Below are 41,958 nucleotides of genomic sequence, written 5' to 3'. Positions count from 1 at the left end.
CCACGTCGCTGGTGAGCCGCGTGAGCAATTGCCCCGTCTGCGCCTGGTCGTAGTAGCTGAAGGACAGCCGCTGGATGCGCGCGAAGAGCGCGTCGCAGGGCGTGGCGTTCGACCTGCGCGACGCGCTCTTCGCGCGCATCCAGCGGCTGTCCTTCAGCTACTACGACCAGGCGCAGACGGGGCAATTGCTCACGCGGCTCACCAGCGACGTGGAGGCGGTGCGCGCCTTCGTGGGCAGCGGCGTGGTGCAGTTCGCGGCGGCGGCGGCGATGCTCGTGGGCTGCACGGGGCTGCTCTTGTGGTTGGACCCGGTGCTGGCCCTGGCGGCCATCGCGTCCGTCGCCCCCATCCTCCTGGTGCTGCGCTCGTTCTCGAAGCAGATGCGGCCCCTGTTCGGCCAGTTGCAGGCGCTGCTGGGCACGCTCAACACCACGCTCCAGGAGGACCTGCGCGGGCTGCGCGTGGTGCGCTCCTTCTCCGGCGAGGCGCGGGAGCTGGAGCGCTATGGCCGGACGAACGAGCAGCTGCGCACGCAGAACCTGCGGCTGGTGGGGGTCCTGTCCAACAACTTCCCCTTCGTCAGCTTCTTCGCCAACATGGGGACGCTGGTGGTGGTGGGCGTGGGCGGCTGGCGCATCTTCCACCAGCAGCTCTCGCTGGGGGAGCTGGTGGCCTTCAACAGCTACCTGGCCTTCCTGCTGATGCCGCTGATGACGCTGGGCTTCCTCGCGGCCGGCATGGCGCGGGCGAGCGCCTCCGCGCTGCGCGTCTTCGAACTGCTCGACACGGCGGTGGAGGTGACGGACCGCCCGGGCGCCGTGCCGCTGCCGCCCTTGCAGGGCCGCATCGAATTGCGCGATGTGCGCTTCCGCTACGCGGGCAGCGAGCGGGAGATCCTCCGCGGCGTGAGCGTGACGCTGGAGCCCGGGCAATTGGTGGCGGTGCTGGGCACCACGGGCTCCGGCAAGAGCACGCTCATCAACCTGCTGCCGCGCTTCTACGACGTCACCGGGGGCGCGGTGCTGCTGGACGGGCACGACGTGCGGGACGTGACGCTGGCGAGCCTGCGCTCGCAGCTGGGCGTCGTGCTGCAGGACGCGCTGCTGTTCTCCGGCACGGTGCGCGACAACATCGCCTACGGGCACCCGGACGCGACCCAGGCGCAGGTGGAGGCGGCGGCGCAGGCGGCGCAGGCGGCGCAGTTCATCCGCGAGCTGCCGCAGGGCTACGACACGGTGGTGGGTGAGCGGGGCGTGGGGCTGTCGGGCGGTCAGCGCCAGCGGCTGGCCATCGCGCGGGCGCTGCTCACCGACCCGCGCCTGCTCATCCTGGACGACAGCACGTCGGCGGTGGACGCGCGGACGGAAGAAGCCATCCAGGGCGCGCTGGACACGCTGATGCGGGACAAGCGCAGGACGGCGCTGGTCATCGCCCAGCGCATCAGCACCGTGCGGGACGCGGACCTCATCCTCGTGCTGGACGAGGGGCGCATCGCGGCGCAGGGCCGGCACGAGGAGCTGAAGGCGACGAGCGAGCTGTACAACGACATCCTCGGGTCGCAGCTCCAACCCGCGCGCCAGGAGGGAGCGGCATGAGGCGGCCCGGCGGCATCGAAGCGCTGGCGGAGCTGGAGGCCGGGCGGGCGGAGCGGCGCGGCCAGGTGCTGCGGCGGCTGCTGGGCGAACTGCGTCCGCACGCGCGCATGCTGGGCGTGGCGCTGGGCTTCATCCTGGTGGGCGCGGCGTGCCAGGCGGTGGGGCCGTACCTGGTGAGCCGGGCCATCGACCACGACATCGGCGCGGGGGACGGACGCGGGCTCGCCCTGACGCTCGCGGCGCTGTCCGTCGTCTACGTGGTGGGCGCGCTGGCGCAGCGCGCGCAGACGCGGCGGGTGGGCCATGCCGGGCAGCATGTGCTGGCGGACCTGCGCAAGCGGCTCTTCGAGCGGCTCCAGCACCTGCCGCTCGCGTGGTTCGACCGCCGGCCCCTGGGCGACCTGATGAGCCGCCTGCTCAGCGACGTGGACACGCTCAGCCAGCTCTTCGCGCAGGGGCTGACGCAGCTGTTGGGGTCGCTGCTGGGGCTCGTGGGCGTGCTCGCCGCGATGCTGGCGTTCAACGCGCGGCTGGCGCTGGCGTGCTTCTCCATCATCCCGGCCATCGTCTTCACCACCTGGTTCTTCGCGTCGCGGGCGCGCAATGCCTACCGCAAGACGCGCCAGACGGTGGGTGACGTGACGGCCAACCTCCAGGAGGAGATCGGGGGCGTGCGGCAGGCGCAGGCATTCAACCGCACGGAGAAGAACATCGAGCGCTTCCGCGACCGCAACGCGGCCAACCGCGACGCGAACGTGGCGGCGGTGGGCATCACCTCCGCGTTCTCGCCGGCCATCGACCTGCTGTCCACGCTGTCCGTCGCGCTGGTGATTGGCTACGGCGGCACCCTGGTGCTGGCGGGCGAGCTCACCGTGGGAGGCGTGGCCGCGTTCCTCATCTACGTGGCGCAGTTCTTCCGGCCGGTGCAGATGGCCGCGTCGGTGGCCACGCTGATGCAGGCGGCGCTCGCGGGGGCGGAGCGCATCTACGCCATCCTCGACGAGGCGCCGGAGCCGCCGGACGTGCCCGGCGCGGTGGAGCTGGGGCCGCTGAAGGGCCAGGTGGTGTTCGAAGGGGTGTCCTTCGGCTACGACCCCGCGCGGCCCGTGCTGCGCGACGTGTCCTTCCGCCTGGAGCCCGGCCAGACGCTGGCGCTGGTGGGCCACACCGGCGCGGGCAAGACGACGGTGGCCAGCCTCGTCCCGCGCTTCTACGACGTGACGGCGGGCACGGTGCGCATCGATGGCGAGGACGTGCGGCAGGTGACGCGCGGAAGCCTCCGCCGCCAGATGGCGATGGTGCTCCAGGAGCCGTTCCTCTTCAGCGGCAAGGTGGCGGACAACATCGCCTACGGGAAGCCCGGCGCCACCCGCGAGGACGTGGAGGCCGCGGCGAAGGCGGTGCACGCGCACGACTTCATCCTGCGGCTGCCCCAGGGCTACGACACCGTCATGGGCGAGGGTGGCGCCACGCTCAGCCAGGGCCAGCGGCAGCTGCTCGCGTTCGCGAGAGCGGTCATCGCGGAGCCCCGCGTGCTCATCCTCGACGAGGCGACGGCGAACATCGACACGCGCACGGAGGCGCTCATCCAGCTGGCGCTCGGCCGGTTGCTGTCGGGCAGGACGAGCATCGTCATCGCGCACCGGCTCAACACCATCCGCCACGCGGACCTCATCCTGGTGCTGGAGCAGGGCGCCGTCGTGGAGCGCGGCACGCACGAGGAGCTGCTCGCGCGCGGGGGCGTCTACGCGGACCTCTTCCGCCAGCAGTTCCACGACGTGCCCCAGAAGGCCCAGGCGCTCGGCTGAGGCACGACCGGGTTGCGCGGGCGGTATGCCGCCGTTACCTGGCGGGCAGGGGGGCGGCCCCGTGGCCTCGTGAGGGCCGGTGCGCTTCGCGGTGGGGGTCGCCATCTCCAGCATTCATCGCGGCACGGCGCCCCTTTTCCCCTCTGGCAGGGAGCAGACATGGCAGGCAGTCGAGGTACGGCACTGGTGACGGGCACGTCCGCGGGAATTGGCGCGGTGTACGCGCGGCGGCTCGCGGCGCTCGGGTATGACCTGGTCCTCGTCGCGCGGCGCGAGGAGCGGCTCAAGGCGCAGGCGGCGGAGCTGACGGCGGCGCACGGCATCCGCGCGGAGGTGCTGCGGGCGGACCTCACGGCGGACGGAGACATCCACCGGGTGGCCGCGCGCGCGGCGGGCGGGGACATCTCCCTGGTCATCAACAACGCGGGCGTGGGGGGCTATGGGCCCTTCGCGCAGGTGGAGCCCTCGGCGCTGGAGGGGCTGGCGCACCTGCACATCCTGGCGCCCATGCTGGCCACCCGCGCGGCGCTGCCCGGCATGCTGGAGCGCGGGCGGGGCGCGGTGATCAACGTCGCCTCCCTGTTGGCCTTCTCCGGTTCACTGCCGCCGGTTCCCCTCCCCCACCGGGCCACGTACGCGGGCGCGAAGGCGTTCCTCGTCCACTTCACCCGCACGCTCGCGGGCGAGCTCAAGGGCACGCCGGTGCGCGCGCAGGTCGTCTGCCCGGGGATGACGGCCACCGAGTTCAACGGCGGCTATGCCGGCACGATGTCGCCGGAGGACGTCGTCACCGCCTCGCTCGTGGCGCTGGAGCGCGGCGAGACGGTCTGCGTCCCCGGGCTGGAGGCCGCGGAGGCGTTCGCGGCCCTGGAGCAGGCGGAGCTGGGGATGTTGCGCGGTGCGAGCCACCAGCTCGCCGGCCGCTACCGCACGCCCTGACGGTTCCGATTCACACCCACGTCTCTTGAAGCACTTCCAGGAGGAAGACCCATGAGCGGCACCTCAACGCGTCCCGTGGAGAAGAGCGGCACCTTCAAGCTGGGCGGTGACCTGCCCGTCCACCGCCTGGGCTATGGCGCCATGCAGCTCACCGGCCCCGGCGTCTGGGGCCCGCCCAAGGACCGCGCGGAGGCGGTGCGCGTGCTGCGCCGCGCGCTGGAGCTGGGCGTGGACTTCATCGACACCGCGGACTCCTACGGGCCCTACGTCAGCGAGGAGATCATCGCGGAGGCCCTGCACCCCTACGCGAAGGGCGTGGTGGTGGCGACGAAGGCGGGCCTCGTGCGTACGGGCCCCAACGAGTGGCACCCGGTGGGCGCGCCGAAGTACCTGCGCCAGCAGCTGGAGATGTCGCTGCGCCGGCTGAAGCTGGAGCGCATCGACCTGTACCAGCTGCACCGCATCGACCCGAAGGTGCCGGTGGAGGAGTCGTTGGGCGAGCTGAAGGCGCTCCAGAAGGAAGGGAAGATCCGCCACATTGGCCTGTCGGAAGTGTCGGTGGCGGAGATTGAGCGGGCGCGCAAGGTGGTGGACGTGGTGTCGGTGCAGAACCGTTACAACCTGACCGACCGCGTGCACGAGAAGGTGTTGGACTACTGCGAGAAGGAGAACCTGGGCTTCATCCCCTGGTTCCCCCTGGCGACGGGTGGGCTGGCGAAGCCGGGCAGCACGCTGGACGCGGTGGCGAAGAAGCACAACGCCGCGCCCTCGCAGATTGCCCTCTCGTGGCTGCTGGCGCGCTCGCCGGTGATGCTGCCCATCCCGGGCACGTCCTCCGTGAAGCACCTGGAGGAGAACCTCGCGGGCGCGGAGGTGAAGCTCGGCAAGGACGAGCTGGCCGCCGTGGACGCGCAGGCGTCGGGCCGCTGAGCCTTACCGCGTCACTTCCGCTTCACGTAGCGCAGGAGGAGCGTCACCAGCTCCTCCTGGAGCGTCCCCTGGGTCAGGGCCTCGGGGCGCTCCACCACCGCGCGATGGATGACCGCGTGGGACACGGTGTCGATGATCCACAGGGCCAGCTCCGGGTCCGGGACATCGGTGGAGAACTTGCGGAACGCCTCCAGCATCGGCGCGTCCTCCGGGCTCCCCTGTCGGGAGCGGCGCGCGGGCAGCTCCTCCGTCAGCGCGTGGTGCAGCTTCGGGTTCACCGCGTGGGCCGCGAACCCCAGCGCGACCAGCGTGCGGATGAGGTCCTCCAGGTTCGCGAACGTCCGCGTCGTCAGCACCTCCGCCGCGGCCTTGCGCTGCTCCTTCACGTGCCGGCGCGACACCTCCGCGACCAGCGCCTCCTTGCCAGGGAAGAACTGGTACAGCGAGGCCACGTTGACGCCCGCGCGCTCCGCGATGCGGTTGGTCGTCAGCTTCGCGTACCCGTCGCGGACCAGAATGTCAGCCGTCGCCTGCACCAGCGCGTCCACCGTCGCGCGCGAGCGCTCCTGAAGGGGCGTCTTCCGAGGGGAAAGCTTCGCGCGCGGCATGCCGGACTCCTGGGGCGGGAACGCAAGCTGACAACATAAGCACTTCCTTACATTCTCGTCTCCATCGCTTCCCAGGAGACAGCCATGACTCGCGCAACACCACAGGTGCTGATTGTCGGTGCGGGCCCCACGGGCCTCACGCTCGCCTGCGACCTCGCGCGCCGGGGTGTCTCCCTGCGCATCGTGGACGCGGCGCCCGGCCCCTTCGTGGGCTCGCGCGGCAAGGGGCTCCAGCCACGCACGCTGGAGGTGCTGGAGGACCTGGGCGTGCTCGACGCCGTGCTCGCAGCCGGCAATGCCTATCCCCGCCTCCGCATCCACTGGCGCCGCTTTGTCGTGGGACACTGGACGCTGGTGCCGCAGGGGACCGCGACGCCGGACGTGCCCTACCCCAGCACCTGGCTCGTGCCGCAGGCACGCACCGAGGGCATCCTGCGCGACCGGCTGAAATCACTCGGCCACTCGGTGGAGTCCGGCACCGCGCTCACCGACTTCACCCAGGACGACCGCGGCGTCACCGCCACCCTCACCCGCGACGGCGCTCCGGAAGTCGTGCGCGCGGAGTACCTCGTCGGCTGCGACGGAGGCCACAGCCGCGTGCGCAAGGCGCTGGGCGTGGGCTTCCATGGCGAGACGCACGAGGCGGAGCGCATGGTCGTGGGCGACGTGCGCGTGGACGGACTGGACCGCGACCACTGGCACGTGTGGCCCTTCGCGAAGGGTGGCGCCGTGGCCCTCTGTCCCCTGCCCGGCACGGACCGCTTCCAGCTCGTCCTCAACGTGAAGCCCGGCACGCCCGTCCCGGAGCTCACCGAGGCCGCGCTCCACCAGCGCCTCCAGGACGCGGCCCGTCCCGGGGCGAAGCTTCGACTGCACGACGCGAGCTGGCTGTCCTTGTTCCGCCCCAACGTGCGCATGGTGGACAGATACCGCGTGGGCCGCGTCCTGCTCGCGGGCGACGCCGCGCACGTCCATCCTCCTGCCGGTGGCCAGGGCCTCAACACCGGCGTCCAGGACGCGTACAACCTGGGCTGGAAGCTGGGCCACGTCCTCGAAGGCGCGGCGCCCGCCCTGCTCGACACCTACGAGGCGGAGCGGCTGCCCATCGCCGCCAGCGTGCTCGGGCTGACACGGCAACTCCACCAGAAGCTGCGCCAGGGCGGCATGCGTCCGCAGCGGCGCGGGGCGGAGACGCAGCAACTGGGATTGCACTATCGCGGCGGGCCGCTCGCGCTTCAGTCGGAGGGCGACACGTCGCGGCTGCGCGCGGGAGACCGGGCCCCGGATGCACCGTGCGTGGATGCCATGGGCCGCCCTTCGCGCCTGTTCAATGCCTTTCGCGGCCCGCACTGGACGCTGCTCGCCTTCGGGCCGCAGCACGAGGACGCGCCCGCGTGGGCCCGCTCGCGCTTCGGTGACGCCGTGCAGACCTTCCACGTCCGAACAGGGGGCCACTCACGCGACGTGGGCGCCCTGCTCGACGCGGGTGGACACGCGCACCGGGCCTATGACGTCCGCACGGGCGCGCTGGTGCTGGTGCGTCCGGATGGATACGTGGGCCATGTCTCCCGCACCGGGAGCCGCGAGGCGCTGGAGTCCTTCCTGGCGCCGCTCCTGCCGCCGCGCTTACGGGCCGGACAGGTTGTAACCTCCCCCTCCAGGAGTGCGTAGTGAGGGCAAGCCCGTGACGCCTCGCGCTGCCGCGAGACCCTGGAGAAACCCACCATGTTCAACCGCTCCCTTCGCGGAGGCGCTGCCTCCCTTGCCGCCCTCGGTCTGCTCACGCTGTCCGCCTGTGGCTCCGACACCGAGTCCACGCGACTGCGCGTGCGCATCGAGAACGTGGCGCCCTTCCAGCAGCTCAAGTCCGGCATGTTCAACACGAAGCTGAGCGGCACCGCGCCGGGCCCGCTGGCCCCCGGCGACGTCTACGAGTTCAGCTTCACCGCGGGCACGAACCACCGGCTGTCCTTCGTCTCCATGTTCGGCCAGTCCAACGACTGGTTCTTCGGCACGGACCCCAAGGGCATCGCGCTGTATTCCAATGGCCAGCCGCTGTCGGGCGACATCACCTCGCAGGTGCTCCTCTGGGACGCGGGCACGGAGGTGGACGAGGAGCCCGGCGTGGGTCCGCACACCGGCCCGAAGCAGGCGTCGTCCACGGACGGCCCCGGCGCACAGGATCCCAACCCGAACGTGCGGCGCCTGGGCACGCCGTCCCGGCTCACCAGTGGCCAGACGTTCAACATGCCCGCGGTCGCGTCGATGATCCGCGTGAACCTGGCGCACGAGGCGGCGACCCGGAAGTTCACCGTGCGCATCGAGAACGTGTCCGATGACCGCGTCACCCTGAACACCAGCGAGGGCATCAAGCCCGTGCGCATCTCGCCAGGGGTGTGGACGGTGAGCGCCGGCAACGAGCCCCTCTTCACCGAAGGCCAGAAGGACCGGGGCCGGGGCCTGGAGGCCATCGCGGAAATGGGAGATGTCGCGGGCCTGACCGCCGTGCTCGCGCCGCTCAGTGGCGTGGCCACGCCGCTGTCGCCGGGCGTCTATGCGCTGCACACCGCCGCCGCGCCGCTGTTCACCGTGGGCGCGAAGGACCGGGGCCAGGGCCTGGAGGCCCTCGCGGAGATGGGTGACATCTCCAAGCTGTCGAGCGCCGTGTCCATGAGCCCGCCCGCGGGGGTGCGCGCGTCCGGCACCTTCAACACGCCCGTGGGCGCGTCCACCCCCGGCGCCATCACGCAGGGGAACGCCTACGAGTTCGACGTGGACGCCCTGCCGGCGGACCGGCTGTCCTTCGCGGTGATGTTCGGCCAGTCCAACGACTGGGTCTTCAGCCCGGATGAGCAGGGCATCGCGCTGTTCGACGCCGACGGCATGCCGGTGACGGGCGACGTGACCTCCCAGGTCTCCCTCTGGGACGTGGGCACGGAGCAGGACGAAGAGGTCGCGGTGGGCCCGCACCAGGGCCCGCCGGAAGGGGCCCTGGACCGCGACAACACCGTGCGCCGGGTGCCCGTGACCCAGCACGCCACGCCCGTGTCCCAGCACCTGCGCGTCACCATCACGAAGGCGCCGTAAAAAGAATGCAAAACAATTCCGGGGCCCGCTTCCTCTCCTGATGAAGAGGTCACGCGGGCCCCGAGTCGTCTGGGGGGCGAGGCCCGCGCGACCGCTTTTTTCCTGGTGATGGGGCCAGGACCGAAGGGGGAGCAACACGATGGCCGGGGTTTCAGCATCCACGTCGTCACGGGTACGTCGGGACGTACCAGGGACCCGCACGTCCGGGGTCACCTCGCGCACGCCGACGGCGCCCGAGACGAAGCCGACGACGAAGACGACGACGACGAAGCCCACGACGAAGCCCACCCGTGACAGCTTCGAACCCGACAGGTCCCGCCGGTCCACCACCCCGGCGACCCCGACGACGACCCGACCCGTGAAGTCAGGCGGGGACGACGATGACGTCCTCGTCATCAAGACGGCGGCCCCCACGCCCGAGCACGCGCTGGCGGACGAGCTGTTCGCCGTCTCCAACGACGAGCGGCTGGTGTCCCGGGTCCGGGAGCGCGCCACCCGGCCGGGGAAGCCCATCGACGGGCGCACGTCGCCCCGGATGCGGCAGGCCTACCAGGAGTTCATCCAGTCCCGGGGGCTGTCCGACTCGGAGGCCAACCAGCGCGAGTTCACGCAGCTGCTGGACGCACGGCGCGCCTATGCCTCGCGCAACGGGCTGGGGGCGATGAACGCCAACGACGAGCGCCGCTTCCTCGCGGAGGCCGCCCTGTCGCGCCTGAGCGTCCGGGCGAAGGCGGGCCAGTCACTGGAGCTGCGCGACGGGGACCGGTGGATGATCTCCGCCCTCTCCGACCCGAAGGTGTCCCTCTCCCCCGCGGACCAGAAGCTGCTGGAGAAGTGCGAGTGGCGGGACCAGGGCCTGCGCACCACGATGCCCGAGGCGCGCGCCAAGGCCCAGGCGATGGAGGCCCAGCGCGAGGCGGAGTTCCGCTCGACGCCGGGCCGGCCGTACAAGACCGTGCTCAACGCGGATGACGTCTTCCAGGGCGACGTGCAGGCCAACGCCTTCACGCTGGCGGCCAAGGCCGGAGGCTACTCCGCGGAGGAGACGCGCCTCGCCATGGAGCAGCTGAAGCTCAATGGCACGCCGCTCTTCTGCAACCGCAACCTGGAGGGCGAGCCGCTCATCCTGGAGAAGCAGCAGGTCACCGGCATGTTCAAGCGCGGCGGGCAGGAGTTCTTCGCCTACGCCATGTCCTCCGAGGGCTCGCTCGCGCTGCGCGACGCCCGCTCCGCCCTGGCCGAAGGCTACGGCTCCGTGAAGGACTACCGGGACGCGTTCAACAACACCCTGGCCACCCGGTTCGCCAACCTGGGCGCCGAGTGGGTGAAGAACGAACAGACCGCGGACACGGCGCTGGGCAAGTCGCAGCACCCCATCCTGGGGCCGCTCATGCGCGGCAAGTACGACGCCATGCGCGAGCTCGTCCAACTGGGCACGAACGGCCTCCAGATGGGCGAGATGTTCACGACGACGGCGAAGCTGGCCTACGAGAAGGGCGACCTGCTCGCGAACATCAAGAACGACCCGGAGTCGGTGCGCTACTTCGACGAGGAGACCGCGCGCTTCGGCGCCACCTTCGACGCGCTGTCGAAGACCTACGCGGAGAAGGAGGACACCATCGCGGGCCAGGTGGCCCGGGGGTTCGTCGCGAGCATCCCCAAGGCCCTGGTGTCCACCATCCCGGGCGCCGCGCTGGGCTACACGGCGCTGAAGGACTTCCACAGCCCTCCAAATGAGCTGATGAAGGACCTCACCATCGACCTGCTCTCCATCGTGACGGGTCCGCTCCTGGGCGGCGCGGCCCAGTCCTTGGAGGGGACCGTCAGCAGGGTGGCCCCCAAGCTGGTGGACTCGACCCTCAAGCAGTTCGTGGTGCAGGAGGTGATGGACCGGGGCATCTCCTCGGTGGCGGGCGCCACGCAGGAGGTCGCCACCGCGATGGGGCCGGCCCTGATGCAGCAGTACCTGGGCAAGGATGGCAAGCCGCTGTCGGAGGCCGACCAGCGCAAGGTGTCCGAGCAGCTCACCGACGCCGCCTTCCGGCGCGCCGTGTGGACCGGCGCGCTGACGGGCCTGCTGATGCCGTCCCGGCCCTCGCGGGACATGGACACGGCCGTCGTCAACCAGAAGGGCGCCACGATTGAAGGCCCCATCTACAAGACGATGTCCGCGGACCAGGAGTCGCGCCTGTACGCCGCCGTCGTCGTCCCGGAGGCGAAAGGCAAGAAGCGCGTGGAGTTCGTCGAGGTGAGCCCGGACAACCCCCGGGTGCAGCAGGCGCTGAAGCAGCAGCCCGCGAAGCTCACGTCCCAGGTGGACGCGGACACGGCGCTCGCCATCTCGCGCTACCAGTACCGGCTCAACGACGCGGGCCGCAAGGAGTTGGCGGTGAAGGCCAACAACTTCGCGGCGGCGAAGGTGCGGCTGGACGCGGAGACGGCGCGCCTCCGGAACACCGAGACGACGACGCCGACGACGCAGACCACGAAGCCGACCACGACCACGAAGCCGCAGGAGCCCACCACCACTACGAAGCCGCTGGAGCCCTCGAAGAAGGTGGCCCTGCGGGAGACGAAGGAGGGCGTGGTGCTGGACGGGGCGAAGGTGCCCATCGCGGACCGCACGCTGGAGTACCCGGAGCTGCGCTTCACCCCGTCGGAGCTGGGCCCCGTGGGGCGCTTCACCGAGTACCTGAAGGAGAAGGGAATCAAGACGTCCGGCTCCGCGCAGATCGCGGAAGGCAACTCGCGCATCGTGCTGGAGCACCCGGCGTTCCCGGACAAGGTCATCAAGATCTACAGCAAGGGCAAGATCCCCGACTACAACACGCAGGTCCCCTACCTCCTGCAGCGCGAGCTGGCGCTGGAGTCCTTCCTCAAGGACAGCGGCGTGCGCGTGGCGACGATCGACCGCGACCCGGCGCTGCTCAGCCGGGGCATCGTCGTGCAGGAGAAGGTGAAGGCCCAGCCCTACGCGGAGGTACGCGACACGCTGCCGCCCGCCGTGCGCGAGAAGTTGGACGCGCAAATCCAGGGCCTCAAGGACCGCTACAACGACGCGCTGTTCAAGGACTACGCGGCCCGCTCCGGCAAGCCGCTCACCACGCGCGAGGCGCCCAACAAGCCCATCACGCCCGCGGGGTTCGACCTGAACATCGGCAACGTGTTGCTGGACACCTCCAAGCCGACGCCCGAGCTGGTCATCATCGACTGGTAGCGGCGCGGAGGGTCACCCCGCCTCGCGCTCCGCGGTGTCCTCGCCGTCGGTGTCCACGGCGGCGGGCTCGTCCTGGAAGGCGCTGGGCAGCAGGCTGAAGGGCAGCAGCTTGGCCAGGGCCGCCAGCAGCAGGATGCCTCCGGGCGCGGCGAAGATGGCGAGCGCGGGGATGGCCTTCGCCACGTCGATGAGCTGGGCGCGCATGCGCTGGCGCTCGTCGTCGCTGAGCTTCTGGCGTCGCGCCGCCTTGGTGAGCAGCACCGCCAGGTCGCCCGTCTCGCGCGCCTCCTGCATCAGCCGGTGGAAGTTCTTCTCCACCGTCTCCTGCATGCCGGAGATGAGGTCCTCGCCCATGGCGCCCGCCGCGTCCGACACGGTGAAGACATCCACCAGCGAGCGGTTGCGCGCGTAGAACTCCGCCATCTCCAATTCCAGACGTCGCAGCTCCGTCTGGGGCACGTGCAGCGCGCGCGCCAGCTTGTCGATGAAGAGCCGCTCCCGCCGCGTCCGCTGCCCGTCCACCAGCGCCGCCAGCAGCGTCTGCTCCAGCAGCAGGTGGCGCATGTCCACGCTGCGCACCTGGCGCACCACGTCCCGCACGTCGCGCTTGCGCTCGAAGGACTGGCGCACCGCGGCCTTCACCTCGCCCTCCAGCGCGTGCGGCAGGCGCAGCCCCTCCACCTGCCGGAGGATGGCGCGGCGCGCGGGGGGGCCCGGTTCACGGTCCACGCACGCGAGCCCGGTGAGGACATCCACCAGCAGCGCCTTCTGCCGCGCCGCGAAGTCCAGCCGCCGCTCCGCCCCCACGCGCGACAGCCGCCCGCTGGAGAACAGGTCGATGGCCTGCCGGAAGAACAGCTGCGCGTCCGCGTACTGGGCGCCGTTGTGCAACACCAACCCGTACACCGGGTCCCCGGCCAGCGACGGCGCCCGCTTGTCGAGCGCGTCCTCCACCCGCCCCACCATGCGCCGGGGCACCGGCAGCCCCGCCGCCAGCCGCGCGTCCAGCGCCAGCGCCAGGTCCAGCTCCCCGGCGAGCACCGCGAAGAGCACCAGCAGCTGCTCCATCCGAGGGGCCTCCGGCGCCTCCATCACCCGCGCCAGGTCCAGCGCCATGCGCGCCAGCGTGCGCACCACCGCGTGGAACAGCGCGTCCTCGGTGGCGCGCGCCGGGGCATCGAAGGGCTCCCCGCCATCCACCGGCGAGGGCAGCGGCACGGGGGTGCCATAGACGAGCCCCGAGGCCCGGAGCGTGCGGCGCAGGAAGGCGCGGCCCCGGGCACGGCCGGACATCGTCGTGGCGGGGGGCAGGGAGGGAGTCAGCTCCGGCGTGGGCGCGAGCGCATGGGCGGCGACCACGTCCGTCAGGAGCGCGGCCAGCCAGGTCCCCCGTCCGAAAACCAGCACCGACACCGGTACACCCCACGAGACGCGCCGCCCGGACCCCTCCGGTGCGCGATGAGGCCGGGAATAACCCAGTCCCCTTCGGGATGCCACCCGACCCCGGTCGGCGCCGCGCGTCGCCCAACGAAAGCAGGCCCTGGTGGAAAAAAGGCCGCGCCCGGCCACCGGAAGCCGGCGGGCGGGCGCGGAGGGTGAAGGCGGGAGGACTACAGGGGGGTGGCCTTGCCGGGCTCCAGGGGGAGCACCTTGGTGGTCCCCTTGGCCTTCTTCAACGCGGCGGTGAGCGCGTCCGGGGTGCCGGTGAGGGCGGGGAAGGTGCCGTAGTGCATGGGCACCACGGTCTTCACCTTGAGCAGCCTCGCGGCGAGGGCCGCCTCGTTGGGGCCCATCGTGAAGTGACCGCCGATGGGGAGCAGGGCCACGGTGGGCTTGAACTGCTCGGCGATGAGGGCCATGGACTGGAAGGGCCCGGTGTCACCCGAGTGGTACAGCGTGGGGCCGTTGGCGATCTCCACCACGAAGCCCATGGGCGCGCCGGCGTAGTGCGACGGGCTCTTGGGGTCCGCCTGGTAGCTGCTGGAGTGCACCGCCTCCACGAAGTGGATGGTGGCGTCCTTCACCTGGAAGGTGCCGCCGACGTTGCCGCCCATGCTCTGCGCTTCCGGCAGGCCGAGCAGCGAGATGAGCTCGAAGGAGCCGTACACCTTCGCGTTCGTCTTCTGGGCCAGGGCCTTCGTCTCGCCCACGTGGTCGAAGTGGCCGTGGGAGACGAGGATGGCGTCCACCGCCTCCGGCCAGGTCGCGCCCTGGGGGGCCTTCGGGTTGGTGAGCCAGGGGTCGAACGCCAGCACCGCGCCGCCCGGCGTCTTCACCACGAAGGCGGCGTGGCCCCACCACGTCACCTCCGTCTTGCCGCTGGCCGCCTCGGCGCCCGTCGCCGTCTTGGGGCCCACCGGACCCTTGGCGGGTGCCGCCTTGGAGGTCGCCGCCGCCGCCTTGGGGGACGCCGGAGCCGCCGGCGTGCCCTGCGCGAACGCCACGCCCGTCACACCCAGCACCGCGCCCACCACCACTGCCTTCAGGTTCGTCCGCATCGTTGTCTGCTCCAGGAGGGAGGAAAGAGACGACATGTCGCCGTGCCGCCCGAGGGCGCCGCACGTTCCAGGCGCCGCATAGCACCCTCCGAGGGAGCGGGAGGGGGCTGGTGCGTCCGGTTGCCGTCAGGAGGACAGAACCACACGGGCGCCGGGGACGCACGCATGGCCTCGGGATTGAAGCCCCCGGGGGCGATGGTGCGCGCTACGCTCGATTCCAGCGTGGACCATCGATTCCAAGTCAGCCTCCGCGGGGTCATCGACCTCCTGTCCCACCACCTGTACAGCTCGCCCGGGGTGTACGTGCGGGAGCTGCTCCAGAACGCCACGGACGCGCTGCGCGCCCGGCAACAGCTGGACGCAAGCGCGTCCGGTTCGGTGGGACTGGAGCTGCGGGAGAAGCAGGACGGCGGGCCCCCCACCCTGCTCTTCACCGACGAGGGCGTGGGGCTCACCGAGGAGGAGATCCACCGCTTCCTCGCCACCATCGGCGAGTCCTCCAAGCGGGAGCTGCTGGAGGCGCGGAGAAACGACTTCATCGGCCAGTTCGGCATCGGCCTGCTGTCGTGCTTCATGGTGTGTGACGAGCTGTTGGTGGTCACGCGCTCCGCGAAGGGGGATGGGCGCACGCTGGAGTGGCGAGGCCGGCACGACGGCACCTACGACGTGCGCGTCTCCGAGCATCCGCTGGACGCCCCCGGCACGCACGTCTACCTGGTGGCCCGTCCGGACATGACGGAGTGGTTCACGCCGGAGCGGGTGCGCCAGCTCGCGCGCCACTACGGCGGCCTGTTGCCCTTCCCGGTCCGGCTCACGGTGGACGGAGTGACGGAGCACCTCAACGCGGACGGCCCGCCCTGGCGCCGCCTGTACGAGACGCCCGGGGACAGGCGGCAGGCGCTGCTCGCGTACGGGCGCGAGGTGTTCGGCACGGACTTCCTGGATGTGATTCCGCTGCGCTCGGAGGCCGGCGACGTGGACGGGGTGGCGTTCGTGCTGCCGGCGTCGCCGCACTTCAACGCCAAACAGAAGCACCGCGTGTACCTGAAGCACATGCTGCTGTCGGAGAGCGCGGAGAACCTGGTGCCGGAGTGGGCCTTCTTCGTGAAGTGCGTGGTGAACGCGAACGGCCTGAGGCCCACCGCGAGCCGCGAGTCCTTCTACGAGGACACGGTGCTGTCGCAGGCGCGCGAGGCGCTGGGGAACTCGCTGCGGCGCTACCTGATGGAGCTGGCGCGCGACGAGCCCCGGGCCTTGCAGCGGCTGATTGCGCTGCATGGGTTGTCGGTGAAGGGGCTGGCGCTGGATGACGACGCGTTCTACCGGCTGATCATCGACTGGCTGCCCTTCGAGACGTCGCTGGGGATGATGACGCTGGCGGACTACCGGCGCTCGTGGCCGGTGGTGCGCTACACGCCGACGCTGGACGGGTTCCGGCAGGTGGCGCGGGTGGCGGCGGCGCAGGGGCTGTGCGTGCTGAACGCGGCGTACACGCATGACACGGCGCTGCTGGAGAAGCTGCCGCACGTGGTGCCGGACGCGCAGGTGGCGCCGTTCTCGGCGGCGGACCTGCCGCAGAGCTTCGAGGAGCTGACGCTGGACGAGCGCGAGGCCGTCTATCCGTTGTTGCGACTGGCCGAAGGGGTGCTGGCGCCGTTCCGCTGCGGGGTGGAGGCGAAGAAGTTCTTCCCGGCGGAGGTGCCCACGCTCTACAGCGCGGACGCGGAAGGGGCGTTCCGGCGGGACGCGGAGCGGGCGCGCGAGGAGTCGGACGACCTGTACGCGGGCGTGGTGGACGGGGTGATGGCGGGCGTGGGAGGGCAGGAGCGGTCGCTGCTCTGCCTCAACCTGCACAACCCGGTGGTGCGGCGGCTGGCGGCGGTGGAGAACCGGGAGCTGCTGAAGCTGTCGGTGGAGATGCTCTACGTGCAGGCGCTGCTGTTGGGGCAGCACCCGCTGAACGCGCAGGAGATGGCGCTCTTGAACCACGGCCTGCTGGGGCTCATCGCGGCCCGGTTGGACGAGGGCGGCGGCGGCGGCGGAAGTGGTTCGTCGGGTTCCGGGTCGCGAGGGATGCACTGATGGAGGACTGGCGCCAGCAGGTGGATGCGTTGCGAGCGCGGGCGGACGAGCTGCCCGAGGGTGACGCGAAGGTGCGCACGCTGGAGGAGGCGGTGCGGCTGGTGGACGTGCACGGAGACGTGCCGCTGGGGTACGCGCTGCGGGACTCGCTGATTGACGCGGCGACGTTCGGAGGGTTCCCGGACAAGGCGCTGGTGGCGTTCGCGTGGTGCCGGGGGCAGCAGAAGAAGGACCCGCAGCGGTTCGACCCGGAGGACATGCTGTGGAAGCAGAAGTGGGTGGTGGGCCGGCTGGACGAGTTCCCGCACATCAGCCGCAAGCAGATCGCCGACGCGCTGGATGACGTGGAGCAGTGCTTCGCGAAGCTGGACGCGGGGCGGCGCGCGGCGCTGAAGCTGCGCTACCAGATGGCACGGGACATGGGAGACACCGCCCAGGCGGAGCACCTGTGGGAGCAATGGCTGACAGCGCCGAGGGACCACCTGACGGACTGCCGCGTCTGTGAATTGGACGACGAGCTGGACCACCACGTGGACCGGGGCGAATGGGAGCAGGCGGTCAAGAAGGCCAGGCCCATCCTGGACGGGCGTCAGTCCTGCGCGGAGATCCCGCACCTGACGTTGGGCACGCTGCTGTATCCGTTCTTCAAGCTGGAGCGGATGGAGGAGGCGCGGGCCTGTCACGTGCGCGGCTACGCGATGGTGGCGAAGAACCGCGAGTTCCTCGCCACGGTGGGCGAGCACCTGGAGTTCCTGGCGTTGACGGGCAACCTGTCACGGGGGCTCACGCTGGTGGAGAAGCACCTGGGCTGGGCGCTGGAACACTCCAGCCACCGGGACCGGTTCACCTTCTACGCGGCGTCGTCGTTCCTGTTGGGACAGGTGACGGCGGAGGGCCGTGACGAAGTGAGCCTGCGGCTGCCCAAGGCGTTCCCGCTGCACGCGGTGGACGGCGGCTACGCGACGCGGGCGCTGCAGGACTGGATGGAGACGCAGGCGCGAGACATCGCGGCACGGTTCGATGCGCGGAACGGGACCGCGCGGTTCACGGAGCTGCTGGCGCGCAACGCGGTGCTGGCGAAGGAAGCACGGCCGTTCCCGTTGGACTGAGGCGCTTTCATCAGAACGAGCACGGCTTATAACCAGTCGTTACTTGTGAGAGTCTGTAACTCGCGCCTGGGAGACCCATGTTCTTTTCCATCATCCCTGGGATGCGGGCAGCCCGCAGAATCGGGGCCGCAGAGCAGAAGGAAAAGGCTGGAGATCTCGAAGGGGTCATGGCCGTGTGCTCGGAGGCCCTGGAGATCCTGGGAGCGCCCAAGGTCGACCTGGAGATGCCCTGGTGCCGCTCAGCAGCGGCCATGGCCCTCGCAGGTTATTGTCAGGCGGCGAGGCAGTTGGAGCGCAGAAGTGACCTTCTTCAAATGCTCACGCGCTGGCGCCCCACCTACCTGCTGTGGATGAAGGAACCCCTGGACGATCGAGAAGCCGCGTCGTTCGAGTGGTTTGAGCAGGCGTTCAGCACCCTGAGCAGCACGACCCAAGCCTGATGCCGGCCTCAGCGGCGGAGCGGGCGCTCCGCCGCTGAGGTCGAGGCCAAGTGCAATCCTCTTCGAGGCGGCAAATGGTAGTCGGGACAAGAACCAAGACAGTCATAGCGGTGATCGTTGGGATTGCCCTGGGACGGCTGCTCCTACCAACCCTTGAAGGCCGGGTCCGACATGGCATTCAGGTCCGCCAGGACAAGACCCGCGGATGCGCGATGTTCGTGTCCTCCAGCAGGGACTTTCTGGGACGGCCCCTCTCCACGACGGAAGGAGCGGACTTCACAGCCTGTGGGAAAGCCTCAGAGGTCGTACCGGGCACATGGATCGCCTGCGACTGCACGCGCACCCCGGTGGAATGAACTCCCACGGACAGCGGCACCAGCGCGTGATTCCTGGCGCTGGAGCCGCGACACGCGCAACTGGCCTCGGCGGGGCCCCCTCCGTCCGGGCCCCTCGCTGAACCTCCCGTCACTCAGCGCTTCAACTTCGAGAACGGGTTGTTGAACGGCTCCGGCTTCTTCTGCGCCGGAGCCTGGGTCGCGGGCTTCTGCGCGGACCGCTGCGGCGGCGGACCGCCCTGCCGCTCCGTCATCCGTCCCTGCCCCGTCGCCCCGCCCACCGCGGGCCTCCCGGACGCCTGCGGCGTCCCGCCCTCCTGCAGCGCCTTCACGGACAACGCCAGACGCTTGCGCACCAGGTCCACGGTCAGCACCTTCACCGTCAACCGGTCGCCCACCTTCGCCGCCTCCGACGCATCCTTGATGAAGCGCGTGGACAGCTGCGACACGTGCACCAGCCCGTCCTGATGCACACCGACATCCACGAACGCTCCAAACGCTGTCACGTTCGTCACCGTGCCCTGCAACACCATCCCCTCCTTCACGTCCTCCAGCGAGCGCAGGTCATCGCGCGTCGCATGCGCCGTGAAGTCGCCTCGCGGATCCCGACTCGGCTTCTCCAGCTCCGCCAGGATGTCCTTCAGCGTCAGCTCTCCCAGCTCCGGCCCCAGGTAGCGCTTCGCTTCAATCTTGCGCACCAGCGTAGCGTTGCCCACCAGCGAGGCCACGTCCACGCCCAGGTCCTTCGCCATCCGCTCCACCACCGCGTAGCGCTCCGGGTGCACCGCGCTCGAATCCAGCGGCTCCGGGCCGCGCACTCGCAGGAAGCCCGCCGCCTGCTCGAAAGTCTTCGGCCCCAGGCCGCTCACCTTCAGCAGCTCCCGCCGCGTGGTGAAGCGCCCCTTCGCCGCCCGGTGCGCCACCAGCTTCTTCGCCAGCGACGGCCCCACCCCGGACACGTGCTCCAACAACTGCGGTGACGCCGTGTTCACGTCCACGCCCACCGCGTTCACGCACGAGTCCACCACCTCGCCCAGCTTCTTCTTGAGCAGGCCCTGGTCCACGTCGTGCTGGTACTGCCCCACCCCGATGCTCTTCGGGTCGATCTTCACCAGCTCCGCCAGCGGGTCCTGCAACCGCCGCCCGATCGACACCGCCCCGCGCAGCGACACGTCCAGCTCCGGGAACTCCTCCCGCGCCACCTCCGACGCGGAATAGATGGACGCCCCCTGCTCGCTCACCGACACCACCGGAATCTGCAACCCCAGCGCCTTCAGCGTGTCCCGCGTGAAGATCTCCGCCTCGCGGCTGCCCGTGCCATTGCCCACGGCAATGAGCTCCGGCTTGTGCTTGCGCACCACCGCCTCCAACAACTTCGCCGCCCGCGCACGCTCGTCCGCGCTGCGCTCCGAGTACAGCGTCGTCGTCTCCACCACCGTCCCCGTCACGTCCATCATCGCCAGCTTGATGCCCGTGCGAAGCCCCGGGTCCAATGCCAGCACCGCCCGCGCCCCCGCCGGCGGCGTCAGCAACAGGTGCCGCAGGTTCTCACCGAACACACCGATGGCGCCCTTGTCCGCGCGCTCCTTCAGCTCCGCGCGCAGCTCCGACTCCAGCGACGGCCCCATCAGCCGCTCCCACCCGTCCTCCACCGCCGCGCGCAGCTCGCCCGCGAACAACGACTGCGGCCGCGTCACCACCTTCCCGGTGAAGAGCCCCTTCACCTCGTCGTCCGGAAGGCCCAGCTTCACCTTCAGCACGCCCTCCTCCTCGCCGCGCAAGAGCGCCAGCACGCGGTGGGACGGAGCCTGGGACAGCGGCTCCTCGTGGCCGTAGTAGTTCTCGAACTTGGTCGTTTCGCCCTTCTTCGCTGGCACCACGTCCGAGCGCAGCGTGCCCCGCCGCGTGCACAGGTCGCGGGCCTCTCGGCGCAGCTTCGCGTCCTCCGCCACGCGCTCGGCGCAGATGTCACGCGCGCCCGCCAACGCCGAGGCCACGTCCGTGACGCCCTTCTCCGTGTCCACATACGGCTTCACGCGCGCGTCCACGTTCTCCCCGCGCTGCCCCTCCTGCTTCCACAGCAGCTCCGCCAGTGGCTCCAGCCCCTTCTCCCGGGCGATGGCCGCGCGCGTGCGGCGCTTGGGCTTGTACGGCAGGTACAGGTCCTCCAGCTCCGCGCGCGTGCGCGCCGCCTGGAGCGCCTTCGACAGCTCGGGCGTCAGCTTCCCCTGCTCCTCGATGCTGCGCAGGATGGTGTCGCGCCGCCCGTCCAGCTCCGTGCGCTCCTCGGCGCGGTCGAGGATGGCCTGGATTTGAACCTCGTCCAGCCCCCCCGTGGCCTCCTTGCGGTAGCGCGCGATGAAGGGGACCGTGCCCCCCTCCTCGTGCAACGCGAGGGTCCGGTCCACCTGCTCCGGCTTGATGCCCAGCTCCTGGGCCAACGCGGCGGCATAGACGTGCATGGCCCGTCTATACCCCGGTCCGCCCGCGCCTCCCAGAGGCGCGCCGCCGCCTCCCCTGCCCTACCGCCGGACGAGCCGGATTGCGTCCAGCGCCACGTTGTAGCCCGTGCTCGCCGCGTTCTTCCCCACCACCGTGAACGTCACCAGCTTGGGCTCCAGGTCCGTGAACGTCACCGTCCCCAGCTCCGCCTCCGCGTAGGCCGTGGTGCTCGCGTACTCGTCCCGCGTGCCGCCCACCCCCACGCCGCCCACGTCCAGCTGGTACTGCCCGCGCGTGGCGTTGCGCTTGGTCCGCACCTGCACCGCGAACGTGCCCACCGTGCGCGGATAGAGCGTGTACGTCACCTTCGCGCCCACGGCCCCCGTGTTGTGGTAGCGCAGGCCGCCCAGCTCGGCGCCCGCCTCCACGGCCGTGGACGACACGTCCCCGGCGCTCGTCGGCTTCAGGTTCTCCGCCTGGTACACCAGCGCCCGCGCGTCGTGCTCCCCCGCGCGCCCCAGCCGCTTCTGCACCTGGTCCACGTAGAGCGACTGCGGCACCAGCTCATTGCCGGACGTCGCCACCTCCGCCAGGTCCGCCGGCGCCGTCTTCGTCGTCACCGACACGTCCACCGTCGTCACGCTGCCGCGCATGCCAATCACATAACCCTGCCCGTACTGCTGCGAGCGCACGACGCTGGTGCCCCCGTACGCCGGAGCCTTCGCCCCGTTGGTGTTCCAGAACACGCTCTGCGTCGTGGTGACGCCGTGGCTCGTCGTGCCGTAGGGCGACCGGTCCGCCGCCTCGAAGCGCTCCTGGTAGAGCGTCGTGTTGTCCACGAGGTTCGCCGCGCTCAGGTGCATGTGGAAGTCAGACACCTTCTCCCCGTTGGACGCCCGGTTGTTGAACAGCACGTTCCCGGTGGTGTGCATGGAGCGGAAGTCGAAGTTGTGCCGCCCGCCAAACGCCACGCTGTCCTTGATGAGACTGTCACTGCTCCGGATGGAATACAGGTAGCCGTTTCCGCCACCGCCCTTGTACTGGGGCTTGTCCATCTCACACGCGTCCACGGTGACGTTGCGCGCGGAGTTCAGGTCGATGCCATTTGACAGCAGGTGCACGTCCTGCGTGTTGGACGGCGGCCGGTAGGAATTGACGCCGCGGATCCACCCGTCCACCACGTGGTTCATCAACACCGCCGCCGAGTCGTGCATCGCGTACGCGCCCGTGCCCGGCACGGTGTAGTCCTCCTCGCCCGTGCCCGCCGTGGGGTTCTCCCGCATGCCAATGGACAGGTGCTCGATGCCCACCTCCGACAGGTGCGCGGGGATGCGGTACACGCGCGCCGCGTCGCGCACGAGCAGCCCCAGGCGCAGCGGGATGTCCAGCGTCAGCGTCCGCGTGGCCGCGTCCACCGCCACCACCTGCCGGTAGAAGGCCGGCCCGGGCAGCGCCGTCCACGTGGTGCCCATGTTGAGCTCCTCGCTGCGCGCTGGCGTCAGGTCCGCCCGCACCACCACCCACGTCCCCACCGCGTAGCCCGTGACGCTCGCCACCTGCACGCGCGTCGCCTGGTTGGGGGCGTCCTGGGTCAGCGCCGTCGTCCCCGTCGCCCCGGACGTCCAGGACACGGTGGACTCACGCGGCGCCACCAGCACCACCCGCTTGCCGCGCATGTCCGTCGCCGAGTTGTACAGGAACGTCGCCGTGGCCCCCTGCCCGCGCAGCACCACGTTGCTCTTGCCGAGGTACAGCGCGTACGCCTTGCCCGTGGGCGGCGCCACCCGGTACGTCCCCCTGGGCAGGTACACCACCCCGCCGCCCACCAGCGCCCCCGCGTCATCGAGGGCCTGCTGCAACACCGCCGTCACGTCCGACGCGCCCGTGTTGTCCGCGAAGTACGGCGCCTGCGTCACGTCCAGCACCCGGTCCATCCGCACCGGCGGCTCCGCCTGCCGCATCCGGTAGCCCGCATAGGAGAAGTCATGCAGGAACTGCGACGCGTTGCCCGGCCGCGTGTCCCCCGGCTTCCACGTGGACGGATACAGCACGCTGCGCCACGGCGCCGCCTCCGCGCCGCCCGGCGCCCCCACGGCCAGCACCCACCCCAGCCCCGCGCCCAACAGCCCCTGCCATCCCTTGCGTGCACCCACGATGAACTCCTTCCCGGTGACGGGTCCGGACTCCCTCAATGGAAGTCTTCTCCCCGAAAAACATCATAAACCAGGAAAAACCAGAAGCTCCGTGGATGCGACAAGGGCCGCGCGGGGAGGCTCCCCGCGCGGCCCTTCAAGCTGCTTCAAACGCCAGCGGGACGGCTCAGGCCGGCTGGATGTCGCTGTTCTTCACGCGGAAGGTGGTGGCGGTGAACTTCGCCTCCAGCTCGCTGCCATCGCGCTTGGAGTAGTCCTTGGACACCTCGCCCGCGGGGATGAGGTGGAAGGTGGCGAGCGTCTCGTCCGCCTTCACCTCCACCAGCACGAAGCCGTGCGAGTCCGTGTCCGCGAAGCGCAGGCCCGCGTTGGAGTCCTTGAGCGTCTTGTCCATCTCCGTGACGGCGTACCGGTACACCGGCGCGCCGCTGGCGTAGCCCGCGCCCAGCAGCGCCAGGCCCGCCAGGCTCTTGATGGAGCCGGAGGTGATGGCCGGCGCCGTCAGCGTGGGCACGCCCTCCTCCACCGACGCGAACGACGCGTGGATGTCTCCGGAGAGGAACAGCGTGTTCTTCACGCCCTTGGCCTTGAGCGTGTTGAGCATCACCTTCTTCTTCGTGGGGAAGCCGTCCCACTGGTCCACGCTGAAGTAGAAGCGCTGGCGCAGCGACAGGTCCGTGATGTCCGTCTTGTTGCTCAGGTCCCAGATGAGCGCCGACAGCGACGTGGAGCTCACCACCATCTTCCAGGTGTTGGTCGCCGTGGTCAGCGTCTGGTTGAACCACGCCTCCTGGTCCGGGCCGAACACGTCCTCGCTCTGTCCGGAGGACAGCTGGTACTTCACCGCCGCGAACAGGTCGAACGTGTCCTTCACCACCACGTAGCGCGAGCCCTGGATGTTGAAGAGGGAGCTCTTGCCCATGTGCACGAACGCCAGGCCCCGGGGCTTGTCCGCCGGGGGGATGACGAGCGCGGCGTAGCCCGCCGCCTGGAGCACCTGGTTCACGTAGAAGAGGGACACCGGGCCCCTCACCCAGATGCCCACCTTCTGCGTGGCCTCCGCGTCCGTCAGCCCCGCGTCCTTCGCCTGCTTCAGGTACACGCCCTGGAGCACCTGCTTCTGCGCCGCGTAGGCAGCGTCATCCAGGTTCACGTACGCGAACGTGTCCCTCTGGAACACCTGCTTCACCGCGTCCGGCTGCCCCAGCAGCGCCGCATCCAGCAGCGCCGCGTCCAGGGTCACCGAGCCCGGCCACGCGTCTTCCGGGATGAGGTGGTCCGGGCGGTAGCTGCGGTAGTCCGTCACCAGCAGCTTCAGGTGACGGCCGTACTCGAAGTCGCGGTAGATGCGCGTGTTGGGGAAGCGAGGCTCCGCGTCCACGTCCACCACGCCGTCCGCCGTCTGCGCGGTGTCCAGCGGGATGAACTCCAGGAACGCCTGCTCCGCGTTGTGCTTGCGCTCCCGCTGCGTCTCGTCCCGCTTGCCGTCCTCGTACGTCGCCACGTCCTTCCAGCAGTCGTCGGAGAACTCGTGGTCGTCCCAGGTGATGATGAACGGGTAGCGTTCGTGCACGCCCTGCAGCTGCCGGTCCGAGCGGACCGTCTTGTACAGGTCGCGGTAGTTGGACACCGTGTTCGCCGCCTGGAACGCGGTGATGCCCGTGCCCTGCTTGAGCGAGCCCTCGGGCTCACTGAAGCGCACGGAGCGGCCGCCGCCCGTGGACTGGAAGGACGTGTCGCCCGTCGTCTCGTAGACGTAGTCCCCGAGGAACACGACGAAGTCCAGGTCCGCGTCCAGCTGCAACAGCCGCTGCCAGGCGTTGTAGTAGCGGCCGATGAAGTCCTGGCAGCTGGCGAACACGAACTTCACCGGCACGTCGTCACCGGCCGCGGGCGCGGTGCGCGTGCGCCCCACGCGGGTGGTGTGCTTCTGGCCGTCCTTCTCGTAGGAGAAGCGGTAGTAGTACGTCGTGCGCGGCGACAGGCTCGTCACCTTCACCTTCACCGCGTGGTCGTGCGCCGCCTGCGCCGTCAGGTCCTTCTTGTCCAGCACCAGCGAGGCGAAGTCCTCCGTCTTGGAGACCTCCAGCCGCAGGGGCAGGTCCTCCCCGGAGCGCGCGGTGTCCTCCACGCGGACCCAGAGAATCACGCTGTCCGGACGCGGATCTCCCGACGCCAGCGACTGCGGGAAGAAGGGCGAGCCATCCGAAGTGCCCGACGTGTCGTCGTCGGAGCATCCAAAGGTCGTCGTCGCCGCGACAGCAACCACGGCCTGCAGGAACGTGCGGCGTTTGAAGGGGTTGAACAAGGCGATGGGCTCCAGCGGGAAGCGGGTGAAGGGGTTCCCGGGCCGCGAAGTCTAGAGCCGCTCCTCCCTCCACACGAAACACCCCCGCGACATGCGGGCATGACCGCGCGCGTCACGCACTCCGCCTGTCCCCGGGCTTCACGCCCCAAAACGAAGAGGCCGACCGCCAGTGCTGGCAGTCGGCCTCTTCCTCTGCGTCCACCACGCCGCTCCCCCCGGAGGAACGCGGTGGACCTGCTTTTTTCCGCATGAAGCGCGAAGGACTACTTCACGGCCTTCACGCGCGGGCGCTTCTCGCCCTCGGCGGGCTCGGCGGGGGCTTCCGCGGCGGGCGCACCCGCGGCGGCCTTGCCGATGCCGTACTTCTCCAGCACCAGGTTTTCGATCTCCTTCTGCGTCTCCGGGTGCTCGCGCAGGAACTCCTTCGCGTTCTCCCGGCCCTGGCCGATGCGCTCTCCCTTGAAGGAGAACCAGCTGCCGCTCTTCTCCACGATGTTCTCGTTGGAGGCCAGGTCGATGAGGTCGCCCTCACGGGAGATGCCCGTGCCGTACATGATGTCGAACTCGACCTCCTTGAACGGAGGCGCGACCTTGTTCTTCACGACCTTCACGCGGGTGCGGCTGCCGACCACGTTGTCGCCGTTCTTGATGGCGCCCACGCGGCGGATGTCCATGCGCTGCGACGCGTAGAACTTCAGCGCGTTGCCGCCCGTGGTGGTCTCCGGGTTGCCGAACATCACGCCAATCTTCATGCGGATCTGGTTGATGAAGATGACGCACGTCTGGCTCTTGGAGATGGTGCCCGTGAGCTTGCGCAGCGCCTGGCTCATGAGGCGCGCCTGCACGCCCATGTGCGCGTCGCCCATCTCGCCCTCGAGCTCCGCCTTCGGCACGAGCGCGGCCACCGAGTCCACCACCAGCACGTCGATGGCGCCCGAGCGCACCAGCATCTCCGCGATTTCGAGGCCCTGCTCACCGGTGTCCGGCTGGGACAGCAGCAGGTCGTCCGTGCGCACGCCCAGCTTGCGCGCGTAGCCCACGTCCATCGCGTGCTCCGCGTCGATGTAGCCGCACACGCCGCCGCGCTTCTGCGCCTCCGCGACGATGTGGAGCGACAGCGTCGTCTTGCCGGAGGACTCCGGCCCGAAGATTTCGATGATGCGCCCCCGCGGCACGCCGCCCACGCCCAGCGCGATGTCGAGCGAGATGGACCCCGTCGAAATGGCCTGGATGTCCTTCATCATCGGCTCGTCGTTGCCGAGCCGCATGATGGAACCCTTGCCGAACTGGCGCTCCACCGCGGCCAGCGCCAACTCGATCGCCTTTTCCTTCTCCTGATTCACGGCCATTTCTCGTCGCTCCTTGGAAGAGTGGGCCACCCCGGCCCACCTGAACGCGCTTTTAGTACGCGATGGGTAGACCCTAGTCCACCCCTCTGACATCCGTTTCGGGTTCTGGACCTCAGCTCTTGCGGAGGGCGGCCAGGAAGGCAGCCACCAGCCCGCCCAGCCCCGCCGCCCAACCGGCCGAGGCGTCCGGCACGAGCAACATCCCCAAACCCACCCCGGACACCACGGTCAGCAGCGCCAGGGCCCCGCGATACAGGACCGAGCCCACCGGGGCAACCGTCAGGAGCGTGAGGGCCAGGAGGCTCAAGAGCCCCTGCAGGATGAGCAGCCCTTCGAGCCGGACGAGCCCCCCCGCGTGCAGCAGCACCTGGAGGGCCAGCGCGCCCAGGCCCACCGCGAGCGCCGGGAAGGGGCCTCCCCGGGGAGGCGACAGCTGCGCGCCCGCCACCTGCACCTGGTGCAGGTGGTCCAGGTCCTCCGGGCGCACCTCCAGCGCGTAGGGGAAGCCCAGCGCCAGGAGCGACTCCACCGTCGCGGCGCGGCAGGAGCGCCCGTCCGCGTCCACCAGCCCCACCAGATTGTTGCCCTCCAGGAGCCGGTGGAAGGCGTCCGCCTCCGGCCGTCCGCCCCCTTGGGCGACCAGGTCATCCAGGAGCCGGTTGAACTCCGACGCCAGCCGCTGCTGCTCCGCCCCCTTCGCCCGTCGGGCCTGCTGCGCCAGCAGGAACATGGGCAGCGGCGAGTCCGTGGGCGGGGTGGGCGTGCCGCCCTGCGACTGGGGCTCCCAGGGCGCCAGGTCCTGCACGGACCCGTCCTCCCCACCGGAATGGCCGGAATGGGAGGCGGGTGTGCGAGAACGTGGGCGGGGAGCGTCGGACACGGTGGAGAAACTGTAACCGGGGGCCGCCTTGGGGTTCAAAGTGGGAGAGGCCCGCAACTTCCACCGGGCAACGGGGTTGATGCCTCTCGGATGGACCTGGACCCGGACACGCAGGCGATGCTGAAGGTGGCGGCGGGCGACAAGCAGGCCTTCGCCTGGCTCTTCGACCGGCACCACGCGAGCGTGGCGCGCTTCGCGTTCCGTTTCGTGGGCGACCCCGCGCGAGCGGAGGAGCTGACGCAGGACATCTTCGTGAAGCTCTACCGCCATGCCGGCGCCTACAAGCCCACGGCGAAGTTCAAGACGTTCCTCTTCCGGGTGGCCACCAACCACTGCCTCAACGAGATGCGGCGCGGCGAGTACCGCGTGGCCCGGCTCGCCACCGGGGCCCCGGACGCGGAGGACGCGGGAGGGCTGGAGATGCCAGGGCCTGAAGGAGACCGGCCCGACCAGGCGCTGAGCGGTCGGGAGCTGGAAGCGGCGGTGGGCCTGGCGCTGGGGGACTTGAGCGAGCGCGAGCGCGCGGCCTTCACCATGTGCCGGTTCGAGGGCATGGCGTACCGGGACATCGCGGAGGCGCTGGAAGCAAGCGAGGCGGCTGTGAAGAGTCTCATCCACCGGGCCACCCTGGCGGTGGCGCGCAGGCTGGAAGCGTTGCAGGCGGGCACCGTGCCCGCGAGGAGTCGGGCATGAGCTGTGCGGAGGAAGAAGACCTGACGGCCTACGTGGACGGGGAGCTTGCACCCCCGCACCGCGCGCGGGTGGAGGCCCACCTGGGCACCTGCGCGGCCTGCCAGCGGACGGAGCGGCTCCTGCGCGTCACCGTGGCGCGGATGGCGGAGGTGAGCGCCTTCACGCCCTCCCCCTCGCCTTCGACAAGGCGCGAGGTGCTGGCGCGGCTGGACGCGCTGCCCCCGACGTGGCGTGAGCGGCTGGCGGCGCTGCTGCGGCCGGGCGTGCTGGTGCCTTCGCTGGGCGTGGCCGCCGCGGCGGTGCTGGCGGTGCTCGTCGTCGGCCGGGGCGGCGGGGAGCCGGCGCTGGAGGAGTGGGACCCGGGCGCGCTCGAAGTGGCGACGAACCTGGAGCTGGTCGAGGACTACGAGGTCCTCGGGCTCGACAGCTCCGATGACCTGGAGGTCGTCGAGAACCTCCACGAACTGGGGATGCCGTGATGCTGGGAAGAACGACCCTGACGGCCGTCGCCGTGGCATTGACGGTGACGGCGGCCCTCCTCATGGGCACGCCCGCCGCCGCGGCGAACGCCCCCACGCCCACGCCCGCGGAGCGCTTCGAGAAGCTGCCCCCGGAGCAGAAGGAGGCGCTGCGCGCGAAGCTGCGGGAGTTCAAGGCGATGCCCCCCGCGGAGCAGGCCCGCGTGCGCGAGAACCTCCAGCGCTGGCGGCAGCTGCCCCCCGAGGAGCGCGAGCGGCTGCGCACCAACCTGCGCGACTTCCAGCGCCTGTCGCCCCCGGAGCGCAAGGCGGTGCGCGAGCAGGTGCGCGACCTGAAGGGCCTGTCCGTGGAGCGCCGCGCTGAATTGCGCCAGCGGATGCGCGCCTACCTGCGCGAACACCCGGAGCGCCGCGAGCAGATGATGGAGAACATGCGCCGCTGGCGGCAGATGTCCGCCGAGCAGCGCCAGGAGGCACGCGAGCGGCTGCGTGAGAGGCGGCGCAAGTGAGGCCCGCCCCCCTGTCCATGTCCATGTGTGGAGGGTGGCTGCTGCTGTTCGCGCTCGCGGGCGCCCTGCCCGCCGGGGCCCAGGAAGTACGCACGCCGCCGTCCACGACCCCGGCGACACCGACGAGGACCGCGAGGTGGTGGAGAACCTGGAGCTGCTCGAGTCGCTGGACGCGGCGTCCGACCTGGAAGTGCTGCTGGAGCTGGCCGAGGAGAAGTAGCCGCCACGAAGAAGCCCGGGCCCCCTTGAAGGGAACCCGGGCTCTTGTCTCTTCAGGGCTTGAAGCGGGACAGCGCTACTCGACCGTCACGCTCTTGGCGAGGTTGCGGGGCTGATCCACGTCGTTCCCGCGCATCTCCGCCACGTGGTAGGCGAGCAGCTGCAGCGGGATGGTGGCCACCACCGGCGCGAGCAGCGCGCAGGCGGAGGGGATGCGGATGACGTGGTCGGCCAGGCTGTCCGCCTGCGTGTCGTCCTCGTCGAGCACGGCGATGACCTTGCCGCCGCGCGCGCGGACCTCCTCGATGTTGCCGATGATCTTCTCGTACGCGACGTGCGGATTCTTCGGCGCGATGATGACGACGGGCATCTTCTCGTCGATGAGCGCGATGGGGCCGTGCTTCATCTCACCGCCCGCGTAGCCCTCCGCGTGGATGTAGGAGATCTCCTTCAGCTTGAGCGCGCCCTCGAGCGCCACCGGGTGCATGGGGCCGCGGCCGAGGAACAGGAAGTCCTGCGCGTTCATGAACTCGCGCGCCACGCGCTTCACCTGCGGCTCGCACTTGAGCACGTCTTCAATCATCTTCGGCACCTGGGCCAGGTGCGTCAGGTGCTCCTGGGCGGCCTCCACCGACAGCGAGCCGCGCATGCGGCCCAGCTTCACCGCCAGCAGGTAGAGCGTCACGAGCTGGGTGGTGAACGCCTTGGTGGACGCGACGCCGATCTCCGGACCCGCGTTGGTGAGGATGTGCAGGTCGGACTCGCGCGTCATCGCGCTGCCAATCACGTTGCAGATGGCCAGGGTGTGGGCGCCCAGCCGCTTGGCCTCCTTGAAGGCGCCCAGCGTGTCCGCCGTCTCACCCGACTGGCTGATGGCGATGACCAGGTGCGACTTCTCCACGATGGGGTCGCGGTAGCGGAACTCGCTCGCGAGCTCCACCTCCACCGGGATGCGCGCCAGCGACTCGATCATGTGCTTGCCGGCGACGCCGGAGTGCCACGACGTGCCGCAGGCCAGGATGGTGATCTTCGTGAAGGACTTCACCTGTTCGGTGGAGAGGTTCCACGTGTCGAAGTGGACGTCGCCTTCCGACAGGAGCATCCGGCCGCGCAGCGTGTCCGCGATGGCGCGGGGCTGCTCCCAGATCTCCTTGTGCATGAAGTGCTTGTAGCCACCCTTCTCCGCCATCATCGGCGTCCAGTCGATGCGGCGGGTGGGGCGGTTCACCAGGTTCCCCTGGCGGTTGTAGATGTCCACCTTGGCGGCGGTGATGACGGCCAGGTCACCCTCCTCCATGTAGACGAAGTCGCGCGTGTGCTCGAGCAGCGCGGGCACGTCGCTGGCCACGAAGTTCTGGCCCTCGCCCAGGCCCAGCACCATGGGCGACGCGTCCTTCGTGCACACGATGCGGCCCGGATCCTTGGAGCACACCACCACGAGGCCGTAGGTGCCCTTCACCTGCTTGATGGCGGCGCGCACGGCCTCCGGCAGGTCCACGCCGCGCTCCACCTCCTCGGAGATGAGGTGCGCGAACACTTCCGAGTCCGTCTCCGACGCGAAGACGTGGCCGCGCGCGCGCAGCTCCACCTTCAGCGCCAGGTGGTTCTCGATGATGCCGTTGTGCACCACCGCCACGTTCTTGTACGTGTGCGGGTGGGCGTTCTCATCGGAGGGGCGCCCGTGGGTCGCCCAGCGCGTGTGGCCAATGCCGGTGGTGCCCTTCGGCAGGTCCTGCACCACCCGGTTCTCCAGGTTGCGCAGCTTGCCCGTGGCGCGAACCACGTTGAGCTGGTTGCCGCTCACCACCGCGACGCCCGCGGAGTCATAGCCCCGGTACTCGAGCTTCTTCAGGCCCGACACCAGGATGGGAGCAGACTCCTTGTCACCGACGTAACCAACAATCCCGCACATGTTCCTGCCTCTTTCTCGACCCGCGCCGCCTCAGCAAATCACGGGAATCCCAACCACGCCCAACCGCGCCCAACCGTCCGACCACCAGGCAAGCGTCGCGACCTAACCGCCTGCCTTCACCTTTGCCTGCCGTGCCTTCTTGGCCGCCACCCACCCCTCCTTCACCACCTGTGGCGCACGGGACACAGCGAGGCTCCCCGGAGGCACATTCTTCGTCACCGTGGTGCCCGCGCCGACATAGCCGCCGTCCCCCACCTTCACCGGCGCGACGAGCTGCGAGTCCGAGCCGATGAAGACCCCGTCCCCCAGCTCCGTCAGATGCTTGTTCACCCCGTCATAGTTACAGGTGATGGTGCCCGCGCCGATGTTGCAGCCCGCGCCAATGTTCGCGTCCCCCAGGTAAGTCAGGTGGTTGGCCTTGCTGCCCTTGCCAATACGGGCCTTCTTCGTCTCCACGAAGTTGCCCAGATGCACGTCCTCGGCCAACTCCGTTCCGGGACGCAGCCGGGAGAACGGGCCAATGATGCACCGGCCGCCTACACGCGCCTCCTCCAGTACGGAGTAGGGCTTGATGTGGGTGCCATCCGCCACGTGGGAGGCGGTGAGCACGCTGCCCTGCCCGATGATGACGTTCTTGCCGACGACGGTGCCGGCCGCGAGCGTGACGCTGGGGCCTACTTCCGTGTCGGTGCCAATGGTGATGCCCTCTTCGATGTACGCCGTCGCGGGGTCCTGGATGGACACGCCGGCGCGCATGTGGGCTTCGTTGATCCGCTGCTGGAGCACGCGCGCGCGGGCCGACAGCTCCACCTTGTCGTTCACGCCCGCGGTCTCCGTGGCGTCCGCGTCCACCGCGCCCACCGGGCCGTGCTTCGCGGCCATCTCCACCAGGTCCGTGAGGTAGTACTCGCCCTGCGCGTTGACGGGTTTGATCTCCGCGAGCGCCTTCCAGAGGAAGGCCGCGTCCACGGAGTAGATGCCCGCGTTGCACTCCTTCACCGCGCGCTGCTCCGGGGTGCAGTCCTTGTGCTCCACGATGCGCGCGACCTTGCCCGCCTCGCGGATGACGCGGCCGTAGCCCGTGGGGTCCGCAAGCGTGGTGGACACCAGCGCCAGCGCCCCGCCCGCGGCGTCATGCGCGGCGAGCAGCGCCTGGAGCGTCTCCTTGCGCAGGAGCGGCACGTCTCCGTAGAGGATGAGCACGCGGCCGTCATGGCCCTTCAGCGCGTCCTCCGCGGCCTTCACCGCGTCCGCCGTGCCGCGCTGCTCCTTCTGGAGCGCGAAGCGCAGGGGCGCGTCGGGGAAGTGGGCGCGGATGGACTTCTCCACCTCGGCGGCCTGGTGTCCCACCACCGGCACCACGGACGTAGCGCCCAGTTCCAGGGCCCGCTTCAAGGGATACGCGCAGATGGGACGACCGAGGATGGGGTGAAGGACTTTCGCCTTCTCCGACTTCATCCGCGTGCCCTTCCCCGCGCAAAGGACCACCGCTGCCAGTGCTGTCATATGCGGCGGAGAATTAGGGACCGCCGATCAACTCGTCAACCGTGCCCGGGCGTCAAAACGGGCCGGGGGGCTTCCGAAGGGGCCCGTGCGCTGACTGCCACACACAACGTGTTGCGCTGGACGGTGATGCCGAAGCGCGGCTTCAGGAACGTCGTCATCCGCACCGGCACGGGCGCCACCACGGGAACGGGGGGCTCGATGGGGTTGGGAGGACTCATGGACGCCACCAGTTGCGGCACATGGATCAAGAGTGCACCGGGACAATCCACAATCCAAGGAAAAAAATGTTGTCCAGTTGAAACCCTGGTCCCCACGCGGCGCTTGGTGCATTAGGGAACGGCCGGAAATCACAAGGAAAGGCGTCCACAGGTGGGGAACGCACACATCGAAGCCGTCGGACTGGGGTGGGTTCGCGCGCTAGGACTCGCGGTGCTACTGGCCACGACCGGAGCGCACGCGGCGAGGCCCTACCGGGGAGGTGCGGTGGCCACCGCGTACGGCCCCGCGAGCGAGGCCGCGCTGGCGATGCTCGACAAGGGCGGCAACGCGGTGGACGCGGCCGTGGCGGCGGCGTTCGTGGCGGCGGTGGTGGGTCCCTACCACTCCGGCGTGGGCGGTGGCGGGTTCGCGCTGGTGCACGACGCGAAGTCGGGCGACACGCGGGTGCTGGACTTCCGCGAGGTGGCGCCCAAGGCCGCGTCCCGCGACATGTACCTGCGCGACGGCGCGCTCGTGCCGGGGCTGTCCACCGACGGCGCGCTGAGCGTGGCGGTGCCAGGCGCGGTGGCGGGCTACCTGGAGCTGCTCGCCACGCACGGCAAGCTCAAGCCCGCGGTGGTGCTGGCCCCGGCCATCCGGCGGGCGAAGCAGGGCTTCTGGGTGACGCCCAAGTACCAGCAGATGGCGACGGGCCGCGCGGAGTGCCTGCGCAGGGATCCGGAGGCCGCGCGCATCTTCCTCGTGCCCGACGCCACGGGGACCCCGGCCGTGCCGCCCCTGGGGCATCTGTTGAAGCAGCCGGACCTGGCGCGCACGCTGGGCCTCATCGCGAAGGGCGGCGCGAAGGCGTTCTACGCGGGCCCGGTGGCGCAGGCGCTGGTGAAGTCGGTGAAGGACGCGGGCGGCGTGCTCACCCAGGAGGACCTGACGGCGTACAAGACGCGCAAGGCCACGCCGCTGGAGACCACCTACCGGGGCCACCGCATCCTCACGATGCCGCCGCCCAGCGCCGGGGGGCTCGCCGTCGTGCAGGTGCTGGGCATGTTGCAGCAATTGCGTCCGCAGGGCGTGCCCTACCGCGACCCGGACACGCTGCACCTCTACGCGGAGGCGGTGCGGCGCGCGTACGTGGACCGCGCGAAGTACCTGGGCGACCCGGCCTTCGTGCAGGTGCCGCTGGAGCGGCTGGTGTCACCCGGCCACCTCGCGGACCTGGCGGGCAGCATCGACCCGAAGAAGGCCACGGCCAGCGCGTCGCTGCTGGCGCCGGTGACGGGCGGCCCGGCCTCCACGCTGCGCCGCGACGCGGGGCCCCTGACGCCGGAGCCGGAGAAGAAGAACACCACGCACATCTCCGTCATCGACAGGGACGGCAACGCGGTGGCCCTGACGACGACGGTCAACTACAGCTTCGGCTCGTGCGTCGTGGGCAGGGGCACCGGCGTGCTCCTCAATGATCAGATGGACGACTTCGCCGCGCAGCCGGGCGTGCCCAACGCGTACGGGCTCGTCACCGGGGAGCCCAACGCCATCCAGCCCGGCAAGGTGCCCCTGTCCTCCATGTCGCCCACGCTGGTGTTCTCCAAGGAGGACCCGAAGCAGGTGATGCTGGCGGTGGGCAGCCCTGGCGGCTCCACCATCCCCACCACCGTCATCCAGGCCATCAGCAACGTGGTGGACCACGGCATGGACGTGACGCGCGCGGTGGGCACCGGCCGGCTGCACCACCAGTACCTCCCGGACGAGCTGTGGGTGGACAAGTGGGGCCTGGAGCCCGCGACGCTCTCCACGCTGGAGGCCCGAGGCCATAAGATTCGCCGGATGGACGGCTGGGGTGATGCGGAGGCCGTCTACAGCGACCCACGCACCCACCTGCGCTACTCCTCCAGCGATCCCCGCAACGAGGGCGCTGGCCTGGGCCAGGACTGAAGAAGAGGAGAACCGAGCCCGTGCCCGAGCCGCTGCCGCTCTTCGATGCGCACCTCCACCCGGAGGCCCTCACCGACCAGGACCTGGAGTCCATGCGCTTCTTCGGCGTGGAGCGGGCCCTGGTGGTGGCGCATCACTTCCCGGAGGCGACGGCCAAGGGGCTGCGTCAGCACTTCGACCACCTGGTCGAAAGGCAGCTGCCGCGCCTGGAGCGGCTGGGCATCCGCGCCTGGGCCGCCCTGGGCGTGCACCCGCGCTGCATCCCGCGCCGGGGCCTGTCGGAGGTGCTGGGCCACCTGCCGGAGTACTTCGAGGGCGGCCGCGTGGTGGCCCTGGGCGAGACGGGGCTGCACGCGGGCGGCGAGGAGGAGGAGGAGGCCTTCCTCGAACAGCTCGCCCTGGCCCGCCAGCTCAAGCTGCGCGTGGTGGTGCACACGCCCCTGCGCGACAAGGAGCGCCACACGCGGCGCATCCTCACCCTGCTGCGCCAGTCCGGCCTCGCGCCGTCGCGCGCGCTGGTGGACCACGCCAACGCGCGCACCGTGCGCACCATCCTGGAGGTGGGCCACTGGGCGGGGCTGACGCTGCACCCGGAGGCCCTCCAGGCGGACCGGGCGGTGGCCCTGGTGCGGCGGCTGGGCAGTGAGCGGCTGGTGCTGGACTCGGACGCGGGCGACGGCGCAGGGGACATCCTGGGCCTCGCGCGCACGGCCAACCTGCTAGGCAAGGCGAAGCTGTCCGCGCGGCTCGTGCGGCGCGTCACCCGGGACAACGCCGCCCACTTCTTCCAGATCCACGACTGAGTGAGCCATCGCGCCGGGCGAGCGTCTGGCGAGCCCGTGGCGCGGTGGGCTGAAAAGGTCCGGGAGCCGCAGGGGTTGTAAATGCAGCGGGCCCCGCGCAGTGAAGCGCGAGGCCCGGAGATTTACAGCGCATGCGGCAGGCCGGGCACCCGAAGGTGCCGGGCGCCGGGCATGGCCCTAGTTCACCGACGCGGAGACCGACATCTCGGGCTGCAGGGTGAGCCCCTGCGCGTCCGGCGCCAGCCGCACCTGCACGCCCTGCGAGCGGTACTCCGCCAGGGAGTCCGCCGCGTCGTCGAGCAGCTGCTGGTAGCGCTCCTCCAGCTCCACGGCGATCAGCAACATGGTCTCGCCCGCGTCCGCGACGCCCGGGCGGTACACCTGACACCGCTGGAACCGCGCCCAGCGACCGTTCTGCATCTTCACAAGCTCGCCGTCGTAAGCCATGCGCAGCTCCTCACGTGGGGAATCCGACGGACGCAATCTAGAGTCGAATCCGCGCGCTGTCACCTCCCTGCTTGAAAATTCGTAAACCCTTCGGGATTCCAGAGGGTTGGAGGGCCTCAAGGGCGTATCCCGAGCCCCCTCGGCGACCGGGCCGGTACAAAATGTAAAGTCCCTGACTGTCAACGCGGTTAAGTGGGACCGCGGGGCAATGGCGCGTTGCGCTGTCAACACTTCGCGGCCCGGACGCGGCGCGAGGAAGCAACCCGGGCGCCGGGCAGGACCTGCCGCATGGCACCGGGCCGGGGCATCCCTTAGATTCCATGGGATGAAGTTGCCCCTGTTGTTTCGTCGCGACCGGCCCAGCATTGCGTCCGCCAACGCGCAGGATCACGCGGAGCGGGTGATCGCGGAGTCCCTGCGCGTGCTCAGCCAGGTGTGCACCAAGGTCGCGGACGCCATCGAGGCGCAGCGGCTGGAGCGCAACGGCTACGCGCACAACAGCTACCTGCGGCGCACGGACGACGAGCGGGAGAAGGCCGACGACGCGGCGAAGTCGTCCGGGCCGGGCACGGGCGGATGACGCCGACACCCGGGGCTCCGCCCGGGGCCCCGGACGCGGCCTGCGGGGACGACGACGTCCCGGTGCCGTGTCTGGCCTCGGCGCCCACGTGGCGTGAGCGCGGCATCCGCCTGCCCATGCCGGCGCTGGCGGACGAGGAAGGGCCCCGCGTGGACCCCGGCCTGCCGCCCGTCGTGGATGCCCACGTGCACCTGTTCCCCGACCGCGTCTTCGAGGCGGTGTGGCGCTGGTTCGACCGCTACGGCTGGCCCATCCGCTACAAGCTGCACACGCCCGACGTGCTGTCGTTCCTGCTGTCCCGGGGCGTCGAGCGCGTGGTCGCCCTGCACTACGCCCACAAGCCGGGCATGGCGCGCGCCCTCAACGCCTACATGGCGGAGGTGGTGAAGGCGGAGCCCCGCGTCCTGGGACTGGCCACCGTGTTCCCCGGCGAACCCGGCGCCACCGACATCCTGACGGAGGCCTTCGCCCTGGGCCTCAAGGGCGTGAAGCTGCACTGCCATGTCCAGTGCTTCTCCCCGGACGCGCCAGAGCTGCATGCGCTCTACGAGGCCTGCGCCCGGGCGGGGAAGCCGCTGGTGATGCACGCGGGGCGCGAGCCCGCCAGCCCCCAGTATCCGAGTGACCCCTACATGCTCTGCGCCGCGGAGCGGGTGGAGCGCGTGCTGGCGGATCATCCCTCGCTGAAGCTGTGCGTGCCCCACCTGGGGGCGGACGAGTTCGACGCCTACGCGCGCCTGCTCGAGCGTCACGACACGCTCTGGCTGGACACCACGATGACGGTGGGCGGCTACTTCCCCGTGCCCCTGCCCCGCCAGGCGCTGGAGGTGCGACCCGAGCGCATCCTGTACGGGACGGACTTCCCCAACATCCCCTACGCGTGGGACCGGGAACTCAAGGCGCTGACGGGCCTGAAGCTCCCCGAGGACGCACTGGCGGGTGTGCTGGGAGGCAATACGCTCAAGCTCTACGGCGAGGACGGATGTTGAAAAGAAACGCAACCCCTTCCGCAATGGAAGGGGCATTCCCATCATTGACCCCATAGAATCGCGGTCCCCAAGCAGACGCCGCCATCCCAGAGGCTCATACCCATGTCGAACATCCTGGTCGTCGACGACGACGCGAGTCACCGCACGCTCATCTGCGATGCCCTCCAGGAGATGGGCTACGCCACCACGGAGGCCGCCAACGGACGTGAGGCGTTGGACCTGCTGGAGGAGGACATCCCGGGCGCGGTCCTGCTCGACCTCCGGATGCCGGTGATGAGCGGCTGGGGCCTGCTGGACGCGCTCAAGAAGATGCCCCGGGCGCGCAACCTGCCCATCATCATCATCTCCGGGTACGGCTTCGAGTGGGAAGCGGAGCTCGTGGGCGCCGCCGGCTACATCTCCAAGCCGGTGGACCTGGACAAGGTGCGCACCACGGTGCAACAGATTGTCGGACCGCCTGAAGTCGCGATGGTGCACTGAACGGTGCACTGAGGCGCGAGCACCGGGCAGGCAGGGCCATCCGTCAACCCGAGGATGGTGGGAGGCCCCTGGGAACGTGGTGTGATGGCGTCCTTCCATGACGCCCCCCTCTTCCGCAGTGACTGGCGCAGGACCCGCCGCCTCCGAACTCGCGATTGACGCCCGAGGGCTCGTCAAGCGCTTCGGTGGCTTCACGGCGCTGAACGGGTTGGACCTGCAGATTCCCCGGGGCGCCTTCTATGCGTTCCTCGGCCCCAACGGCGCTGGCAAGTCCACCTCCATCGCGCTGCTCACCGGCGTGTACGGCCCGGACGCGGGCTCCATCCGCATGCTCGGCGTGGACGCGGTGGCGAAGCCGCTGGATGTCAAACAGCGCGTGGGCGTGGTGCCGGAGGAGCTGAGCCTCTTCGAGCGGCTCACCGGCCGGCAATACCTCACGTTCTGCGCGCGCATGTATGGCCTTGATGGGAGCGAGGCCGCCTCCCGCGCGGTGGAGCTGCTGGAGCTCACGGAGCTCACCTACAAGGCCGGCGCGCTGGTGGCGGAGTACTCCAAGGGCATGCGCCGCAGGCTGGCCATCGCCGCAGCGCTCATCCATGCGCCGGAGCTGGTGCTGCTGGATGAGCCCTTCGAAGGCATCGACGTGCTGGCCGCGGGCGTCATCCGGGAGCTGCTGCGCGAGCTGAGCCGCCGGGGCGTGACGCTGCTGCTCACCACGCACGTCCTGGAGATCGCGGAGCGGCTGGCCACGCACGCGGGCGTCATCCGGGGCGGTCGCATGTTGGACCAGGGCCCGGTGGAGGCGCTGCGCCAGCGTCACGGCGTGCCCACGCTGGAGGCGGTGTTCGAGAAGCTGATCGCCGTGCCGGCCGCGCGCAACGCGAAGCTGTCGTTCTACGCCGACCCCGCCGGGACGGTGCTTCCGCTGCGCCGGGAGTCCGCGTGAGCCGCCCGCCTGTCCCCGGGTTCTTCCGGCACCTGCTGCTGTTGTGGGGCCTGCGCCTGCACCTGGGCCTCAACCAGGGCCCGGGCAAGAGCCGGCTGCTCGCGGTGGCCGCGTTCGTGGGCTCCAGCGCGCCGGGCCTGCTCTTGGGCCTGTCCTTCTTCAAGCTGATGCGCATGGGCGCCATCGCGCACAGCAACGTCTGGCCCTACTTCATCCTGAACCTGCTGTGCTTCGTCACCGCCGCCACCTGGGTGACGTGGCCGCTCTTGTCCGCGGGCGTGGATGACCACTCCGAACTGTCCCGCTACGCCGCGTTCCCCATCTCCCCGTTCCGGCTGCTGATCGGCTCCACGGTGGCGAGCCTCTTCGAGCCCCGCGCGCTCGTGTTCTACGCGCCCCTCACCGGCGCGGCGCTGGGCTATGCGTCGCGGCACCGGCTGGCGGCGCCGTGGCTCGCGGTGGTGCTCTACGTGCTGTTCGCGCTCCTGTGCGCGGCGTGGAGCCGGGTGGGCCTCTACACGGTCATCAACGTGCTCCGGGAGAAGCACAGCGCGCGCATCATGGGCGGCGGCCTGCTGGCGTTCCTCGTGGCCGCGTCGTTCATCCCGCCCATCGACACGTCGTGGCTGACGAGCGTGGGCGAGGCGGGCGTGAGCGCGCTGGACATGAGCCTCATCATCAACGCCGCGGTGGCGCTCAGCCAGGTGCCGCCGGGCTACTTCGGGGACGGGCTGGGGCAGCTCGCCCACGGGCACGTGGGCATCGCGCTGATGGAGGCGGCGGGGCTGCTGTTCTTCACCTGCGTGGGCATGGCGGTGGCGTACGCGCTGCTCCTGCGCTTCCACCGGCAGGCGGGGCGCTCCGGCGGGGTGCAGAAGGACGGCGTGGACCGCGACCCGTTCGCCACCACGCGCACGCGCTTCGACACGCTGGTGCGGCGCGAGGTGCTGGACCTGTGGCGCAACCCGCGCGCGCGGCTCCTGGCGGCGGTGCCCTTCATCCTGGCCATCCTGCTGAAGCTGCTGTCAGGGCGGGACTTGTTCGTGTTCCTGCTGGGCAACAGCGCGGATGCGTGGGTGATGGGCGGCCTGAGCATCTACGGCGCGGTCGTCATCGCGTCCACGTTCTCCCAGAACACCTTCGCGTATGACGGGCACGGCTTCGCCGTGTTCCTGGCGGCGCCCCTGGACCTGGCGGACGTGCTGCGCGCGAAGAACCGCGTGCAGGGCGTGGCGGCGCTGGGGATGGCGGTGCTCGTGGGCCTCTTCTACCGGGTGTACTTCGGCACGGGCACGCTCGTGGACTTCCTGTGCGCCATGGCCGCGGTGGCGGCGGTGGTGCCCATCCTGCTGGCCGCGGGCAACTTCCTGTCGCTGTACTTCCCGGTGAAGTTCCACGCGAGCCTCAAGCGGCGGGACAAGATTCCCCTCACCGCGTCCATGCTGGGCATCCTCGCCGCCAGCGTGGGCTGCCTTCCCTTTGGCCATGCGCTGCGGATGGCGGGGAAGGCGGGCCCGGGCTGGCAGTCCGTGGCCTTCATCGTCGGGGGCGCGGTGCTCTACTTCGCCGTCTACCGGGCCGTGCGCCCCCTGGCCATGCGCCTTTTGGACGAACGCCGGGAGGTGGTGCTCCGGGCGGTGACGCGCGAGTAGGCGTCAGTACGTCACGCCGAACTTCGCCGCCTGGGTCTTCACGCTCTTCATCACGTTGGCGTCGAAGGCGTCCTCCTTGGCGGGCGCGTTCTTGTTGAGCCACTGGTCGCGGTCGCTCGCGAGCTTCGCGACCTTCTGCTCCAGGGCCTTCCGCTCGGTGGAGAGCTGCTTCACCTTCGCGGCCTGCTCCTCCTTCTTCAGGCCCTTGAGCTCCTCGGGCAGCTCGTCGTCCTTGATGGAGGCGAGCGCGGTCGGCTTCTCCACCAGGTCCACCGCGCCTCCCACCGTGGCGGGCGCGCTGCTCACCGCCGCCGCGCTGGGGGCGCTCATGCCCGCGCCCCGGCTGGACTTCATGTAGCTGATGCGGTCCGCGGCGGCCTCGGCGGACATGCCCTTCATCGCGGTCGCGCGGTCCCGGTTCATCGCCTGCGCCTCCTTGCGGCCCGCGTAGAGCGTCTTCGACGCCAGCTCCGCGTTCACGCGGGAGAGCTCCTCGTCGAACGGCGTCGCCACCGCCACCATGCCGCCCGCCGCGTCGATGGAGTCGAACGTGCCGTCCGTCAGCTTCGCCACGTAGCGCCAGGACACCTCGGTGGACGAGTCCCCGCCGCAGCGCACCGTGTTCACCACGATGTGGCGCTCCTTCGCGCGCTTGGACCACAGCTTGAAGTCCCACTCGGACTCGCGCTGGGCCGGGGGCGCGTCACCCACCAGGAAGATGACCTTCATCACCTCGCGGTTCTGGTTCCACTTGAGCAGCGAGACGGCCTCCCCCAGCCCGCACCTGAAGATCGCGCTGGTGGCGTACCGGGACG

33 protein-coding genes and 1 pseudogene are annotated in these 41,958 nt (G+C 70.2%); 21 read left to right on the top strand and 13 right to left on the bottom strand.

The features are described from left to right. Positions 1–101 precede the first annotated feature (101 nt). The 4 genes from D7X12_RS11410 to D7X12_RS11395 all read left to right on the top strand — a co-directional run bounded on the left by D7X12_RS11410 (position 102) and on the right by D7X12_RS11395 (position 5,272). Positions 102–1,595, top strand: a complete 1,494-nt coding sequence (locus D7X12_RS11410; protein ID WP_244224492.1) for an ABC transporter ATP-binding protein — start codon at positions 102–104, stop codon at positions 1,593–1,595. Then, positions 1,592–3,403 carry an ABC transporter ATP-binding protein gene (locus D7X12_RS11405; protein WP_120625296.1) on the top strand — a complete coding sequence of 604 codons (1,812 nt, stop codon included), beginning with the start codon at positions 1,592–1,594 and terminating at the stop codon, positions 3,401–3,403. Before D7X12_RS11410 ends, D7X12_RS11405 begins: the two co-directional genes overlap by 4 nt. A 159-nt stretch (positions 3,404–3,562) precedes the next feature. After that, positions 3,563–4,342, top strand: coding sequence for an SDR family NAD(P)-dependent oxidoreductase (locus D7X12_RS11400; RefSeq protein ID WP_120625295.1), 780 nt, complete (start codon positions 3,563–3,565; stop codon positions 4,340–4,342). A 51-nt stretch (positions 4,343–4,393) separates the two neighbouring features. Further along, positions 4,394–5,272, top strand: coding sequence for an aldo/keto reductase (locus D7X12_RS11395; RefSeq protein WP_120625294.1), 879 nt, complete (start codon positions 4,394–4,396; stop codon positions 5,270–5,272). Between the two features lie 11 nt (positions 5,273–5,283). Here D7X12_RS11395 and D7X12_RS11390 read toward each other — a convergent pair whose 3' ends face one another. Continuing rightward, positions 5,284–5,880, bottom strand: a complete 597-nt coding sequence (locus D7X12_RS11390) for a TetR/AcrR family transcriptional regulator (RefSeq protein ID WP_120625293.1) — start codon at positions 5,878–5,880, stop codon at positions 5,284–5,286. An 84-nt stretch (positions 5,881–5,964) separates the two neighbouring features. Between D7X12_RS11390 and D7X12_RS11385 the strand changes: the two genes are divergently transcribed. The 3 genes from D7X12_RS11385 to D7X12_RS11375 all read left to right on the top strand — a co-directional run bounded on the left by D7X12_RS11385 (position 5,965) and on the right by D7X12_RS11375 (position 12,184). After that, positions 5,965–7,551 carry an FAD-dependent oxidoreductase gene (locus D7X12_RS11385; RefSeq protein ID WP_120625292.1) on the top strand — a complete coding sequence of 529 codons (1,587 nt, stop codon included), beginning with the start codon at positions 5,965–5,967 and terminating at the stop codon, positions 7,549–7,551. A gap of 54 nt (positions 7,552–7,605) precedes the next feature. Further along, a complete protein-coding gene (locus D7X12_RS11380; protein ID WP_120625291.1) occupies positions 7,606–8,967 on the top strand; it encodes a spondin domain-containing protein in 1,362 nt (453 codons plus the stop codon). 139 nt (positions 8,968–9,106) lie between these two features. Beyond that, positions 9,107–12,184 carry a DUF3383 domain-containing protein gene (locus tag D7X12_RS11375; protein WP_147443613.1) on the top strand — a complete coding sequence of 1,026 codons (3,078 nt, stop codon included), beginning with the start codon at positions 9,107–9,109 and terminating at the stop codon, positions 12,182–12,184. Positions 12,185–12,196: 12 nt separating this feature from the next. Here the strand turns inward: D7X12_RS11375 and D7X12_RS11370 are convergent, their stop codons facing one another. Next, positions 12,197–13,597 carry an LETM1 domain-containing protein gene (locus D7X12_RS11370; protein WP_244224491.1) on the bottom strand — a complete coding sequence of 467 codons (1,401 nt, stop codon included), beginning with the start codon at positions 13,595–13,597 and terminating at the stop codon, positions 12,197–12,199. Positions 13,598–13,794: 197 nt separating this feature from the next. Beyond that, positions 13,795–14,682 (bottom strand): metal-dependent hydrolase, encoded by an 888-nt coding sequence (locus D7X12_RS11365; protein ID WP_120625289.1) that lies wholly within the window; start codon positions 14,680–14,682, stop codon positions 13,795–13,797. A 222-nt stretch (positions 14,683–14,904) separates the two neighbouring features. Here D7X12_RS11365 and D7X12_RS11360 point away from each other — a divergent pair, with 222 nt between their 5' ends. The 3 genes from D7X12_RS11360 (at position 14,905) to D7X12_RS11350 (ending at position 18,313) form a co-directional block, all read left to right on the top strand. Next, positions 14,905–16,764, top strand: coding sequence for an HSP90 family protein (locus D7X12_RS11360; RefSeq protein WP_120625298.1), 1,860 nt, complete (start codon positions 14,905–14,907; stop codon positions 16,762–16,764). Then, on the top strand, positions 16,761–17,873 hold the full coding sequence (locus D7X12_RS11355) for a hypothetical protein (protein WP_120625288.1): 1,113 nt from the start codon (positions 16,761–16,763) through the stop codon (positions 17,871–17,873). The genes D7X12_RS11360 and D7X12_RS11355 overlap by 4 nt, the downstream gene beginning before the upstream one ends. Before the next feature lie 77 nt (positions 17,874–17,950). Further along, positions 17,951–18,313, top strand: coding sequence for a hypothetical protein (locus D7X12_RS11350; RefSeq protein WP_120625287.1), 363 nt, complete (start codon positions 17,951–17,953; stop codon positions 18,311–18,313). Positions 18,314–18,782: 469 nt separating this feature from the next. Here the strand turns inward: D7X12_RS11350 and D7X12_RS11345 are convergent, their stop codons facing one another. The 5 genes from D7X12_RS11345 to D7X12_RS11325 form a co-directional block, all read right to left on the bottom strand. Next, positions 18,783–21,110, bottom strand: a complete 2,328-nt coding sequence (locus D7X12_RS11345) for a Tex family protein (protein ID WP_120625286.1) — start codon at positions 21,108–21,110, stop codon at positions 18,783–18,785. A gap of 60 nt (positions 21,111–21,170) precedes the next feature. Further along, the gene (locus D7X12_RS11340) at positions 21,171–23,243 is read right to left on the bottom strand and encodes a glycosyl hydrolase family 28-related protein (RefSeq protein WP_120625297.1); all 2,073 of its coding nucleotides are present in this window, start codon (positions 23,241–23,243) and stop codon (positions 21,171–21,173) included. 166 nt (positions 23,244–23,409) lie between these two features. Then, entirely contained in the window at positions 23,410–25,551 is a 2,142-nt protein-coding gene (locus D7X12_RS11335; protein ID WP_120625285.1) for an alkaline phosphatase D family protein, read from the bottom strand. 263 nt (positions 25,552–25,814) lie between these two features. Beyond that, positions 25,815–26,900: a recombinase RecA gene (recA, locus tag D7X12_RS11330; RefSeq protein ID WP_120625284.1), complete on the bottom strand. Its 1,086-nt coding sequence runs from the start codon at positions 26,898–26,900 to the stop codon at positions 25,815–25,817. A 112-nt stretch (positions 26,901–27,012) separates the two neighbouring features. Further along, complete coding sequence (locus tag D7X12_RS11325; RefSeq protein WP_120625283.1) at positions 27,013–27,705, bottom strand: hypothetical protein; 693 nt, start codon at positions 27,703–27,705, stop codon at positions 27,013–27,015. Positions 27,706–27,870: 165 nt separating this feature from the next. On the opposite strand from D7X12_RS11325, the gene D7X12_RS11320 reads away from it, so the two are divergent. Genes D7X12_RS11320 through D7X12_RS42345 form a run of 4 tightly spaced genes read left to right on the top strand, consistent with a single transcriptional unit; the run spans position 27,871 to position 29,681 of the window. Continuing rightward, positions 27,871–28,473: an RNA polymerase sigma factor gene (locus D7X12_RS11320; protein ID WP_120625282.1), complete on the top strand. Its 603-nt coding sequence runs from the start codon at positions 27,871–27,873 to the stop codon at positions 28,471–28,473. After that, on the top strand, positions 28,470–28,952 hold the full coding sequence (locus D7X12_RS11315; RefSeq protein ID WP_120625281.1) for an anti-sigma factor family protein: 483 nt from the start codon (positions 28,470–28,472) through the stop codon (positions 28,950–28,952). Before D7X12_RS11320 ends, D7X12_RS11315 begins: the two co-directional genes overlap by 4 nt. After that, the gene (locus D7X12_RS11310; protein WP_120625280.1) at positions 28,952–29,461 is read left to right on the top strand and encodes a DUF3106 domain-containing protein; all 510 of its coding nucleotides are present in this window, start codon (positions 28,952–28,954) and stop codon (positions 29,459–29,461) included. The genes D7X12_RS11315 and D7X12_RS11310 overlap by 1 nt, the downstream gene beginning before the upstream one ends. Before the next feature lie 34 nt (positions 29,462–29,495). Then, positions 29,496–29,681: a hypothetical protein gene (locus tag D7X12_RS42345; RefSeq protein ID WP_147443612.1), complete on the top strand. Its 186-nt coding sequence runs from the start codon at positions 29,496–29,498 to the stop codon at positions 29,679–29,681. A gap of 75 nt (positions 29,682–29,756) precedes the next feature. On the opposite strand, the gene glmS is transcribed toward D7X12_RS42345, so the two are convergent. From glmS to D7X12_RS42340, 3 genes are all read right to left on the bottom strand, one after another. Continuing rightward, entirely contained in the window at positions 29,757–31,592 is a 1,836-nt protein-coding gene (glmS, locus tag D7X12_RS11305; protein WP_120625279.1) for a glutamine--fructose-6-phosphate transaminase (isomerizing), read from the bottom strand. Positions 31,593–31,694: 102 nt separating this feature from the next. Then, positions 31,695–33,098: a bifunctional UDP-N-acetylglucosamine diphosphorylase/glucosamine-1-phosphate N-acetyltransferase GlmU gene (gene glmU, locus D7X12_RS11300; RefSeq protein ID WP_120625278.1), complete on the bottom strand. Its 1,404-nt coding sequence runs from the start codon at positions 33,096–33,098 to the stop codon at positions 31,695–31,697. Positions 33,099–33,133: 35 nt separating this feature from the next. After that, positions 33,134–33,316 (bottom strand): hypothetical protein, encoded by a 183-nt coding sequence (locus D7X12_RS42340; RefSeq protein ID WP_147443611.1) that lies wholly within the window; start codon positions 33,314–33,316, stop codon positions 33,134–33,136. Positions 33,317–33,482: 166 nt separating this feature from the next. On the opposite strand from D7X12_RS42340, the gene ggt reads away from it, so the two are divergent. Continuing rightward, positions 33,483–35,246 carry a gamma-glutamyltransferase gene (gene ggt / locus D7X12_RS11295; RefSeq protein ID WP_439329359.1) on the top strand — a complete coding sequence of 588 codons (1,764 nt, stop codon included), beginning with the start codon at positions 33,483–33,485 and terminating at the stop codon, positions 35,244–35,246. Between the two features lie 20 nt (positions 35,247–35,266). Further along, the gene (locus D7X12_RS11290; protein ID WP_120625276.1) at positions 35,267–36,049 is read left to right on the top strand and encodes a TatD family hydrolase; all 783 of its coding nucleotides are present in this window, start codon (positions 35,267–35,269) and stop codon (positions 36,047–36,049) included. Between the two features lie 177 nt (positions 36,050–36,226). Here D7X12_RS11290 and D7X12_RS11285 read toward each other — a convergent pair whose 3' ends face one another. Then, a complete protein-coding gene (locus tag D7X12_RS11285) occupies positions 36,227–36,496 on the bottom strand; it encodes a hypothetical protein (RefSeq protein WP_120625275.1) in 270 nt (89 codons plus the stop codon). A gap of 325 nt (positions 36,497–36,821) precedes the next feature. On the opposite strand from D7X12_RS11285, the gene D7X12_RS11280 reads away from it, so the two are divergent. The 5 genes from D7X12_RS11280 (at position 36,822) to D7X12_RS11260 (ending at position 41,143) form a co-directional block, all read left to right on the top strand. Next, on the top strand, positions 36,822–37,076 hold the full coding sequence (locus D7X12_RS11280; RefSeq protein WP_120625274.1) for a hypothetical protein: 255 nt from the start codon (positions 36,822–36,824) through the stop codon (positions 37,074–37,076). Then, the gene (locus D7X12_RS11275) at positions 37,073–38,065 is read left to right on the top strand and encodes an amidohydrolase family protein (protein WP_120625273.1); all 993 of its coding nucleotides are present in this window, start codon (positions 37,073–37,075) and stop codon (positions 38,063–38,065) included. Before D7X12_RS11280 ends, D7X12_RS11275 begins: the two co-directional genes overlap by 4 nt. A 102-nt stretch (positions 38,066–38,167) precedes the next feature. Next, a complete protein-coding gene (locus D7X12_RS11270) occupies positions 38,168–38,545 on the top strand; it encodes a response regulator (protein ID WP_120610154.1) in 378 nt (125 codons plus the stop codon). 97 nt (positions 38,546–38,642) lie between these two features. Beyond that, positions 38,643–39,491, top strand: a complete 849-nt coding sequence (locus tag D7X12_RS11265) for an ABC transporter ATP-binding protein (protein WP_120625272.1) — start codon at positions 38,643–38,645, stop codon at positions 39,489–39,491. Continuing rightward, the gene (locus D7X12_RS11260; protein WP_120625271.1) at positions 39,488–41,143 is read left to right on the top strand and encodes a hypothetical protein; all 1,656 of its coding nucleotides are present in this window, start codon (positions 39,488–39,490) and stop codon (positions 41,141–41,143) included. Before D7X12_RS11265 ends, D7X12_RS11260 begins: the two co-directional genes overlap by 4 nt. A gap of 3 nt (positions 41,144–41,146) precedes the next feature. Here the strand turns inward: D7X12_RS11260 and D7X12_RS11255 are convergent. Then, positions 41,147–41,958: pseudogene (locus D7X12_RS11255) on the bottom strand (vWA domain-containing protein); the annotation flags it as partial.

This window comes from Corallococcus sicarius (genome assembly GCF_003611735.1).
Classification (GTDB): domain Bacteria; phylum Myxococcota; class Myxococcia; order Myxococcales; family Myxococcaceae; genus Corallococcus; species Corallococcus sicarius.
This window is presented reverse-complemented; position numbering and strand designations above follow the sequence as displayed.

Bases quoted from the DNA above. Each gene is read 5' to 3' on its own strand.
- D7X12_RS11405 (WP_120625296.1), top strand. From the start codon at position 1,592: ATGAGGCGGCCCGGCGGCATCGAAGCGCTGGCGGAGCTGGAGGCCGGG.
- D7X12_RS11400 (WP_120625295.1), top strand. From the start codon at position 3,563: ATGGCAGGCAGTCGAGGTACGGCACTGGTGACGGGCACGTCCGCGGGA.
- D7X12_RS11395 (WP_120625294.1), top strand. From the start codon at position 4,394: ATGAGCGGCACCTCAACGCGTCCCGTGGAGAAGAGCGGCACCTTCAAG.
- D7X12_RS11390 (WP_120625293.1), bottom strand. From the start codon at position 5,880: ATGCCGCGCGCGAAGCTTTCCCCTCGGAAGACGCCCCTTCAGGAGCGC.
- D7X12_RS11385 (WP_120625292.1), top strand. From the start codon at position 5,965: ATGACTCGCGCAACACCACAGGTGCTGATTGTCGGTGCGGGCCCCACG.
- D7X12_RS11380 (WP_120625291.1), top strand. From the start codon at position 7,606: ATGTTCAACCGCTCCCTTCGCGGAGGCGCTGCCTCCCTTGCCGCCCTC.
- D7X12_RS11375 (WP_147443613.1), top strand. From the start codon at position 9,107: ATGGCCGGGGTTTCAGCATCCACGTCGTCACGGGTACGTCGGGACGTA.
- D7X12_RS11365 (WP_120625289.1), bottom strand. From the start codon at position 14,682: ATGCGGACGAACCTGAAGGCAGTGGTGGTGGGCGCGGTGCTGGGTGTG.
- D7X12_RS11350 (WP_120625287.1), top strand. From the start codon at position 17,951: ATGTTCTTTTCCATCATCCCTGGGATGCGGGCAGCCCGCAGAATCGGG.
- D7X12_RS11345 (WP_120625286.1), bottom strand. From the start codon at position 21,110: ATGCACGTCTATGCCGCCGCGTTGGCCCAGGAGCTGGGCATCAAGCCG.
- recA (WP_120625284.1), bottom strand. From the start codon at position 26,900: ATGGCCGTGAATCAGGAGAAGGAAAAGGCGATCGAGTTGGCGCTGGCC.
- D7X12_RS11320 (WP_120625282.1), top strand. From the start codon at position 27,871: ATGGACCTGGACCCGGACACGCAGGCGATGCTGAAGGTGGCGGCGGGC.
- D7X12_RS11315 (WP_120625281.1), top strand. From the start codon at position 28,470: ATGAGCTGTGCGGAGGAAGAAGACCTGACGGCCTACGTGGACGGGGAG.
- D7X12_RS11310 (WP_120625280.1), top strand. From the start codon at position 28,952: ATGCTGGGAAGAACGACCCTGACGGCCGTCGCCGTGGCATTGACGGTG.
- glmS (WP_120625279.1), bottom strand. From the start codon at position 31,592: ATGTGCGGGATTGTTGGTTACGTCGGTGACAAGGAGTCTGCTCCCATC.
- glmU (WP_120625278.1), bottom strand. From the start codon at position 33,098: ATGACAGCACTGGCAGCGGTGGTCCTTTGCGCGGGGAAGGGCACGCGG.
- D7X12_RS42340 (WP_147443611.1), bottom strand. From the start codon at position 33,316: ATGAGTCCTCCCAACCCCATCGAGCCCCCCGTTCCCGTGGTGGCGCCC.
- D7X12_RS11285 (WP_120625275.1), bottom strand. From the start codon at position 36,496: ATGGCTTACGACGGCGAGCTTGTGAAGATGCAGAACGGTCGCTGGGCG.
- D7X12_RS11280 (WP_120625274.1), top strand. From the start codon at position 36,822: ATGAAGTTGCCCCTGTTGTTTCGTCGCGACCGGCCCAGCATTGCGTCC.
- D7X12_RS11275 (WP_120625273.1), top strand. From the start codon at position 37,073: ATGACGCCGACACCCGGGGCTCCGCCCGGGGCCCCGGACGCGGCCTGC.
- D7X12_RS11270 (WP_120610154.1), top strand. From the start codon at position 38,168: ATGTCGAACATCCTGGTCGTCGACGACGACGCGAGTCACCGCACGCTC.
- D7X12_RS11265 (WP_120625272.1), top strand. From the start codon at position 38,643: ATGACGCCCCCCTCTTCCGCAGTGACTGGCGCAGGACCCGCCGCCTCC.